56 protein-coding genes, 2 pseudogenes, 1 CRISPR repeat array and 1 riboswitch (1 of these 60 cut by a window edge) are annotated in these 54,505 nt (G+C 58.4%); of the genes and pseudogenes, 27 read left to right on the top strand and 31 right to left on the bottom strand.

The features are described 5' to 3' along the window. The 5 genes and pseudogenes from rbfA to ACVWZG_RS00270 all read left to right on the top strand — a co-directional run. On the top strand, positions 1–289 hold the 3' portion of the coding sequence (gene rbfA / locus ACVWZG_RS00290; protein ID WP_414382476.1) for a 30S ribosome-binding factor RbfA. 146 nt of this gene lie to the left of the window's left edge; only the last 289 of its 435 coding nucleotides appear in the window; its start codon lies beyond the left edge, outside the window; the stop codon is at positions 287–289. A 295-nt stretch (positions 290–584) separates the two neighbouring features. After that, complete coding sequence (locus tag ACVWZG_RS00285) at positions 585–1,118, top strand: hypothetical protein (protein WP_457404785.1); 534 nt, start codon at positions 585–587, stop codon at positions 1,116–1,118. A gap of 41 nt (positions 1,119–1,159) precedes the next feature. Beyond that, positions 1,160–2,008, top strand: a complete 849-nt coding sequence (locus tag ACVWZG_RS00280; protein WP_414399675.1) for a pseudouridine synthase — start codon at positions 1,160–1,162, stop codon at positions 2,006–2,008. A 65-nt stretch (positions 2,009–2,073) separates the two neighbouring features. Further along, positions 2,074–2,286, top strand: a pseudogene (locus ACVWZG_RS00275) (helix-turn-helix domain-containing protein); the annotation flags it as partial. A 132-nt stretch (positions 2,287–2,418) separates the two neighbouring features. After that, positions 2,419–2,946, top strand: coding sequence for a DUF4115 domain-containing protein (locus tag ACVWZG_RS00270; protein WP_414406348.1), 528 nt, complete (start codon positions 2,419–2,421; stop codon positions 2,944–2,946). Positions 2,947–2,962: 16 nt separating this feature from the next. On the opposite strand, the gene ACVWZG_RS00265 is transcribed toward ACVWZG_RS00270, so the two are convergent. From ACVWZG_RS00265 to ACVWZG_RS00245, 5 genes are all read right to left on the bottom strand, one after another. Continuing rightward, the gene (locus ACVWZG_RS00265) at positions 2,963–3,652 is read right to left on the bottom strand and encodes a phosphoribosylanthranilate isomerase (protein ID WP_414422358.1); all 690 of its coding nucleotides are present in this window, start codon (positions 3,650–3,652) and stop codon (positions 2,963–2,965) included. Positions 3,653–3,714: 62 nt separating this feature from the next. Further along, entirely contained in the window at positions 3,715–4,785 is a 1,071-nt protein-coding gene (locus ACVWZG_RS00260; RefSeq protein WP_457404783.1) for an LOG family protein, read from the bottom strand. Between the two features lie 114 nt (positions 4,786–4,899). Beyond that, entirely contained in the window at positions 4,900–5,241 is a 342-nt protein-coding gene (trxA, locus tag ACVWZG_RS00255) for a thioredoxin (RefSeq protein ID WP_011431863.1), read from the bottom strand. A gap of 671 nt (positions 5,242–5,912) precedes the next feature. After that, on the bottom strand, positions 5,913–6,656 hold the full coding sequence (locus ACVWZG_RS00250; RefSeq protein ID WP_457393248.1) for an NUDIX hydrolase: 744 nt from the start codon (positions 6,654–6,656) through the stop codon (positions 5,913–5,915). Between the two features lie 161 nt (positions 6,657–6,817). Then, positions 6,818–8,041 (bottom strand): ABC transporter ATP-binding protein, encoded by a 1,224-nt coding sequence (locus ACVWZG_RS00245; protein WP_457393250.1) that lies wholly within the window; start codon positions 8,039–8,041, stop codon positions 6,818–6,820. A 241-nt stretch (positions 8,042–8,282) separates the two neighbouring features. On the opposite strand from ACVWZG_RS00245, the gene ACVWZG_RS00240 reads away from it, so the two are divergent. The 4 genes from ACVWZG_RS00240 (at position 8,283) to apcD (ending at position 12,109) form a co-directional block, all read left to right on the top strand. Continuing rightward, on the top strand, positions 8,283–9,014 hold the full coding sequence (locus tag ACVWZG_RS00240; RefSeq protein ID WP_414341872.1) for an SDR family oxidoreductase: 732 nt from the start codon (positions 8,283–8,285) through the stop codon (positions 9,012–9,014). 131 nt (positions 9,015–9,145) lie between these two features. Then, positions 9,146–9,835, top strand: a complete 690-nt coding sequence (folE, locus tag ACVWZG_RS00235) for a GTP cyclohydrolase I FolE (protein WP_457393252.1) — start codon at positions 9,146–9,148, stop codon at positions 9,833–9,835. A 106-nt stretch (positions 9,836–9,941) separates the two neighbouring features. After that, positions 9,942–11,432, top strand: coding sequence for a type IV pilus twitching motility protein PilT (locus tag ACVWZG_RS00230; RefSeq protein WP_457404782.1), 1,491 nt, complete (start codon positions 9,942–9,944; stop codon positions 11,430–11,432). Positions 11,433–11,623: 191 nt separating this feature from the next. Then, entirely contained in the window at positions 11,624–12,109 is a 486-nt protein-coding gene (gene apcD / locus ACVWZG_RS00225; RefSeq protein WP_011431857.1) for an allophycocyanin subunit alpha-B, read from the top strand. A 4-nt stretch (positions 12,110–12,113) separates the two neighbouring features. Here apcD and ACVWZG_RS00220 read toward each other — a convergent pair whose 3' ends face one another. Continuing rightward, positions 12,114–12,797 carry a HEAT repeat domain-containing protein gene (locus ACVWZG_RS00220; protein ID WP_414329553.1) on the bottom strand — a complete coding sequence of 228 codons (684 nt, stop codon included), beginning with the start codon at positions 12,795–12,797 and terminating at the stop codon, positions 12,114–12,116. A 92-nt stretch (positions 12,798–12,889) separates the two neighbouring features. On the opposite strand from ACVWZG_RS00220, the gene rpsO reads away from it, so the two are divergent. The 5 genes from rpsO (at position 12,890) to ACVWZG_RS00195 (ending at position 18,975) form a co-directional block, all read left to right on the top strand. Then, positions 12,890–13,165, top strand: a complete 276-nt coding sequence (rpsO, locus tag ACVWZG_RS00215) for a 30S ribosomal protein S15 (RefSeq protein WP_011431855.1) — start codon at positions 12,890–12,892, stop codon at positions 13,163–13,165. Between the two features lie 36 nt (positions 13,166–13,201). Beyond that, a complete protein-coding gene (locus ACVWZG_RS00210; protein WP_414408022.1) occupies positions 13,202–13,639 on the top strand; it encodes a photosystem II biosynthesis protein in 438 nt (145 codons plus the stop codon). Positions 13,640–13,735: 96 nt separating this feature from the next. Beyond that, the gene (gene larC, locus ACVWZG_RS00205; protein ID WP_457404780.1) at positions 13,736–14,929 is read left to right on the top strand and encodes a nickel pincer cofactor biosynthesis protein LarC; all 1,194 of its coding nucleotides are present in this window, start codon (positions 13,736–13,738) and stop codon (positions 14,927–14,929) included. Positions 14,930–15,045: 116 nt separating this feature from the next. Continuing rightward, entirely contained in the window at positions 15,046–17,040 is a 1,995-nt protein-coding gene (locus ACVWZG_RS00200) for an ABC transporter ATP-binding protein/permease (RefSeq protein ID WP_457415142.1), read from the top strand. A gap of 153 nt (positions 17,041–17,193) precedes the next feature. Further along, complete coding sequence (locus ACVWZG_RS00195; protein ID WP_457404777.1) at positions 17,194–18,975, top strand: NADPH-dependent assimilatory sulfite reductase hemoprotein subunit; 1,782 nt, start codon at positions 17,194–17,196, stop codon at positions 18,973–18,975. A gap of 9 nt (positions 18,976–18,984) precedes the next feature. On the opposite strand, the gene ACVWZG_RS00190 is transcribed toward ACVWZG_RS00195, so the two are convergent. After that, positions 18,985–20,043, bottom strand: a complete 1,059-nt coding sequence (locus tag ACVWZG_RS00190) for a 2Fe-2S iron-sulfur cluster-binding protein (RefSeq protein ID WP_457415139.1) — start codon at positions 20,041–20,043, stop codon at positions 18,985–18,987. Positions 20,044–20,190: 147 nt separating this feature from the next. Here ACVWZG_RS00190 and ACVWZG_RS00185 point away from each other — a divergent pair, with 147 nt between their 5' ends. Next, entirely contained in the window at positions 20,191–21,015 is an 825-nt protein-coding gene (locus ACVWZG_RS00185) for a tetratricopeptide repeat protein (protein WP_457404773.1), read from the top strand. Positions 21,016–21,094: 79 nt separating this feature from the next. On the opposite strand, the gene ACVWZG_RS00180 is transcribed toward ACVWZG_RS00185, so the two are convergent. Then, positions 21,095–21,442, bottom strand: coding sequence for an STAS domain-containing protein (locus tag ACVWZG_RS00180; RefSeq protein ID WP_457404771.1), 348 nt, complete (start codon positions 21,440–21,442; stop codon positions 21,095–21,097). Between the two features lie 153 nt (positions 21,443–21,595). Here ACVWZG_RS00180 and ACVWZG_RS00175 point away from each other — a divergent pair, with 153 nt between their 5' ends. After that, entirely contained in the window at positions 21,596–22,777 is a 1,182-nt protein-coding gene (locus ACVWZG_RS00175) for a glycosyltransferase (RefSeq protein ID WP_457404768.1), read from the top strand. Positions 22,778–22,785: 8 nt separating this feature from the next. On the opposite strand, the gene ACVWZG_RS00170 is transcribed toward ACVWZG_RS00175, so the two are convergent. Then, entirely contained in the window at positions 22,786–23,559 is a 774-nt protein-coding gene (locus ACVWZG_RS00170; RefSeq protein ID WP_414408014.1) for a Uma2 family endonuclease, read from the bottom strand. Between the two features lie 207 nt (positions 23,560–23,766). Here ACVWZG_RS00170 and ACVWZG_RS00165 point away from each other — a divergent pair, with 207 nt between their 5' ends. Next, entirely contained in the window at positions 23,767–24,459 is a 693-nt protein-coding gene (locus tag ACVWZG_RS00165) for a response regulator transcription factor (RefSeq protein WP_457404767.1), read from the top strand. A 63-nt stretch (positions 24,460–24,522) separates the two neighbouring features. Here ACVWZG_RS00165 and ACVWZG_RS00160 read toward each other — a convergent pair whose 3' ends face one another. Further along, positions 24,523–24,672, bottom strand: a complete 150-nt coding sequence (locus ACVWZG_RS00160) for a hypothetical protein (RefSeq protein ID WP_187147255.1) — start codon at positions 24,670–24,672, stop codon at positions 24,523–24,525. Positions 24,673–25,613: 941 nt separating this feature from the next. On the opposite strand from ACVWZG_RS00160, the gene ACVWZG_RS00155 reads away from it, so the two are divergent. Further along, positions 25,614–26,375, top strand: a complete 762-nt coding sequence (locus tag ACVWZG_RS00155) for an E3 ubiquitin ligase family protein (RefSeq protein WP_414342134.1) — start codon at positions 25,614–25,616, stop codon at positions 26,373–26,375. A 33-nt stretch (positions 26,376–26,408) separates the two neighbouring features. On the opposite strand, the gene ACVWZG_RS00150 is transcribed toward ACVWZG_RS00155, so the two are convergent. Beyond that, positions 26,409–26,963 (bottom strand): DUF4079 domain-containing protein, encoded by a 555-nt coding sequence (locus tag ACVWZG_RS00150; RefSeq protein WP_011431843.1) that lies wholly within the window; start codon positions 26,961–26,963, stop codon positions 26,409–26,411. Positions 26,964–27,202: 239 nt separating this feature from the next. Here ACVWZG_RS00150 and ACVWZG_RS00145 point away from each other — a divergent pair, with 239 nt between their 5' ends. Both ACVWZG_RS00145 and ACVWZG_RS00140 read left to right on the top strand, forming a co-directional pair. Then, positions 27,203–27,694, top strand: a complete 492-nt coding sequence (locus ACVWZG_RS00145) for a phycobilisome linker polypeptide (RefSeq protein ID WP_457404765.1) — start codon at positions 27,203–27,205, stop codon at positions 27,692–27,694. Positions 27,695–27,960: 266 nt separating this feature from the next. Then, entirely contained in the window at positions 27,961–30,315 is a 2,355-nt protein-coding gene (locus ACVWZG_RS00140; RefSeq protein WP_457404762.1) for a polysaccharide deacetylase family protein, read from the top strand. A gap of 40 nt (positions 30,316–30,355) precedes the next feature. Here the strand turns inward: ACVWZG_RS00140 and ACVWZG_RS00135 are convergent, their stop codons facing one another. Genes ACVWZG_RS00135 through ACVWZG_RS00090 form a run of 10 tightly spaced genes read right to left on the bottom strand, consistent with a single transcriptional unit; the run spans position 30,356 to position 38,357 of the window. After that, the gene (locus ACVWZG_RS00135) at positions 30,356–31,495 is read right to left on the bottom strand and encodes an alpha-D-ribose 1-methylphosphonate 5-triphosphate diphosphatase (RefSeq protein WP_457404759.1); all 1,140 of its coding nucleotides are present in this window, start codon (positions 31,493–31,495) and stop codon (positions 30,356–30,358) included. Further along, positions 31,476–32,171, bottom strand: a complete 696-nt coding sequence (locus ACVWZG_RS00130) for an ATP-binding cassette domain-containing protein (RefSeq protein WP_011431839.1) — start codon at positions 32,169–32,171, stop codon at positions 31,476–31,478. Before ACVWZG_RS00130 ends, ACVWZG_RS00135 begins: the two co-directional genes overlap by 20 nt. Before the next feature lie 10 nt (positions 32,172–32,181). Beyond that, a complete protein-coding gene (locus tag ACVWZG_RS00125) occupies positions 32,182–32,949 on the bottom strand; it encodes an ATP-binding cassette domain-containing protein (RefSeq protein WP_457388101.1) in 768 nt (255 codons plus the stop codon). Then, complete coding sequence (locus ACVWZG_RS00120) at positions 32,942–33,808, bottom strand: alpha-D-ribose 1-methylphosphonate 5-phosphate C-P-lyase PhnJ (protein WP_457404756.1); 867 nt, start codon at positions 33,806–33,808, stop codon at positions 32,942–32,944. The genes ACVWZG_RS00125 and ACVWZG_RS00120 overlap by 8 nt, the downstream gene beginning before the upstream one ends. Then, on the bottom strand, positions 33,792–34,844 hold the full coding sequence (locus ACVWZG_RS00115) for a carbon-phosphorus lyase complex subunit PhnI (protein ID WP_011431836.1): 1,053 nt from the start codon (positions 34,842–34,844) through the stop codon (positions 33,792–33,794). Before ACVWZG_RS00115 ends, ACVWZG_RS00120 begins: the two co-directional genes overlap by 17 nt. Next, on the bottom strand, positions 34,829–35,410 hold the full coding sequence (gene phnH, locus ACVWZG_RS00110) for a phosphonate C-P lyase system protein PhnH (protein ID WP_049749546.1): 582 nt from the start codon (positions 35,408–35,410) through the stop codon (positions 34,829–34,831). Before phnH ends, ACVWZG_RS00115 begins: the two co-directional genes overlap by 16 nt. Next, positions 35,407–35,826, bottom strand: coding sequence for a phosphonate C-P lyase system protein PhnG (gene phnG / locus ACVWZG_RS00105; protein ID WP_011431834.1), 420 nt, complete (start codon positions 35,824–35,826; stop codon positions 35,407–35,409). Before phnG ends, phnH begins: the two co-directional genes overlap by 4 nt. Before the next feature lie 9 nt (positions 35,827–35,835). Then, positions 35,836–36,654 (bottom strand): phosphonate ABC transporter, permease protein PhnE, encoded by an 819-nt coding sequence (phnE, locus tag ACVWZG_RS00100; RefSeq protein ID WP_414342146.1) that lies wholly within the window; start codon positions 36,652–36,654, stop codon positions 35,836–35,838. After that, entirely contained in the window at positions 36,623–37,519 is an 897-nt protein-coding gene (gene phnD, locus ACVWZG_RS00095) for a phosphonate ABC transporter substrate-binding protein (protein ID WP_457404753.1), read from the bottom strand. Before phnD ends, phnE begins: the two co-directional genes overlap by 32 nt. A 46-nt stretch (positions 37,520–37,565) precedes the next feature. Then, positions 37,566–38,357: a phosphonate ABC transporter ATP-binding protein gene (locus tag ACVWZG_RS00090; RefSeq protein ID WP_414388969.1), complete on the bottom strand. Its 792-nt coding sequence runs from the start codon at positions 38,355–38,357 to the stop codon at positions 37,566–37,568. Positions 38,358–38,635: 278 nt separating this feature from the next. On the opposite strand from ACVWZG_RS00090, the gene hisIE reads away from it, so the two are divergent. From hisIE to ACVWZG_RS00070, 4 genes are all read left to right on the top strand, one after another. Continuing rightward, on the top strand, positions 38,636–39,259 hold the full coding sequence (gene hisIE, locus ACVWZG_RS00085) for a bifunctional phosphoribosyl-AMP cyclohydrolase/phosphoribosyl-ATP diphosphatase HisIE (protein WP_457404750.1): 624 nt from the start codon (positions 38,636–38,638) through the stop codon (positions 39,257–39,259). A gap of 7 nt (positions 39,260–39,266) precedes the next feature. Continuing rightward, positions 39,267–39,908: a DUF1997 domain-containing protein gene (locus ACVWZG_RS00080; RefSeq protein ID WP_457404747.1), complete on the top strand. Its 642-nt coding sequence runs from the start codon at positions 39,267–39,269 to the stop codon at positions 39,906–39,908. Positions 39,909–39,954: 46 nt separating this feature from the next. Continuing rightward, a riboswitch (Fluoride riboswitch) is annotated at positions 39,955–40,059 on the top strand. A 110-nt stretch (positions 40,060–40,169) separates the two neighbouring features. Then, positions 40,170–41,828 (top strand): cation:proton antiporter, encoded by a 1,659-nt coding sequence (locus ACVWZG_RS00075; RefSeq protein ID WP_457404744.1) that lies wholly within the window; start codon positions 40,170–40,172, stop codon positions 41,826–41,828. Positions 41,829–42,735: 907 nt separating this feature from the next. Continuing rightward, positions 42,736–43,920 carry an MFS transporter gene (locus ACVWZG_RS00070; RefSeq protein ID WP_457404742.1) on the top strand — a complete coding sequence of 395 codons (1,185 nt, stop codon included), beginning with the start codon at positions 42,736–42,738 and terminating at the stop codon, positions 43,918–43,920. Here the strand turns inward: ACVWZG_RS00070 and ACVWZG_RS00065 are convergent. From ACVWZG_RS00065 to ACVWZG_RS00045, 5 genes are all read right to left on the bottom strand, one after another. After that, positions 43,877–44,953, bottom strand: coding sequence for an EAL domain-containing protein (locus tag ACVWZG_RS00065; RefSeq protein ID WP_457404741.1), 1,077 nt, complete (start codon positions 44,951–44,953; stop codon positions 43,877–43,879). The genes ACVWZG_RS00070 and ACVWZG_RS00065 overlap by 44 nt on opposite strands. Before the next feature lie 81 nt (positions 44,954–45,034). After that, positions 45,035–45,793, bottom strand: a complete 759-nt coding sequence (gene gloB, locus ACVWZG_RS00060; RefSeq protein WP_457404738.1) for a hydroxyacylglutathione hydrolase — start codon at positions 45,791–45,793, stop codon at positions 45,035–45,037. A 7-nt stretch (positions 45,794–45,800) separates the two neighbouring features. After that, a complete protein-coding gene (locus tag ACVWZG_RS00055; RefSeq protein ID WP_011431822.1) occupies positions 45,801–46,064 on the bottom strand; it encodes a DUF3143 domain-containing protein in 264 nt (87 codons plus the stop codon). Between the two features lie 127 nt (positions 46,065–46,191). Then, positions 46,192–46,608 carry a J domain-containing protein gene (locus tag ACVWZG_RS00050; protein WP_414342162.1) on the bottom strand — a complete coding sequence of 139 codons (417 nt, stop codon included), beginning with the start codon at positions 46,606–46,608 and terminating at the stop codon, positions 46,192–46,194. Positions 46,609–46,719: 111 nt separating this feature from the next. Continuing rightward, positions 46,720–46,899: a 50S ribosomal protein L32 gene (locus ACVWZG_RS00045; RefSeq protein WP_011431820.1), complete on the bottom strand. Its 180-nt coding sequence runs from the start codon at positions 46,897–46,899 to the stop codon at positions 46,720–46,722. Positions 46,900–47,072: 173 nt separating this feature from the next. On the opposite strand from ACVWZG_RS00045, the pseudogene ACVWZG_RS00040 reads away from it, so the two are divergent. Together ACVWZG_RS00040 and ACVWZG_RS00035 are read left to right on the top strand one after the other, a co-directional pair. After that, positions 47,073–47,333 (top strand): annotated as a pseudogene (locus ACVWZG_RS00040) (RNA-guided endonuclease InsQ/TnpB family protein); the annotation flags it as partial. Positions 47,334–47,443: 110 nt separating this feature from the next. After that, a complete protein-coding gene (locus tag ACVWZG_RS00035) occupies positions 47,444–48,295 on the top strand; it encodes a hypothetical protein (RefSeq protein ID WP_457404736.1) in 852 nt (283 codons plus the stop codon). Here ACVWZG_RS00035 and ACVWZG_RS00030 read toward each other — a convergent pair. Continuing rightward, positions 48,264–49,100: a metal ABC transporter permease gene (locus ACVWZG_RS00030; RefSeq protein ID WP_414343173.1), complete on the bottom strand. Its 837-nt coding sequence runs from the start codon at positions 49,098–49,100 to the stop codon at positions 48,264–48,266. The two genes, ACVWZG_RS00035 and ACVWZG_RS00030, sit on opposite strands and share 32 nt — an antisense overlap. Positions 49,101–49,194: 94 nt before the next feature. Between ACVWZG_RS00030 and ACVWZG_RS00025 the strand changes: the two genes are divergently transcribed. After that, the gene (locus tag ACVWZG_RS00025) at positions 49,195–50,412 is read left to right on the top strand and encodes an RNA-guided endonuclease InsQ/TnpB family protein (RefSeq protein WP_457404734.1); all 1,218 of its coding nucleotides are present in this window, start codon (positions 49,195–49,197) and stop codon (positions 50,410–50,412) included. Position 50,413: 1 nt separating this feature from the next. On the opposite strand, the gene ACVWZG_RS00020 is transcribed toward ACVWZG_RS00025, so the two are convergent. The 4 genes from ACVWZG_RS00020 to cfa all read right to left on the bottom strand — a co-directional run bounded on the left by ACVWZG_RS00020 (position 50,414) and on the right by cfa (position 54,026). Further along, positions 50,414–51,214: a metal ABC transporter ATP-binding protein gene (locus ACVWZG_RS00020; protein WP_457404732.1), complete on the bottom strand. Its 801-nt coding sequence runs from the start codon at positions 51,212–51,214 to the stop codon at positions 50,414–50,416. After that, entirely contained in the window at positions 51,211–52,332 is a 1,122-nt protein-coding gene (locus ACVWZG_RS00015) for a metal ABC transporter solute-binding protein, Zn/Mn family (RefSeq protein ID WP_457404730.1), read from the bottom strand. Before ACVWZG_RS00015 ends, ACVWZG_RS00020 begins: the two co-directional genes overlap by 4 nt. Positions 52,333–52,345: 13 nt before the next feature. Continuing rightward, entirely contained in the window at positions 52,346–52,789 is a 444-nt protein-coding gene (locus tag ACVWZG_RS00010; protein ID WP_011431815.1) for a SufE family protein, read from the bottom strand. Positions 52,790–52,886: 97 nt separating this feature from the next. Continuing rightward, entirely contained in the window at positions 52,887–54,026 is a 1,140-nt protein-coding gene (cfa, locus tag ACVWZG_RS00005) for a cyclopropane fatty acyl phospholipid synthase (protein WP_457415136.1), read from the bottom strand. 70 nt (positions 54,027–54,096) lie between these two features. Then, positions 54,097–54,446: a CRISPR direct-repeat array (repeat unit 36 nt; unit sequence GTTTCCAATTTCTAGGGATCCCCCCGAAGGGGGAAC). Positions 54,447–54,505 lie beyond the last annotated feature (59 nt).

The raw sequence follows: 54,505 nt of genomic DNA, 5'->3' as shown, positions 1-54,505 counted from the left end.
CGCCCGCATCTTCGTCAGCATTTATGGGGATGAGACAGCTCAACACCGAGCTATGGAAGGGCTAGCAGCGGCCACACCCTTTGTGCGGCGGGAAATCGGCCAGCGCCTCAGCCTGCGACGGGTGCCAACGGTGGTGTTTTTGCAGGATCGCTCTTTGGAGCGGGGATCCCGCGTTTTGGCCCTGCTCAACCAACTGAGACCGACCTTTGAGGCCAAGGCCCAGACTGGGGTTGAGGAACCGCTAGAGAACACCGCCGAGGGCGAAGAAAACCCATCGGGCGGTGAATAATTGCACCGATGGCTGAGCAGACCAGATAGAGAGGCCTTTGCTTTGCAGCAATGCGGACAACATGAAAGAAAGATTTTTTACCGTTCGTGTCGCGTAAGCGGGCCCTGAAGTTTTTGGATTTGTTAGGCTTAAGGGAGCTATACAGCCCTTCCCCCGATCGTCTATCCGTACAGGACTCCATGTCTGCGGCACACTTGCGCAAACCAGAGCGCTCTGCTCCAAAGGGCAGCGGCGTTGTTGTGGTCAACCTGCGAAAGGGCTGTAAGGTTGCTGTCCATGCCTTTCCTGCCTTTTCATGGATGTTCAAAGCCCACTGCAACCGGATCCCTCTCTAGGGGGTGCTACTCCACTCCAAGCTCTGCAGGCCCTAAACCAGAGTGTTGCCGAAGCTTTGGTTTCCTGCTTGAAAGGGCAACCCCAACAGGCCACTCAGCACCTTTTGCTGGCTCTGCCGCAGCTCATGGCGGCTCTGGGGGCCTTGAGGCAAAAATCTTCCCTTCGCGTGAGCGGGCCGGAGGCCTTGGCCGAGCCTGCAGGTTGCCCTTCAGAAGCCAAGCCCAAGCGCATCATGCACATCGAAGGCAATCGCGTGGAAGTGTGGGTGGATAACCAAATTCGCAGCAGTTGGAGCATTTGGTCGGTGGGAGATCTCAAGGAAGTCTGTCGGCTGGCAGAAGAGTTCGACTGTGGCCTCAGCTATTCTCTAGGAGGAAACTCAGAGTCTCAGTCGGAGATGCTGCTGTTGCCCTCCAATTCTGCTGATTTGTCCGACCGGCTCTCCAACCCCGTTCACGTAAGCGGGCCGGAGGCCCCAGGCTCTGCCGCCTAGCACCCCCAGCTTCGGTTGCTGCTTTTGCTGTTCAAATCCCCATGGCAGAACCCCAACGGCTACAGAAGCTCTTGGCTCAGCAGGGATTGGCCTCGCGTCGCCAGGTGGAAGCCTGGATCCTGGCCGGGCGCGTTCGAGTGAACGGGAAGGTGGTCACTGAGCTGGGCTCCAAAGCCGACCCAGAGCGGGATTGCATCGAGGTGAATGGGCAAGTGATCCCTTTGGCCAAGGATCCGGCGCGCTATGTTTTGCTCCTGCACAAGCCAGTGGGGGTTTTGTCAACCTGTGCAGATCCTTGGGGACGCAAGACGGTGCTGGATCTGCTCCCCCCATCTTGGAAACGGCAAACCCGCCTCTACCCGGTGGGCCGGCTGGATGCGGACAGCAGTGGCGCTTTGCTGCTCACCAATGATGGCGACTTGACCTTGAAGCTGACCCATCCGCGCTATCATCTGCCCAAAACCTACCGGGTACAGGTACAAGGGCATCCGAGTCAGGCCACTCTGCAACATTGGCGAGACGGAGTAGACTTAGAGGGGTACACCACTCTGCCGGCGGAGGTGGAGTTTTGTCCTGCCCCGGATTTCCGGCAAAGGGAGCATCCCAATTGCTCCTGGCTGAGGGTGGTGTTGTTTGAGGGACGCAACCGGCAAATTCGGCGGGTGGCGGAGCGTCTTGGGCATCCGGTGCTCAGCTTACATCGGGAAGCCATTGGCCCACTGGGCTTGGGCAACCTGAAAGCAGGCCAGTTCCGCCAGTTGGATCCCCATGAGCTCCAAGCTTTGCTGGCCCCTCTCACCGGGCACAGCAGCTCATCCTCGCAAGGACTCCGTCCCGCTTACGCGATCGGGAAGCGCCCTCTAAGGCCTCCGGCCCGCTCACGCGATTAGCTCGTCAGAGCCTCTAACTGAGTGCAAACTCTCACAGTAGCCTCCTTTCTTCCGCAGGTGGCCAAATGATGCAAGAGCCAGCACACTCTTTAGAAGCCCTGGGATCCCTGTTGCGGCAAACACGGGAGGCACGGGGACTGACGTTGACAGAAGTAGCTAACGATACCTTCATTCGCTGCCAATATCTGCAGGCGCTGGAGGAAGCTGACTTGAGCCGGTTACCGGAGCCGGTGTATGTGCAAGGGTTTCTCAAGCGCTATGCCGACTATTTGGGGTTGGATGGCGAAACCCTCTCTCGGCGTGCCTCTCCGCTTTTATCGGCCAAAACCCCCCGCGCGCCAGCTCCTCTTGCTGTTGTCGGCCAGCAACCTGCCTTTGCCCTGCGCCCTCTCCACCTTTGGGCTGCTTATGTGGTGCTGATTGTGCTGACGGTGGGGGGATTATCAGCTCTTTTGGAGGGCACAGGCAATCCTTTTGGGCGTTGGCTGGTGAGCCTGTCAACGGTCAGTCGGGAGGGATCCGGCCAGCAACCGCCTGCTGCCAACTCCCCGGATCCCACTCTGTCGGCAGCTCAGCCCACGGCCCGCCAACTGTTTCCCACCCTCGACCAATGGACGCGCATTCAGGGCGTCTTCCCCGAGGTCTTGGAAGCTCACTCAGGGGGGGCGGGGCGCAAGCCGGTGCGTCTGGATATTCGCGTTGTGGAGCGCCCTTCCTGGTTGCGGGTCATCGCCGATGGGCAAACGGTTTTTGAGGCCACCTTACAGCCAGGGGCCGAGTTGAATTGGGAAGCGGAGCAGTCAATCGTGTTGCGTACCGGCAATGCGGGCGGTGTGTTGGTGACCTTTAACGACCGGGAGCTTGGAGTGATGGGCCGATTTGGGGAAGTGAAAGAGCTGATGTTCGAGCCGGGGTTGGATATTCAGTCGCTGCAGTAGGAACCCAGCCAAATGATCATCCCGTTGCGCTTGGCGTTATCGGCGGCAGAGTAGGAGCAATCTCCCACCCTTGGGAGCCAAGCTGCTGCAGCAGGTGCCGGACTTTGTCGATGTCTTTATCGCCTGGCCGACGTTCCACACCACTGGAGAGGTCGATGCCGCTTGGCTGCAGGTGGCTGAGCGCCTGCAGAACATTGTCCGGGTTCAGCCCACCAGCCAGCAGCCAAGGCAAGGGCAGGGAGCGGTGGGCAAGTTCTGACCAATTCAGAGTTCGCCCCGTTCCACCCGCCTGTTGGGGGTGATAAGCATCCAAAAGCAGCATCTCCACACAGTCTCGGTAGAGATTGGCCACTTCCAGATCTTGCGGCTGGCGGACGCGCAGGGCCTTGATGCGGCGGATCCCGGGAAGCCATTCCCCCAATTGCTGACAATCTTGCGGGGATTCTTGGCCATGCAACTGGACAGCCGTGAGGCCCACCGTTTCCACCCAGGCGGCGATGGCGCGGGGATCCTGATCCAGGAAGACCCCCACCTTTTCCACAGGGCCGGGCAGGGATCCCACCCAACGAGCCATTTCCGAGAGGGGCAAATAGCGGGGGGTATTAGGCACCGCGATGAACCCAAGGGCACTCACCCCCAGCGCGGCGATGGCCTCCGCCTGATCCTGACGGGTGATGCCGCAGATTTTGACAAACAACCGGCCCATTGGGAGCACCACCAAAACAATTGGCTGCTGGTTCTTGGATGGTTCTGAGAGCGCTGATACATCTACTTTTGTTCAGGGCGCATTTGCAGAGGATCCGGCTGTTCCGGGTGAAGCTTGTTGATCCGGCGCACCATTTGCCATAGCCGTCCAAAGTTGCGCTGGTTGAAGTGCATCACCAGCCGTGGCAGATGGGCAATATCTTCCTCGGCTTCCTCCGGCAAGGCCCCAGTTTGCTCGATCCGGCCCGAATCGAGAATATCGGCAAACTCTTCGTTTAAGATGTCTAGGGCTTCCGGTGAGAGTCTGGTGTTCAAGCGCAAAACCAGGAGCTCCCGCACGTAGCGATTGCTGTGAAAGACGCGATAAAAATCGACAATCTGCTGGCAGGCATCTTCCACGTCGTCGGTTAGGGTGTAGAGGAAGAGATCTTCTGGGCTGATCAAGCCGCGACCAAGCAGGTGCTCCCGCACGTATTCGTCCCATTCTTTCCAGTAGCAGCCACCTATTCTGTCCACCAGCACCAAGGGCATGAGCTTGGTTTTGCCGGTTTGCATCAGGGTTAGGCATTCAAAGGCTTCATCCTGAGTGCCGAAACCGCCGGGAAAAAGCACCAGCGCGTCGGTTTCTTTAACAAAAAAGAGCTTGCGCGAAAAGAAATACTTGAAGTTGATGACCCGATCGCTGGCAGCAATAACGGGATTGGCCATTTGCTCGAAGGGAAGCTGGATATTGAGCCCAAAAGAGTTTTCCAGCCCTGCCCCTCGATTGCCGGCTTCCATGATGCCGCTGCCGCCCCCCGTCATCACCATGAACCCCCGTTGACTGATGCAGTGGGCGAACAACTGGGCCTGGCGATATTCGGGACTTTCTGGCCCTAGCCGTGCCGACCCGAAAACGGTGATCTTGCGTTGATGAGCGTAGTTTTGGAAGGCGGCAAACCCCTGCTCCAGATCCTCAAGAGTGGCCGCCAAGATCTTGGCATCCAAACGGCTCAGCTCTAGGGATCCCATGCGCTGCAGCGACTGCACAATACGCAGCCAGGCTGTCCGGTTGGGGTGATGCTCCAACTGCTTTAGGCGAGTCTCAGCGTTGGAAAAAACCTCTCGCAGAAGGGAAGAAACGGAATCGGTCAAGCTGGGATCCTAAAGTTCTCTGGAATTACTTTAATCAGTTCTCGGCACAAAATGGCAGCTGGGTTCTAATCCAGAACCCAAAAGTTACACTCTGAAACACCCAAGGCATAGCCCTCAGGCTTCGGCAGGTGTGTCGAAGTGCTTTTCCAGGATCGTGGTTAGAGTTGCCTTGGGTACGGCGCCAACCACCACATCCACTTTCTGGCCGCCCTTGAACAACATCAGGGTGGGAATGCTGCGAATGCCGTACTGGCTGGCAGTTTGAGGGTTCTCGTCGGTGTTGATTTTTACAACCTTAACTTTGCCAACATACTGCTCAGCTATCTCCTGAACCACAGGAGCCACCATCCGACAGGGGCCACACCAAGGTGCCCAAAAATCAACCAGAACTGGAATATCGCTGCGCAGCACCTCTGCCTCAAAGGTGGCATCAGCGATATCTATTGCTGCAGACATGCCTGGATAACTCCTGAAACAACACCTGTCACGGTCTCTGATCTTAGCACAGCCCCCAGGCTGCTGGTGACCTCAGCCTGTTCCATTGCTACTACACGGAGCGTTCGCCAAAGGAACTATCCCTTGGGATCCCGGCCTGAGACCTTCGCTCAGCCAACCGCAGCGCTAGGCAGTTTGGGGACGGCACCGAAAGCATCTGAGCCGTGCTGAAGCAGGCTTCTACGGCATCCATCAAAAGATTTGTCTTGGCAAGGTTCCCGGGATAGTTGAGTGCGTCATGACCAGGCTGCTCCTATCCTATATGGTCACTTTGATTCAAACTAGGACACTGCACCCACACCTAAAACCTTGGTCGCGTCAGCGTTGCGGAGCAATAATGCAAAGGGCTAGAAAGCTTTTCTCAGTAGCCTAGGCGTCTCACCCTAACCTGAAACGACTGTAGTCATTTTAACGAGGAATGAAACTGTTCCATTGGAAGAGGGGTTGAGGATAGTTGTGGAAGCGACGCGGAGTAGTTGGGAAGTGTCTCAGCCTAACTTGAAATGACCATGATCAAGGCATAAACCTTTGTCTAGGTGGTCATGTATGGAACTCCCTTTGAATAAAAGCCAATCTATACCAACCGATCCGGCCAGCTTGGCCTTGGCGAGCTGGGATCCCTCAGACGGCCTTCAGACAAACACCATCGGCTTATGACGGATTTTCTCGAAAGCAGCCGCATCAAAACGGTAGAGGGTTGCCGGTCTGCCTGTTCCTTGGGAACTTTTCTGGCCGGTATCTTGCAAGATACCCAGTTTCAGTAGGCGGGCGCGAAAATTGGAGTAGTCGGAGAACCCCTCGCCCAAAACGGTGCCGTAGAGCTGATAGACCTCCCCTAGCGTGAAGGTGGCGGGCAAAATGTCAAAGGCAATCGGGCTGTACTCCAACTTGGCGCAGAGGCGACGGCGGGCATAGCGGCAAATCTCTTCGTGGTCAAAGGCCAAAGGGGGAATCTGGTCGGCGGGATACCAGGCAATGCCCTCCACTCCGTCTGCCAGCAATTCAGCATCCTGGAACCGCACCAGGGCAAAGTAGCTGACCGACAGGTAGCGCACCCCATAGCCATCCTCGGCCTCACGGGGATCCCGTTCCGGCCCCCCAAAGGTGTAGAGCTGCTCCAGATAGAGGTTCCTAACACGAATCTTCTCGGCCAAGATGCGATAAGCCGCTGCTTCCAAGGATTCTGAGCGCCGCACCAGCGTTCCCGGCAGAGCCCAGCAACCGCGGAAGGGATCCTCCCGCCGCCGCACCAGCAGCACCAGGAGGCGATTCTGCTCAGTGTCGATGGAGAAAATGACCGCATCCACGCCCACCCGGAACTCCGCCAAGGCGATCCGGTTCTCCGATGGGCCTGCCACGATGCGGGATCCCTGCATAGCTTGGCACTGAATCCTCCACCAACAGCCTACCCAGTTTGTCCCTCCAGAGGGAGCTACCAGCCTGGACCACCGTCTTGCCAGTCTAAGCCCTATCTGGGGCGAAGGCTTTCGTGTCGCGGGGAAGATGGGTTGCTAAAGGTGTGCAAAAGAACCCCGACTCAGGCAACACTTTTACTTTTTGCGCGATTTGGCTCTTTTTCAGCCACGGAGGACCCCTCAGCGAGGGGGAACAGCCGACCTTGCCCAACAGCAATGTGAACCCGCGCGCCCACAGGCAGGGCTTCCCGGGCTAGGGCGTGCAATTCTTTGCCGGCTGCTGTGATCAGGGAATAGCGGTACTCTCGCCCCAAAAACTGTCGATCCCGAATGACAATGCCTCCCTGAGGATCAGGGTGCAAATGCAACTCCTCCTGGCGAACCATCAACTCTGCGCAGCGCAAGCTGGGGTCGGGCTGATCCCTCAAAGCCTGGAATGGGATGTGCAGCAGCTCTTCAGCCTGCCAACCAAACTCCCGCCGCTCACAGCGCAGAAAGTTGGCCTGGGTAATAAACTCTGCCACGAAGCGAGTAGCCGGCTCCCGGTAAACCTCCTCCGGGGATCCCCATTGCTCAATACGGCCTTCCCGCATCACCGCCACCCAGTCGGAGAGGCAGAGAGCCTCCTCTTGGTCGTGGGTGACAAAAATGGCCGAGGTCTGGGTTTGCTTGAGGATTTTGCGGATTTCTTCCCGCAGGTAGTAGCGCACCTGCACATCCAAATTGCTCAGCGGCTCATCCAACAGGATCAAGCTAGGCCTGGGGGCCAAAGCCCGCGCCAAAGCCACCCGCTGCTGCTGCCCGCCCGAAAGCTCGTGGGGATAACGATGGGTGTAGTCTTCCAGGCCCACCAACCGCAACACCTCGTAAGCGCGTTCCCGCGCCTGTTGGGCAGCGCCTCGCAACTCAGCTCGCAACTCAGTTGAGGAGGAGCGATTGCCACCCCCTGCCGCCGACGCAAACGGGGTAGTGGGTCGGAGGCCAAACATCACATTGGCCAACACGTTCAAGTGGGGAAACAGGGCAAAATCCTGAAACACCAGCCCCACTCCCCGTCGCTCCGGTGGGATCCACTGCCCCTCCCCGGCCACAACCTGCCCCCCCAGCAGGATCCGCCCGCTATCCGGCTGCTCAAATCCGGCAATGGTGCGCAATAAGGTGGTTTTCCCACAACCTGATGGGCCCACAATGCTGAGGATGTCTCCTTGGGGCAGGCGAAACTCGACTTCCCGCAAAACCAACTGCCGCTGGCCGGGAAACCCCTTGCTGATGCCCTCAAGCTGAAGGATGTAGGAGGGATCCTCCCGCGCGGCAGTGGGGCTTGGAGAAAACAAAGACTCAGCCATGACGGTTGTTGTTGCAAAAGATTTTCACCATTCTTACCACACTACCATACTCCCAGACCCCACCTAGCCGGATCGAGGTTCAACAGCCAGCGGACGGATCTTGAGCAAGACAGGCTGAGGTCTCTGCGCCCTACCCTGATTCCAAGGGAAGCGATGGAAAATCAGTGTTACACTTAGTTAAGGAAGTTTCTCAGGTTGGGTGGCGCTTGCTTGTGTGGCGCACGCCAGAGGCTTGTTGTAAATGAGTTTTGAGACAAAGTTTCCCGAACGTGCTCTGATTACAGGGGCCAGTCGAGGGATCGGCAGAGCGGTAGCCCTAGCCCTAGCCCGACAAGGGATAGCGGTGGCTCTGGTGGCCCGCTCCCAACCTGATCTGCTAGCGGTGCAGGCCCAAATCCAAGACCAGGGGGGTAAGGCAGCGGTTTTTCCCATGGACTTGGCCGACTTAGCAGCTCTGCCCCAGCAGTTGCAGGCTCTCCTGGATCGATTTGGCGTCTGCGATGTCTTGGTCAATAATGCGGGCATGGCCCACGTTGGCCCTTTGGCCACCTTACCTTTGTCGGATTGGCAGCGAGTGATCGACTTGAACTTGACGGCAGCTTTTCTGTGTGCCCAAGCCGTACTTCCCGGAATGCGCCGGCAGCGCTGCGGCACGATTGTCAACGTCATCTCGATTGCGGGCAAGCGAGCTTTTCCCAACTGGGGAGCTTACTGTGCCAGCAAGTTCGGCCTAATGGGCTTTTCTCAAGCTTTGGCCGAAGAGGAACGACAGCATGGCATTCGGGTCACCAGCCTGTGCCCTGGTGCCGTGGACACGTCCCTCTGGGATACGGGCACGGTAGGGGTCAACTTCGACCGTTCCAAAATGCTCTCGCCGGAATGGGTAGCCGATTTGATTACCTATATTGTTCGGTTGCCCACAGGTGCGGTGGTGGAAGATCTCACCTTCATGCCTGCGGTGGGAGCCTTTTAGACCTGGCTGGTTTGGGGTTGCCCGTGACTTGGGAGGGTTTTGGCTATCGCAGCCTTTGACTGGATGCCACCTGAGCTGAGTTGCATGCACCGAGTTCTCTTAGCCTTTCGTTAACCAAGGAATATCCTGCTATGACCCTTGCGAAACCCGGATCTGGCTCGCAATCTCGAATGGATGACAAAGCCCATTTCAAGTCTCGGGTGATTCGAGATCGAGCCACTTTTGCGGAAGAAGAATTGGGTAGCTTGGATGTCTCAGATCCGGCTATGGTGGCGGCGGTGGAGACGCTGCTGCGGGGGATCGGGGAGGATCCCCAACGGGAGGGGCTGCGAAAAACCCCGCAACGAGTGGTTGCGGCTTTGAAGTTTTTGACCAGTGGGTATCGGCAGTCTTTGGAGGAGCTACTGAACAGTGCCATCTTTGATGAGGGCCATGACGAGATGGTGCTGTTGCGGGATGTGTCTCTGTTTAGCCTGTGCGAGCACCATCTGCTGCCCTTTATCGGCAAAGCCCATGTGGCCTACATCCCCAAGCAAAAGGTGGTGGGCCTAAGCAAAATTGCCCGTATCGTCGAGATGTACTCCCGCCGCCTGCAGGTTCAGGAACGCCTGACACGGCAAATTGCTGAGGCCTTGATGGAGGTGCTGGATCCCTACGGGGTGGGGGTGGTTATCGAGGCTACCCACATGTGCATGGTGATGCGGGGGGTACAAAAGGCCGGCTCCTGGACGGTCACCAGCTCGATGGTGGGGGTGTTTCAGGAGGATCCCCGTACCCGCGAAGAGTTTCTGAGTCTCATTCGCCATCCGTCCAATTTTTAGGGAGCTTCCCGGAGCTTTGCCGGTGGTTGGGTTGAGTTAACCCTCTGCTCAGGCTGGGAATACTAGCCTAAGATTGACTCAAACCCTGCCAGAAGCGAGGCTTGTCATGAGCGAGGTTAGCCCCGAAAACCAGTTTCCCACCGATTTGGACTCCAATTGGCAGCCCCCGGCTCCGCCGGTCATGCAGCGTCCGTCTCGTCCGGCTGCTCCGGTGCCCCCGGTGGAGCCTCCAACGCAACTGGATCCAGTGCTCGGTTCAGCCTCCCAAGGGACGGGATCCCGGCCTGCCAATGCCAAAAACCCCCCCAACCCCATTCTGGGTCGGCCCCTTCCGCCTGGTGTGGCTGTCGCTCCCCCTCAGGTACCGGTGCCTGTGCCGGGCTCTGCCGCTTCTCCTCAGATGCCCCCGCCCACCCCGGCTGCTGCTCGGCCTCCAGTGCCGCCGCCCAGCCCCAATCCTGCCGCTCCGCCTTTTGCGCCACCAGCTCGCCCAACGGCTGCCGGTCGGATCCCAGTGGCTCCAGCTGCTCCTGCGGGCCTGACCCTGCGCCAACTGGTGCAGGAAGCCTATGACAAAGGCTACTCCGATATTCATTTGGGGGTAGGAGAAGTGCCCCGCTTTCGGGATCGGGGGCAAATGCTTTTGACCAACTACCCGGTCACCACCACTGAGATGTTCTATGGCTGGCTGCGGGAAAGCCTGCCGGAGAGCCAAATTCGCCAGTTTGAGGAATGTTTGGAACTGGATACTGCCATCCAGTACGAGGGTTTGGTGCGGTGTCGGGTCAACTGCTTTGTTTCCCTTCTTGGCCCGGCTATGGTGATGCGTCTGATCCCGTTGAAAATTTTGACGCTGGAGCAGTTGCGGGCGCCGGAAGTCTTGAAGCGCATTGCCGAAGAGCACAAAGGCTTGGTTTTGGTGACCGGCCCCACCGGCTCCGGTAAGTCCACAACCTTGGCAGCGATGGTGGACTACATCAATTCCAACTTTCCCAAACACATCATTTCCATTGAGGATCCCATCGAATTTGTCCACCAGAGCAAGAAATCGATGGTGCGGCAGCGGGAGGTCGGGATCCACACCCTGGAATTTGCCAATGCCCTGAAAGCCTCTCTGCGGGAAGATCCGGACATCATCCTGATTGGGGAGATGCGGGATCGAGAGACAGTGGATATTGCCCTGAAGGCCGGCCAGACGGGCCACTTGGTCTTTGGAACCCTGCACACCAACAGCGCCGTCCGCACCATCGAGCGTCTGCTGGGGATTTACAAGCCGGAAGAACAGGAGCCGATGCGTCTGCAGCTGGCAGAAACCCTGGTGGCGATCATCGCTCAAACCCTGGTGCGCACCACCGATGGCAAGCGAGCTGCGGCCCACGAGATCATGCGCAACACCGATGCCATTCGGGACTACATCAAGCGGGGGGCGGTGGATGAAATTGAGGAGCTGATCGCCGACGGCTCCTATGAGGGCATGTGTACCATGAATCAATCCCTGTTTAGGCTTTACCAAGAGGGGCGGATTACCGAAGAGGTGTGTCTGGAGGCTGCCCCACGCCGCAATGAGATGGCCCAATGGCTGCGAGGCCGGATCTAGGGCCAGTCTCGAGATGGAGTCACGCCAAAGTGCTTGAGGGAAGGTTTGCCCTATCCTAAACTGGGAGCAGCCGGCGGCGCTGGCTTGCCGAGCTACCTGCTCATCTCTTGGGCCGACCTTGGGCTGGGGGGATGGGTTGCGAATTGATGAACCGAATTGAAAGCAAGTTAGAAAACAGGAGAATCCCTACCGTGAGCGTGATCAACCAGATCATCGAGACCGCGGATGACCAGCTGCGTTACCTCTCAGTTAGCGAACTGGAAGCCATCAGGAATTACATGACCACCGGCGAGAGGCGCTTGCAAATCGCTCAGGTGTTAGCAGAAAACAAAAAGCGCATCATTGACCAGGCCCAGAAGCAGCTATTCGCCAAGCGGCCCGAGTACGTGCAACCCGGTGGCAATGCCTACGGTGACAAGCGCTACAACCAATGTTTGCGAGATTACGACTGGTATCTGCGTCTGGTGACCTATGGCATTATTGCCGGCAGCAAAGAGCCGATTGAGTCTATCGGCCTGATAGGGGTGCGGGAAATGTACAATGCCCTCAACGTACCCATCGCCGGCATGATCGATGCGATTGTCTTTTTGAAGGAAGCTGCCCTCAGCTTGTTGGAGCCGGCGGCAGCCGCTGAAGCCGCCCCTTACTTTGACTACATCATCAATGCCATGAGCTAGGGATCTACAGGGATCCCAAGGCAGCCCGGGCATGTACGGCCACCTGTTCTTGGGAATCCTGGGCCAGCCGGGTCAGTCCGGCGCGAGCGGCTTCTGTTCCCAACTTGGCCAGGGCAATGCAGACGCGGTAGCGCAGTTGCCAGTCGTCGGAATCAATGAGGGGATCCAGGTAGGGGATGGCCCGCGGATCCCCCAGATCGCCCAAGGCAGCGGCAGCGGCTGTGGTGATCAGCTCGCTCTTGTCCTGCAAAGCTTCCACCAGAGTGTCGAAGGCGGCAGGGTTCCCCAGCTCTCCCAGGGCAGCGATGATGCTAAACCGTACCAGCCACTCCGTTTCTCGCCGATAAGCTTCCAGGAGATCGGCCAGGGCCTGTGGCTGCTTGAGATCCCCCAGGGCAGCGGCGGCAGCAGCCCGCACATCGAACTCCGGATCCTCTCGCAAAGAGCGCTGCAAAATGGGCAACAGTAGGTTCGGATCGACGCCAGACAGGGTGCCCATCTGGCTGATGGCAGCATAACGGACGCGGGCATTCTCGTCGTGAATCGCTCGCTGCAGCAATGTCAGGGCTTCTGGCCCAGGCAGTTCTCTGGCTTTGTTAACAGCGCGCAGCCGATTTCCCAAGTCTTGTGAGTTCAACAGCTCCAGCAAAGCGGGCAGTGCCGGAGGATCCCCAGAGGTTGTTGTCATATCCCATTCTCTCCATAACCCTCCTCGGCCATAGCGAGGGAGGAAAAGCCGATGTTATTATCTTGAAGCAGTGCATCCAGTCCCTTGATCTTATGGCCTTATTGCAACAAGAGAAGCAGCAGATCATTGAGAGCTATCGACTGCACGACACCGACACCGGTTCTGCCGAGGTTCAGGTGGCTCTGCTCACCAGTCGCATCAACCAGCTCTCTCAGCACCTTCAGAGAAACCCGAAGGATTTCAACTCCCGCCGCGGCCTGCTGATGATGATCGGTCGTCGCAAGCGTTTGCTCAACTACATCGCCAAGCATTCTCCTGACCGCTTCCGGGAGCTGGCCGAACGGCTGAACATCCGGGTGAAAAAGTAGGCAGCCCATCCAAAACGCTATCGGAGATCTGTCTTCGTGGGCAAATCCAGCCGCCAGTCCAAAACCTTTCGCCGTCGCTCCCCCTCCGCCTCTGTTGAGGTGGAGAAGAAGCCGGCCAAGAAGGAGCCTGTTGCCGTGATTCCCCCTGAGGTCAGCCGGCGGATGGTGCGGCGGATTCTGGTGTTTTCTGGGATCCCTTCGGGGCTAGGTCTGAGCAGCTTTTTTGTGAATTACTATCTCTTGACCAACCACGTGGTTCCTCTGCCCCCTTACTTCACCTTGGCGGAGTCGCTAACTTTGTTTGGCCTTGGTTTTTTGGGCATCAGCTACGGTGTGTTCTCAGCTTCCTGGGATCCCGAGCCGGGATCCCTGCTGGGAATTGGAGAATTCCGGCGCAACTTGGGCAACATCATCCAACAGTGGCGGGAATCTGCTGCCCGATCTTCTGAATCTTCTGACTCTAGGGAAGCCTAACTGCTCTCCCGTCGCCTTTTCCAGGCCGGTTGCTGCCTACAATCAAGAGGGATCCAAGTCCATTCTGGCGGCAGCGGCTACCCCCAGTTCTCCAGCATGAAAATAGCCTACTTCGACTGTGCGGCGGGCATTGCCGGCGATATGTGTCTAGGAGCCCTGCTGGATTGCGGGGTGCCTTTGGAGTACCTCAACCGTCAGCTCCAGGCGTTGGGCATCGAGGGGGAATATAGCCTGCAGGTGAGCCGGGTGCAGCGGTGTGGGCAGCCTGCTCTGCAAGCTGTGGTGGAGGTACTGGGATCCCAGAGTGGGGGATCCCTTGCTCGGCATTGGGCAGAGATTCAGGCTTTGATCGCGGGATCCCAGCTTTCCCCAGCCATTAAGGCCCGCAGCTTGGCGGTGTTTGAAAAGTTGGCGCAGGCGGAAGCAAAAGTCCATCAGATGCCTGTGGAAAAAGTGCACTTTCACGAAGTGGGGGCAGTGGATGCTTTGGTGGATATTGTCGGCACTTGCATTGGCCTGGATTGGCTGCAGGTGGAGCGGGTGTTGTCATCCCCCCATCCTGTTGGGGGCGGCTGGGTGAGCACAGAGCATGGCAAATTGGCCGTGCCGGTGCCGGCGGTGATCGAGCTGTGGGAAATGGGCCGCGTGCCGGTGTTCAGCAACGGGGTGGAAGCGGAGCTGGTAACCCCCACAGGAGCAGCCTTGGCCGTGGCGTTGGCGGAAGAGTTTGGCCCCTGTCCGCCGATGCGGGTGGAAAAAGTGGGGCGTGGGGCCGGTGCCCAAGAGCTGCCCATTCCCAACGTGTTTCGTCTCTGGATTGGGGAAGTCGATGGGGGAGAGCTAACGGAAACGGTATCGGTGTTGCAGACCCAAATTGACGATCTCAACCCCCAAGTGATTGCCTACACCTGCGAGCAGTTGTTGGCCCTGGGGGCCTGGGACGTGTTTACCCAGCCGATCACCATGAAACAGGGGCGGCCGGGGATCCTGCTTACCGTCATCTGTCCGCCGGATCGGGTGCCGGAGTGTCAAGATCTCATCTTCCGGGAGACCACCACCCTGGGCATTCGCCACTTCCAACAGCAGCGCACCCTACTGGAGCGGGTCATTGAGCGGGTGGAAACCCCTTACGGCCTGGTAGACATCAAGGTAGCCCGCCACCATGGCCGCATCGTCAACGCTCAGCCGGAGTTTCGCGACTGTGTGGCCCGCGCCCAGGAGTTTCACGTGCCGGTTCAGACGGTGTGGCTGGCGGCCCAATCGGCTTGGCAAAACCGGTTGCAAGGTTGAAGAGACACCGAACCTGTTCCACCCCCAATGGAATTTGCTCCTATTGAACACAGATTGGCAGCCGTGGCCTGCTAGCCTGAGAGATGTCGATCTTGCTCTCTGCGCCGACCGCAAAAATGGAATCCCAAGCCTCTCAATTTAACTTCGACCGCAAACTGTGGGATCGGTTTATCACCGTGGCCCAGCCCTACTTTTACCCCAGAGTGCGCTATGGGGGCTGGATCTTTTTGGGCTTGCTGGCAGCGGCCATGGTGTTTGTGGTTGCCCTGATGTTCTTTGTGGAGATTGGGGTGACTTTGGTCGGTCAGGCCCTGTTCCCAGAGTTTTTCACCAATGTGGCAGCCGGATTGGTGGCCCAAACGAAGAGAAACTTGTCCTCGCCGGTGCTGTGGGTAGCCGCGATCAGCTTTGCTTTGAGCAGCCTTTGTTTTGGGGCAGTGTGGCGGCAGCTTCGCCAGCGCTGGTTGCAGTGGGCGCTGCTCACCTTTTTGCTGTTTCTGTCGCTGACGGTAAACCGGCTGAACGTGATGATCAGCTTTATCTTTCGGTTTATCGACACAGCTCTGCAGCAAAAAGAAGAGCCCACTTTCTGGCAATTTTTGATTATTTATGGAGTGCTGATTATCTCAGCTATTCCCATTTTGGTGATCTACCGCTACACTCGCCTCAAGCTAGGGCTGTTTTGGCGAGAATGGCTGACCGATCATTTTCTGGATCGCTACTTCGATCAGCGGGCTTACTACGAGCTGGATTCCAACGCCGCCAACACCGAAATCGACAACCCCGACCAGCGTATATCAGAGGATGTCCGCTCCTTTACCGGCACCACCCTTTCCTTCCTGTTGGACATCCTTGACTCGATTCTCACCCTCTACGCCTTCACCGGCATCCTCTACGGCATTTCTCGTCCGTTGGCGTTGGGTCTGGTGGTCTATGCCACCATTGGTACCGCCATTGCCATTTTGGCTGGTCGCAAGCTGATCAAAATTAACTTCGATCAACTGCGCTATGAAGCCGATTTCCGCTACAGCTTGGTGCACGTGCGGGATAATGCCGAGTCCATTGCCTTCTACCAGGGAGAGGATCAAGAACTCAGGCAAATTTTGCATCGCTTTGGTGCGGCCTTGCGCAATTTTAATTTGCTGATCATCTGGCAGGCCATCATCGATATTTTCCAATACGCCTACAACTATTTCACCCGCATTGTGCCCTATGTCATCGTCGCCCCCCTTTACTTCAGCGGCGTGCGAGATTTCGGCACCATTACCCAAGCCACCATTGCCTTCAGCCAGGTCTTGAGCGCCCTCTCCATTGTGGCCAACCAGATTCAAAGCATTTCCAGTTTTGCCGCTGGGATCAACCGCTTAGGCTCCTTTCACGAGTCTCTGGAAGATCCGGCGCTGCGCCACACCGGCGCTCGGGAAAGCAACATTCAAACTCGCATTGCCCAGCAATTGGCGCTAAACCATGTCACTTTGCTCACCCCCAATTCAGAACGAACCCTGGTGCGGGATCTCTCCTTCGCCTTGGAAGCCGGCCAGCGGCTTTTGATTGTCGGTGTTAGCGGCAGCGGCAAAAGTTCCCTGTTGCGGGCCATTGCCGGCCTATGGACCAACGGCCAGGGATCCATCGCCCGCCCAGATACTCAGGAGATGCTCTTTTTGCCCCAGAAACCCTATATGCTGCTGGGATCCCTGCGGGATCAACTGCTCTATCCCAAACGCCGCCGAGACCTCACCGATGAAGATCTCATCCGAGTCTTGGCCCAGGTGAACCTGGGAGACTTGCCGGAGCGGGTGGGCGGCTTTGATGTGGAGAAAGACTGGGCCAGCACCCTCTCCCTAGGGGAACAGCAGCGTCTTGCCTTCGCCCGCATTTTGATCACCCAGCCCCGCTACGCCATCTTGGACGAGGCCACCAGCGCCCTGGATGTGGCCAACGAAAAACTGCTCTACCTGCAACTGCAACACCTGAACACCACCTACATCAGCGTTGGGCATCGCCCCACCCTCCTGGCCTACCACGACTTGATCTTGGAGCTGCAGGGGAATTGTGCCTGGCAACTGTGGTCGGTGCAGGAGTACAGTGCCCGCCTAGCCCTGGCCAGCTAGCAGCGCCGACATCTCCAGCTGACTCAAATGACAAGCTTTGCGGGTTTGGAACAAAACCCGGATAAGAGGCTGACTTTTCCAACTGGACGCTCTTCAAAGGAGGTGATAGCCTGTTATTCACAAGTATTCCGACCGGTTTACTGGAGATTATCAATGCCCCCCATGATCCCATCCGAGGCCAAGCGTTCCAAGGTGGAGCAGATCAAGGCAGACAGCCACTTTCTACGGGATCCCCTTCAGCAGGAGCTGGCCCAAGACACCACCCACTTCAGCGAAGCAGCGGTGCAGGTGCTGAAGTTTCACGGGGCTTACCAGCAGGACGACCGGGATCGGCGGCAGCAGCGAAAGCAGGAGGGGCTGGAGCGGGCCTATTCGATGATGTTGCGCACCCGCATCCCAGGGGGACACGTGCCCCCCCAGCTTTACTTGACCCTGGATCGGCTGGCCGATGAGTACGGCAATGGCACCCTGCGAGCCACAACGCGGCAGACGTTTCAGCTACACGGGATCCTCAAGAAAAACCTCAAGGCCACCATAGCCAGCATTCTCAAGCAGATGGGATCCACCCTGGCCGCCTGCGGCGATGTCAACCGCAACGTGATGGCACCGGTTGCCCCCTACAAAAATCGCCCTGCCTATCGCTATGCCCAAGAGTATGCCCGCAAGCTGGCGGATCTGTTGGCTCCGAAGACCTCTGCCTACTACGAGATCTGGGTGGATGGCGAGCCCATTCCCATCCCGCCGGTGGATGAGGAAGTGCGGGAAGCAGAGCAGTTTGTGGGCAACGGGGTGCGCCTGGAGGGGCCAGAACCTCTGTATGGCCCCGTCTATTTGCCCCGCAAGTTCAAGACAGCCATCACCGTAGCCGGGGAAAACACGGTAGATGTGTACTCCCAGGACCTGGGCTTGATTGTGCTCACCGACCGCAAGGGCAACCTCAAGGGCTTCAACATCGTGGTAGGTGGCGGGATGGGACGCACTCACGGCAAGGAAGAAACCCAGCCCTTGCTGGCCCAGAAGCTCTGCTTTGCCCCTCCGGAGGCGGTGTATCGGGTTTGCCAGGCGGTTTTGGCCGTGCAGCGAGACTACGGCAACCGCTACGACCGCAAGCAGGCGCGGTTGAAATACTTGGTGAGAGACTGGGGGATCCGCAAGTTTCGCCGTGTGGTCGAGCAGTACCTGGGGGAGAAGTTGTTGCCCTTCCGGCGCATGCCCAAGTTTGTCCCCAACAGCGACGACTACCTAGGCTGGCACGAGCAGGGGGATGGCCGTTGGTTTTTGGGCATTTCCATCGAAAATGGCCGCATCCAGGACACCCCAGAGCGACAGCTCAAGACGGCACTGCGCCGGATTGTGGAAGCCTTTTCTCTGCACGTGCGGCTGACCCCCACTCAGGATTTACTTTTCATCGACATTGCGGAGCAGCAGCGGGATGCCATCAACCAGATCCTCAAATCCCACGGGGTGCTCTCCAAAGAAGAGATCCCCCAACTGGTGCGGCTGTCGATGGCCTGCCCTGCCCTGCCCACCTGTGGGTTGGCGATTACCGAGTCGGAGCGGGCTTTGCCGGGGCTGGTTCGCCAGTTGGATCGGCTGTTGCAGGAGCTGGATCTGCAGGATTCGCCCTTTTTGGTGCGCATGACCGGCTGCCCCAACGGCTGTGCCCGACCCTACCTGGCCGAGCTGGGATTGGTGGGATCCGCCCCCGATGGCTACTACCAGATTTGGCTGGGAGCCAGCCCGCAGGGGGAGCGCCTGGCGCAAGTGTTTCAGGATCGGGTACACATCAGCCAGATCGTGCCGCTCATGAGAGTTCTCCTGCAGGTCTACAAGCAGGAGCGCCGTCCTGGCGAGAGCTTCGGCGACTACTGCCACCGGATGGGGATCCCCTATTTGCAGGCCCAAGTTCAGCAAAGGGATGGCGTTTTTGCCTGAAGGGATCCCTCAAAAACGAGACCAAGCCTGTAGCCATTCCCGGAGCGCTTCCAGCCATCCAATCGGTTCGGGCTTGGCTGCTTCTGGAGCTTCCTCCTCGCCAGCCGGCAAGCTAACTTGGTCAGGGTGCACCCTGTAAACTCGGATGGGTTTGGCGTTGGGAACGGGTTTCACCGAAAGAGGCTCCACCTGCAGGAGTTGCCCTTCCACGGCTCGATACACAGCTGCCGAGATGAGCAACCGGGAGCTCTGTTCCTCAGACTGTTCCCCCCCTTGCGAAACATCCTCAACCGACTCCAGCCAGGTGGCAAACTGAACCGACTTCCCGAAGGCGGACAACCGCTGCGGATCTTGGGGATCGAGGGGCAGCAAAAGGACTGGGCCGTAGTGGATCCCGAGGGTGAGCTTAACCTGGGGGTAGGAGAGTTGCCGCAGAGACCTATTCAACTCCGCCACCGACTGTCCAAGCGCCAATCCCGCCTGCAGCGCCTGCTGTATGGCCAGCTCGGGTTGTTTGAGACCAAACAAAGCCAGACTTCTCAGCCCACTCTGGTTGGCCAGTACTCCCCCATGTTGCTGCACCAAGGCCCCCATTTGGGCGAAGTAGCGACCCAAGGTGTAGACAACATCGTAGGGAAAGTTCTCCTCGTCGAAGTTGGCCGTCCCCCGCAGGGAAGCGCTGAGAATGGCGGCGGTGACTTGGCTGCCGACCGAATGGGCCTGCAATTGATGTTGGGCCACTTCCACATCTGCTTTATCGATCACCAGCCGTTGCAGGGTGACATCTCCAGTGATGCGGGTTTGACAGGCCAGACGAATATGCACGGGAAGATCCAGCCGTTGGGCCAACCTCTTCTCGGCAGGAGTCATGCTGCGGCAGTTTTGGCTGCCTTCCAAAATCAGGATGCGACAGGTGGAGCAGGCGGCATTGCCCCCACAGGCATGGACATGGCGCACCCCCGCCTTGAGCAGATTTTCCAGAACCGTGAGCAGGGGATTGGCTTCAAAGGTGAGGTTATCCGGCTGACAGGTGATCTGCATGGTTAAAAGGGGAGTGAGGGGTGGCAAAAAGATTCAGCACTACCTAAATTCAGTACGGCATTGCCCTCCCCTTGGATGCTGTTTTCAAAAGTTTTGGGTATTGGGTAACCTCACCCCGCAGCCTGCCCCGGCGCCGATGATAGAGTACAGAGGAGTCTTCTGCGCGAGCCCTTTATGCCTCAGTCCAAACCCCAAGAATCCCCAGCCCGCAAGCTCCTCAACATTTTGCTGCTGGTGGTGGGCACGGTAACTTTCTTGGGCTTCTCCTTTGGCCCGCTATTCCAGGCCCTCGGGCCTTCCGAATCTCCAGAGGCCAGCCTGGTAACCGAGCAACTGCGGGCCCAGGCAGACGGCTATCGCGTCGTGCTGGAGCGGGAGCCGGATAACCCCATTGCCCTGCGGGGGTTGATCGACACCCAACTGCAATTGAACGAGCCGCAAGGGGCAATCGAGCCGCTGAAGAAGCTGGTGGAACTGGAGCCCGAAAATCGGCAACTGCGAGCTTTTTTGGCCCAAATCCAACAGGATACGGGGGATTTTGAAGGGGCGTTAGAACAGCTCCAGCTCCTTCACGACAGGGATCCCAAAGATGGCCAGGTGCTGCAGCAGTTGGTGGATGTGCAGCTAACCCTGGGCCGCACCTCTGAGGCCATTGCCCTACTGGAGAAGCATCTTGAAGAAGTGCCGGAAGATAATGATGTGCGTTTGCGCTTGGCTTTTGTCTACGCCCGCAACAACCAGACTGAGAAAGCTGTAGTCCTCTACGACAAGTTGATTGCGGCGGATCCCAGTGATTTCACTCCCGTGCTCGGCAAAGCCATAGCCCTCAGCTCCGCCACCGATGAAAACCTACGGGCAAAAGCGCCTGAGCTGTTTGAGCAAGCGGCCCGGCTGGCCCCGCCCCAAGTTCGGGAGCAAATCCAGCAGCAAGCAGAGATTTATGCTCAGGTGAACCGGCCCCAGACGGTCGAGAACCAAAACAGCAACCCCTCCCCCTGAGCAGGTTTTCAACCGTTAGGCTAATCCAGGTGTTGAGAAGCTGATCCCTGACGGTTCTCAGTTGACCCGATAGGGAGAGCTACGGAAAAGACTCAAGTGCCTTTTCTACAGAGGGGTAGATCTCGTAAATGGCATCCAAGCCGGTGATGGAGAAGAGCAGCTTGACCTGCTCCTGCAGGCCGCAGAACTTGAGTTGATAGCCTAAAGTGCGGCAATGGCGATGCGCTCCGACCAAAACAGACAGCCCTACGCTGTCGATCAGACTCACTTGACTGAGATCCAACAAGAAATGCCCCGGTTTCTCGGTGAGAATTTGGCTTAGCTCTTTCCGTACCTCGCGGGCAATGGCGGCGTTGAGCCTTTCACTGTGCAATTTCACAACCGTAACAAGGGATCCCTTGTGGCTGAGCTGGATGAAGACATCCATGAAAAGCCCGTCAGGTTTGAGGGGGAATGGGCACAGGCACGATGCAACCAGACTGATTTTGAATTGCTAAATCACCATGAGTATGAGTTTGTCCTCACTGGGCTTCTCTTGCAAGCATTCTTGGACACTTCTCTCTTGCAGGTTAGAACTGGCATGAACGGGATCCCTGCCTGGGCTGGAGATGCTGCCGCCCTGAGCCTACTGGTCATGCAAGTGCCGATGCTGGCGGTGCTGCTGGCGCGGCTGCTGCCCTCTTTGCGGCGCCCTTCCCCCCTGCCTCCCGGTCAGCCGGGGATCCCTTTGCAGCCGGGCTTGGTCAGCGTGTTGTTGCCCACCCTCAACGAAGCCGAGCGCATCGATCCCTGCCTAGAAGGATTACACCAACAGGGATCCGTCCTGCGAGAGGTGCTGGTGGTGGACAGCCGCTCCCAAGATGACACCCCCGAAAAAGTGCTGCAGATGGCCAAGCGGGATCCCCGCTTTCGCCTGCTGACCGACGATCCCCTCCCCGGCGGATGGGTGGGCCGCCCCTGGGCCTTGCACTATGGGTTTCTCCAGTCGGATCCGGCCTCTGAGTGGATCCTGGGCATTGATGCCGATACCCGTCCCCAGCCAGGCTTGGTGGAGCGCCTGCTGGAAACCGCCCAGGCCCAAAGGCTCGACCTGATCACCCTGGCACCGCAGTTTATCCTGCAGCACTGGGGGGAAGGCTGGCTGCAGCCGGCTCTTTTGGTGACCCTGATCTACCGCTACGGGGCCGCCGGAGACACCGCCACCCTGCCGGAACGGACGATGGCCAATGGGCAATGTATGCTAGTGCGCCGGTCGGTGCTGGAAGCCATGAACGGCTACACGCTGGCGCGGGCCTCCTTCTGTGACGATGTCACCTTGGTGCGGCAGATTGCGGCAGCCGGCTTTAAAGTAGCTTTTTACGACGGTCGGCACCTGCTCAAGGTGCGCATGTACACTTCTTTTGGCGAAACTTGGCGAGAGTGGGGCCGATCCCTCGATTTGAAAGATGCCACCCCTGTGGCCCAGTTGTGGGGGGATATAGCTCTCCTCGTCCTCACCCAAGGGATCCCTGGGCCGGTGGTTGTAGGGCTGTTGGGCAAAGCCGGGATGGGGTTTCCCTTTTCCCTGACGGAGCAGGTGCTGCTGGGGCTTAACCTAGGCTTACTGATTCTGCGCTTAGGTGTACTGCTGGGCATTCGCGGCTCCTATCAGGATCCCCCTTGGACGTTCTGGATGTCGCCTCTGGCGGATCCCTTGGCCGTTCTGCGGATAATCCTATCTGCCCTCAGCCGACCCCGGTCTTGGCGAGGGCGCACCTACTAGGAGAGCCCTCAATCGGCTATTGCCTCGGGATCCACGCCCAACTCCCGCAATTTCGCGGCTAGGCGCTGCTGTTCCAGACGGGCCTGTTCGAGGGCTGCTTCTGCCGCTTCGGCCCGCTGCCGCTCCTGCTCTACCTGTTCGATTCCCCATAGGAGCAAATTCCCATCGGCAGTCCACCACCGCAACCAGTTGGCTTTGGTCTCGGCTTTTTGTCCCCGCCACACCCCCAAAAACAAGCCAATCTCCGGGATCCAGTAGCGACGGTTTTCATCCGCCGATACAGGGGTATAGCGGCCATTCTCCAGGCGGTAGACATCCAGCTCACCGGTTTTGGGATGAAAGATTACATAGACAGGCACCTGCAAAATGCGCTCGTAGAAATACCATTTTCCATAGGGATAGTGGGGATTGATGGAGTACTCGCCGCCCTCGGTTTCGGAGATGAATTCCATCACAATCGCCGGGGGATTCCCTTCTAAGTGTGGGGTATAGCTGCGGCGGATCTCTCCTTCGGGAATCGGCTGTACTGCGGGCACATAAACCCAGTCGGGGGCTTTCACCACCACCTTGTCCCCGACAGTGCTGCAAAGGCCAAAGTTGGAGGCGATCAAAGCCTGGGCAGGGATCATCTGAGCGAGTTCCAATGCCTCACGCAGAGCAGCAGCCAAAAGGGGCTGTAAGGTGCTTTCCACAGGCTCATCCGGCAAGGGAAAGTCTTCCGGCAGTTTTTCCCATCGAATGGGAGGTAGGGGCGGGGTGAGCCGAACAGGAGAGAGGGTCATGGCTGAGGATACCCATGGTGATAAGGTACATGAATGCCTTTTGAATAACTCAAAGCACTTGCTGATATCAACCCCAGGCAATTCCACAAGGCTGTTGCAGGCTAGGACGGATTCAGTCATCTCGACTGCCAATCCATACGGTTGAGATATGCTTGGGGGCAATGAGCAAGTTTTTCGGCGTCTTCCTTGGATTCAGCAAGAGAGCGTATGCCAGAGCCTGAACCCTCTTCTGCCCACATTCTGGTGATCGAAGATGAAGCTAAGCTGGCTCGTTTTGTGGAAACGGAGCTGACCTGTGAGGGATATCGAGTCAGCGTAGCCAGCGATGGCATGGCCGGGTTGAGGGCAGCCTGCGACCAAAACCCCGACTTGGTGCTGTTGGACTGGATGTTGCCCGGCATCTCAGGTTTGGAAATTTGTCGGCGACTGCGCTCAACGGGCAACCGCGTGCCCGTGGTGCTGATGACCGCCAGAGATGAGGTGGCGGATCGGGCAGCAAGCTTGGACGCTGGGGCGGATGACTACGTGGTCAAGCCTTTCAGCATTCAGGAGCTGCTGTCTCGGATACGGATCTATTTGCGGCAGCCAAGGCGATCCCGCGACGGCCAGTTGGTGTTCATGGATCTGACCCTGGATCCCGTAACGCGGGAGGTAACCCGGGGAGAGCGACAGGTGGAGCTGACGGCCAAAGAATACGACCTGTTGCGCTACTTGATGGAACACCCCCGTCAGGTGCTCACCCGCCAACAGATCTTAGAGCATGTGTGGGGCTGCGACTTCACGGGCGACTCCAATATCATCGAGGTCTATATTCGCTACTTGCGCCTCAAGATCGAAGGCCCAGGGGAGAAGCGCCTTATCCAGACGGTGCGCGGGGTAGGCTACGTGTTGCGCGATTGACATGCCCCCCGCCCCAAAGAGCAAGGATTCTGGTTCCTGGTTCTGCGACAGCACTTAGCTGTATCAGGTTTCCCCTCCACGACGGCGGTGCCTATCTCCCCAGTCGTTCCCCCAAGCGCTCCGCGCCGCTAGCGTGAAAGACTTGGCCAAGTGGTGATTTCTCACCAAGTTCTGCACCTGCAAGTCCTCATAAACCACAATGTCGTGAGACATTCCCACACACTGGGCTAGCTCAATAACCCGGTCTCTACGCTGGCGCCAGACTTTGATTTGGTTGAAGTGTACCTCGCCAAGCCGCTTCCTCTACTTGTGGTAGTTGCTGTATTGAGGTTTTACCCCCTTCCTATTCACGCCAGCGGGCCGTGGGCCTAACTTTCTGCTCAGTCTTCTTTGCTGTTGCTTCAATCTCCTTTCGGCACGACGCAAAAACTGGAGACACGGCACAGCTTGCCCACTGCTGTCGCCCACATCCAGCCCCACCACCTGGCCGGTGTACTCTGTCATCCAAGGCTTGGTACTGCGCTGGAGTGGCGTTGAGGAGTTTGGCTTCTCTGACCAGCGTGGGTGTATCTTATCGCAGGTCTAACAGGGCAAAAGCCGTCCTGGAAGGGCGGGGCTTCAGGCCTAGCTTCTTGGTAAAGTTTGGAACTGCCCGCATTCGGGATTGCCTTAAACTTCTCTTAAATCCTGTTTCACAGGTAACTGCTAGCATGAGGCCAACTTCACTCCCACCCCCGGAAAGGAAGGCCTTTATGAACTGGCTGATGCTGCTTGGTCTGCTTTGTCTTCCTGCCTCTCTGTTTTCGTTTGTTGAGTATTTGCGCTCCCAAAGGTTGGTTCAACAGCTCTCTGCAACTCGGTTGCTCAAGATAGCCGAGCTTCGCCATCTCGGTCAGACCAACCCCCAGGCAAAAGGAGCAAACTTGGCTCAAGTTTACGGCAGGGTTGTGTGCGATCGGCCTTTGGTATCGGAACTTTCGCGACAGCCTTGCGTCTACTACAAGTCTGAGATCTCTTGGGAGTATGACGAGATCGAATGCTATCGAAGGTATTTGAATAGCCGAGGCGATGTAGCGTATAGCGAACGGATCAGCGAAGGCGAATATCAGAACGCTCTACGCTTGGGATCCCGAGCAAAATCCTATCCGGGGGAGATGGTCGGGAAAAAGCCCGGCTTGGGCTACTCTGACTCCGGTTCTTTTCAGAAAAGGGTTGATCCCGACTACTCTAATTCTTTTCCACAAAAGCCCAACCCTGGCTACCCCGGTTCCGGTTCTTTCCAGAAAAAGCCTGGTTACCCCGACTACCCCCAGCAGCTTGGCTCTCCAGGCTATCCTCAAAAATCGCCGTTTTCCGAAGTAAGCTCTCCCCAAAAACACTACGCCAACGTGTATTACGATCCGAGCACAGGTCGGGAATATCTCCTTGAAAGAGAGACGAGAACGAGAGACGAAACCCTTCACTCGGTGGTTCGCCAGATCCCTTTTTTCATCGAAGACGAAACTGGAAGGGTGAGGGTGGATCCCACAGGTGCGGAGATAGAGGCTATGTCGGTTGTGGATGAGCATATTTTTCCAGGAAAAGGGCCCAGCCGGTTCAACTTCAATCTCAAGCGCTACCTTTCCGGAGTGAGAACAGAAAATCGCTCCACCCGAGCTTTTATCTATAAGGAATGGGTGATTCCGGTGGATGCGATGGCGTTTACCATGGGGCAGGTGCGTTTTGAGGCAGGGGATCCCGTGATCCGAAAACCCCTTTCTGGGGAAAGGTTTATGATTGCCCCCAAATCCCCTGAAGCCCTCTTGGAAGAGCAGCGCTCCAATGCCAGCAGCTACCTGGTGGGATCCGTCGTCCTGCTGGGTATCGGCATTTTCACCGTGCTCCACCTGCTGCAATCCCTGCAGCCTTATCGCTAGTTCCTGCCCAGGCAGAGGGAAGCCTACTGCCACTCACAACGACAAACCCAGCTTGAGCCCAAGCAGGGCATGGGCAAACAGTACACATAGAATGAGGCTGCCCACATAGGCATGGGTGGTGCGCAAAGCAGCGCGGTTGCCCCCAAAGCCGCTGAGGGACAAAGCTCCATTCACCGCCAACAACAGCAACACCAGGGATCCCGTCCAAAAATGGGGGCTGCTCAACAGGGGCTTCCCTTGCATCACCAGAGAAAGAAGGCCGCCAGTGTAGCCCAAGGCAATGAAGGTGGCCATCCAGGGGGCCAATTTGCGGTGGTCAAGCAGAGGCTTCTGGGCCGCTTCCGGCAGGGATCCCTCTGGCGCTGTGGAGGCGGCTGCCAGACGCAAGGCCCGTCCTCGCCACCCAGTCAGGCCGACAAAGCTGCCCATCACCACCACCACGATCCCCATCATCAAGGGGTGACCCCATTGCACAATGGGTTGGGGCAAGTTAAGGCCGGCAAAAAACTGGGCTACGGGCTGCAAGGTGGCGGCTAACCCATCCGAAGCTGCCGACAGATCCGGCAAGGCCAAGCTCAACAGGTTCATGGCGCTCCCTCTACCTCCGCAATAAATCTACAGCTGCTTAACAAATCTACAACACCCCAATTCTAGAATGGGAGGACATCAGTGATCTCCCTCAATTCGTTGAAGGGAGGACGTCAGCTGACCCATGCCAGCGGGAAGCTTCTGGTGGGCACCTGGCAGCGGTAGAATGTCTGACGGTAAAGCTGTGGCTGTGAGCGGCTCTCTCGCCACTGAGTGCTGAGCAAAACGGAGTTGTTGAGATGGCCAAGTTGTTGTTGGGGGATCAAGCCTTTGAGGTCGAGCTGCTGACGGATGTGCCCACCAATTGGCCGGGAATTAAAGTCATGTCTAAGGGGGCCAAGCTGGACATTCCAGCGGGAACTGTGGTGAAGGTGGAGGCCGAGGATGACCACATAGCCGGCTCCTATAAGGTGGTCTATCGTTTGGCGCCTGCCTATCCCCGCAGCTGGCGGCTACTCCTGGAGCGGGAGAGCGTCACCACGGCGCCTCAGGTGGCATCGGCTCCAGAACCAGAGGTTGCTCAGGCCAGCAGCTCAGAAGGAGGGCTGCCCAATAGCGATAAAATCTTCGCCATCAAGGTATCCGGCCTCGTGGGAGGAGGTGTGCGCAGAAGTGTTGTCGAGTACAAAGTGCCCTTCAGCCGCCTTTCCCAAGAAGTGAAACGGATCACCCAAATGGGAGGCAAGATCGTCAGCATTGCCGAGTCCAATCTGCTAAGCACCCTTGAGTAGCGGGCGGCTTCCTGGGAGGTTCTGGGTTCTTTCAGGCCACCCGTCCAGGCCATTCTGGTTCAAACAATTTCAACGAGGGATTCCTGTAGAAAGCATGCGGCGATTTCTCCCCTATCCCCAACCTGAGGATGGGGTGGTAGGCTGGCGTTGGTTTTGCCGTTGCCTGGAAGGCTGCCTTTTCCTGCTGTCCTGGGGGTGGGCTTTGGGTAGGAAAAGGCGTTCCGGCGAGGGCTGAGCTTTTGCAATTGGGAGTGGGGAGTGAGGCCATGACATCTCGACGACAGCCGACGCGCTTGGGAGGGTCGATGCCCCAAGGCCATGCAGGCTTTGGGTCAGCAAGGGGATCCCAGCCGTACCCCTCGCCCACTCCACGACAGAGCTTTTCCTCTTCCTCTCGACGTCCGCTGGCCAAGTCTCGACCGAGGTTACTCCCCTTCTTAAGCTTGCTGGTGATCCTGCTGGGATTTGGGGCTGGGGCCCTGGTGGCCTGGGCAACTGCTCATCCCGACTGGGTCAGCCGCCTGCCGGGGCTCTCGCCACCTCTAGCGGAGATCCCTGCCCCCCGCGCCCACGCTAAAGCGGCTCAACAGCGCTTGCCCATCTCCTTAGAGACCCAACTGGAGCGGGATCCCTTTGCTTTGGATCCCTTGGCCAGCCTTTCTTATGTGCCCGCCATCATGTATCACGATGTGGTGGCTGGCCGCAAGCAGGTCTGGTTCGACACTACGGCGGCGGAGCTGCGGCAACACTTTGAGGCCATTAAGCAGGCGGGGTTGACCCCCATCCACATCGACCAACTGTACAAACACCTGCGGGACGGAGATCCCTTGCCCGAAAAAGCCATTTTGCTCACTTTTGACGACGCCTACCTGGGCCTGTACGAGAACGCCTACCCCCTTTTGAAGGAGTACAACTACCCCGCCACCTACTTTGTGCAAACCGGCTTTGTCGGCGTGCCCACCAGCAAGGATCACTTCACCTGGGATCAGATGCGGGAGATGGATGCCAGCGGGCTGATCGACTTTGCCGCCCATACCGTCAACCATCCTCCTGATCTGCGGGTGCTAGACGATGCCCGCCTACGGCGAGAGGTGTTTGACTGCAAGGCCAAGTTGGAGCAGGAGCTGGGCCACCCCATCCACTACTTCGCCTATCCCGAAGGCAACCGGGACGAGCGGGTGAAGCAATACCTGGCCGATGCCGGTTACCGGATGTCTTTTACGATGGATCCCGGTTTTACAGGACAATCGCCCAACTTGCTGGAGGTGCGGCGCTTTAACCAGTTTCGCCTCACCGAGGCCATTCTTGGCGCCCGCACCTTTAGCCTCAGCCGCAGCCTCGACTACTGGCTGGATGTGACGCAGCCTCTGGCTCTGACCGACGAGATCATTGACGGGGTGCGGGTGCTCACCATCCGCGGCGGACGGGCAGCCACAGTGCACGCAGAACGGCGCTACGAAGTCAGGACGTTGGTCCAGCGCTACCAGGCCGATGCTGGCATTAACGGCAGCTTCTTCTCCATCCCCTGGATCAACTCCGCCAGCAACGTCATGGTGGGGCCGGCGATGGCTGCCAACCACAAGACCTTCATCCCCGGTCGTCCCGAAGATGACCAGGCAATCCGCGGCCGGCCGCTGGTGCTGCTGGGCAGGGATCGCCTCCGCTTTGTGCCCTTTGATCCCGACACCATGACCCACTTGGAGAACATCCGCCAGTTGATGCCGGATGTCACGGATCTGTTTGTGGCCGGTCTATGGCTGGTTAAGGATGGCCATGCCCTCTCTCCGGCGGAGATCAACTCGTTCCGCCTTGCCAGCGCTGCTGAGTTTCGCCCCAGAGCTTTCTTTGGGGTAGATGACCAGGAGCGGGTGGTGATCGGAGTTACCAAAACCCACGTCAACGCCGCCATCCTGGCCAGTCTGCTGCCCAAAACCGGGATCCGGGAAGCCGTGCTGCTGGACTCTGGCTTTAGCACCTCCCTGGTCTACCAAGGGGAGATCCTCGCCACCGGCCATGCCGGTCCCAACCAGCCCAGCCGTCCTGTGCCCCATGCCATCTTGCTCTACGACATGAACCGCCTCTGGGCCAGGGATCCCCTTCCCGAGGCCAAGGCTGGCTCTGAGGGAGATCGGCTGGAGGGGCTGGTGCAACTTTTGCCCGGCAGCGAGCAAGAGGCGGCCAAAGCCCAACTCAAGAGCATTCTGGCCGGCCAACGCACGTTGAGGCGGGGGGATCGGGGGGCAGCGGTGGTAGCTGTGCAACTGGGGTTGAGCCGTTTGGCCGCTCAGCAGGGACGGCTGGATCTGCTCCCCTCTGGCCCCGATGGGGTGTATGGTCAAGAGGTGGCCCAGGCAATGGCGGAATTGGTGCTGGCTGCACCTGAGCGCACTGAGATGGGATCCCCCCTTCCAGCCACCCCTACCCCCCTGGTGGCCGGAACGGCGACAGCCCGCCAAGGGGTGGACATCATCGATGCTCAACTGCTGCGGCGTCTGCTGGAGCGCGTTAACTTGGCCTCTCCCTCGGTACTGGTGGATACGCGCTTAGAACGGCCTGCCCTGTCCCTGGAGTGCAAGCCAACCCGGAAACTGCTGCCCAGGGTTGCCTTCGGGCAGGACTAAGTTTTGTCTTCGCCTTCCAACCTAGGCCTTGGCGGGAAGCCTAGAAGACCCCCCTCCAACAGAGGCTATCTCTGAGAAAGACGGGCCTGCTGGCAACGAATACACCCATAACCTGGAAGGGTTTCTCCCGCAGCACCACTAGATCGGCTCTTAGGCCTGGGCGAAGGGCTCCCCGATCCTGCAGACCAACCGCCTGGGCAGGGTTGTGAGTGACCAAAGCTATGGCTTGGGGCAGATCCAGCAGCTGCTTCTCCGCCAAGGCAAAGGCAGCCCTCAAGGCTGAAGCGGGGGAGTAGTCAGTGGCCAAGGCGCCTAGGGCTCCTACTTGTAGAGCCTCCGAAGCGGAGAGATTGCCGACATGGGAGGAGCCCCTCAGGGCATTGGGAGCCCCCATGACCACCAGCAGGCCCAGTTTCCGCGCTTCCAAAGCTGCTGCTAGGGTAACCGGAAACTCGCTAATTTTCAGGCCCATCTTGGCCATTAACTGAACCTTGGCGGGGCAGTCGTCGTCGTGGGAAGCCAAAGGTACCCCCAAAGCTTGCGCTTGCTGAGCCAATTGGGCAAAGCTCTGCAAGGTCTCCTCCCCCGCCTTGGCCGCCAAACTAGCGGCAACCTCCTCGGAAGGCCGGGCCAGCTGGCGAGCCATGTAGTGGATGTAGTCCTCCGGCGTCCGGAATTGGCCTTGGCCGGGGGTGTGGTCCATGAAGGAAAGGAGATCCACCCAGCCTTGGCTGAGAGCTTGGCGAACAGCTGCTGCTCCCAAGGGGCGCGAGAGTTCATAGCGAGCGTGGATCCTCAAGTCCAGAGCCAGCTGGGAACGCAGCGCCACCAACTGCTCTGCCATAGCCAAGGCCGTTTCTGGGCTGCGCCAGCCAGGCAGGCCTTCCCAAAAGGACAGAGTTACAAAGGCAGTGGTAATCCCCGCCGCCAAAGCTCGGTTTTCCCAAATCCCCAAGGCCATGTCCACCGCCAGCTGTACCCCTGGGCGTGGCTCCAGCTCGGGCTCCAGGCTATCGGTATGGAGGTCGACTACGCCGGGCACCAGGGTAAGTCCTCGCAAAGGGATCCCTTCCCCCACTTGCCCCTGCCGAATCTCGGCAATCCGCTCCCCCTCCAGCCGCAGGGATCCCACCGGGAGGACACCATCGGGGAGAACTAGCTTAGGCCCTGCTAGCCACATTTGCCCTCACCTCCAGGGAATAGGTTTTGTCAACCAAACCCGACACATCGTCTAAGGAGTGAAAAACGCCAATGATAGCTGTTCCCTGCTGCTTCAAGGCTCGTAGGCGTTCTCGCAAGGCCAACTTGGCTGCAGTATCCAAGCTGGCGGTGGGCTCGTCCAGAAGCAGCAGCGGATAGGGGTGGATGAGAGAGCGAGCCAAGTTGACTTTCTGTTTCTCGCCCCCCGAGAAGCTGGTTGGAAAAGTCTCCAGCAACTCTGGCTTCAGACCCAGCTCCAGGAGCAGCTCTGCTGCTCGATGTCGCGCTTGGTTTTCCGCTACTCCCTGCCACAGCAAGGGCTCCGCAACCAGCTCCAAGGCCGTGGTGCGGGGCCTGGGATCCAGAAACTGGCTGACGTAGCCGATGCGCTCGCGGCGGATTGCTAACACCTCGCGATCCCCTAAGCGGGCCAGATCCACCGTTCCCAGAGGGGTCTGCAGGAGGGCTTGTCCTGCCGTAGGCCAATAGCTGCGGTAGAGGGTTCGCAGTAGAGAAGACTTGCCAGAGCCGTTGGGGCCCTCCAGCAGCAAAAACTCTCCGGCTTGCAGGGAAAAGCTCACCTGCTGGAAGGCCAGAACCTCTCGCCCCAGTCGGTGAAGAAAGAACCGTTTTTCTAAGTTAACGACCTGCAACACCTTGCCCTTCCTAAAGTCTTGCGGCAACCAGATCCTGGGTAAAGGGGTGGCGAGGATCCTCCAGCACTTGGTCGGCCAATCCCTCCTCCACTACCTCCCCCTGGTACAACACCACAATTCGATCCGCCACAGCCCTCACGACCGAGAGATCGTGGCTTACTAGGATGAGGCTCATCCCCAACTGCCGCTTGAGGCGGCGCAGAGTATCCAGAAAGGTGGCCTGCACCAGCAAATCCAAACCGGTGGTGGGCTCGTCCAAAAGAACAGCCAGAGGCTTTTGGACTAAAGCTTTGGCAATCTGTACCCGCTGGCGCTCTCCTCCCGAAAGAGAAGCTGGGGGATCCCCGGCTCGCTCTAAAGGAAAATCGGCTCGCTCCAAAGCCTCCTGCGCCTCCGCTGCCAGCACTCCAAACCGCCGTTCTTCTCTAAGGACAAGGGGCTCCGCAACATTAGTCAGGGCCGCAAAGCCCATGCGCAGGGCCTGGGCGGCATCCTGATAGACCATGGCCAGGTAGTGCCGCGCCGCAGGCTGCTCGTAGCGAGAGAGCAACAGCAGGTTACGTCCCTCCCAACCCGGCACGTTTAGCCGATACTCCCCCTGGGCTGTCTCCTGAAGGTAAAGGATCTTCAGAAGAGTAGTCTTGCCACTGCCGGAAGCTCCCACCACCCCCAGCACCTCTTGGGGATAGAGCTTGAGGCTGACGTTCTTAAGCGCCCAGCGATCCCCGTAGGCTTTGCAAACCTTGACCAGCTCCAGAAGGGGGGTCTCCTCAGCCATGCTCTTTCTCCACAAATAGAGGACCGCTCGTTTTCCCGGCCAGCAGCTTTTCCATATAGCCCTGGTCGGAGATTTCATAGGCCAAGCTGCCATCTTCTTGGGGAATGGCGTTGAGGAAGACGTGGCGGCAACCGCTGCGACGGCAGGATCCCAAAATGGGCTCCGGCTGGAAGGGCCGATCCACAAAGGCCAAGGGCTCCACCCGGGTGTAGGGAGGGACGGCATAGAGCCGCTTCTCCCGCCCGGCCCCAAAGAGGGTGATATGGGCTGCCAGATGCAGCTTGGGCAGATCCCAGCGGGGCAGAGGGCTGGGATCCATCCCATAGCGCCTATGGACCAGAACTGGGTAGGCCGCTCCCTTGCGGCTCTGGCCGTGGCGTAGGTGCTCCTCAAAAAGATCCACCCACAGCAGGCTATAGTCGCCCAGGGCATGTAGCTCCCGCGCCCTGGCGTCAGAGGGCTCCACATAGCGCAGAGGCTCAGGGATGGGAACTTGCAGGATTAGGATTTGACCTTCTTGGAGCCGCTCCTCGGGGATGCGGTGGCGGCTTTGGATGAGGGTGGCCTCCAGCGTGTCGGTGGTTGTTCGAGCGCCGCTGACCTGGGCAATGAAGCGGCGCAAGTTGGCGGCATTGACAGAGTCATCGGCCCCCTGGTCAATGACCTTCACCACGTCCTGCGGCCCCACCAGGCTGAGCGTAAGCTGCAATCCCCCTGTGCCCCAGCCGCGAGCCAGCGGCATTTCCCGGCTAGCAAAGGGAACTTGATGGCCCGGTATGGCCAGGGCCTTGAGAACCTTGCGCCGAATTTCTCGCTTGGCCTCCGGATCCAGGTAGGCATAGCTATGCTTGGGTTTCAAGGGAGGCCTCCTTTTGGAAGTGGCTCATCCAGTTGCTGAGAAAGGTTACGTAGTGGGGTAGCTTGTAGTGGAGGGCAAAGCCGGAGGCCTCCACGGGATCCGTATGCACCAGGACAAACTCCTCGCTGCGAGCCGGATGGCTGGGGCGATCCATTTCCAAATCCAGCATGGCGCCAGCGATGGCCCGCCCCTCGTTCCAACCCAGGCTAGCGGCAAAGCCCAAGCGGTATCCTTTTTCTCCGTGTCCCACCACCTCAGTAAAGACCAGGCGGATCCGCCCCAGGCGAAAGCTTCCCCCCCGCACAGGATGAAAGGCGCGTACCTCGAGATAGCCCACGCCCAACTCGGCAACCGTTGGGTGGGTGTGGACGTTGTAGGCGCGCATGGCGCTGTAGGCCAGAGCCAGAAGTCCCCCCGTATCTCCCCTGGCCAAAGCTTGCAGGCGGTGGGCCCGCGGCGCTGGAAACAGCAGTGGCTGCCGCGTCAAGTCGGGAATCTCTTCCCCTGGAGCAGGGCTACTGGCTTGCTGCTCTGCCGTGGGATCTTCTTCCAGCAGACCTTGCTCCCTCAGCCAGCTGCGCACAGAAGGATAGTGCTGGGCAGCAGCCACGGCCGCCGGCTCTAGCGGGGGGCTTTCAGAAAAGCCCAAAAGACGCAGGCTGTAGTCTAGGGTGGGCCCCAAGACCTGGCCGCCGGGAATGCTCTTGAAAGCCGAGGAAAGCCGACGCACCAGCAGGAGATCTTCCTTTTTCTGCAGCTGGGCTTTCCCTAGGCGGGGGAGAGTAGTCCGGTGTGCTCTCAGAAGCAGCAGGGCCTCGTAGAGGTCCCCCCCTGTCTGCACAAGGGCAGTGGCCGCCAGCTCCGGAGCCCACAGCCCCGCCTCTGCCATCACATGATCCAGGAGATAGGGCAGCCCAGCCAGCTGCTTTGTCCGGCCTCGCCTGCTTTTGGCTTCTGCCGCTGACAACAGCTCGCGAAAAAGGGCCTCGGCATTGAGAATGGCCTCTTGGCTGCCCCGCGCTACGACATAGCCCATCCACCCACCTCCACGCTTCGGGGTAAGCCTACCACTTGGGGGCCGTCAGTTAACAGGATGTCCACTCCCAGCGGGTAGGCCAGGATCTGGGAGCGCAGCTGCCAAAACAGAGAGGGCAAGCCTACAGCCAACTGGATCTCCCCAGCTATGCCGGGCCCTCTGAGCAACACAGGGGATCCCCGGCCCAAGGGGGCCCCCAGGATAAGGGTCGCTCCCGCTTCAGGCTCAAGGTGGGTGCCTCTTTTGAGAGCCAAAAGGCTGTCTGGGCCAGCGGGCAAACTCTCCAGCTGCTCGGCAAAGACAAAGTCAGCAGCCTCCAAAGCCACAGGCCGGGGATCCTGCCCACGCAAATCCGACAGCAGCCAGCTTGGCGCCCAAACCCCTACATTGCCATCCACCAGCGTCAGCCCAATGAGGCGAAAGGCTTGGCGAAGGGAGCGAGCGGGAAAGCTCTCCAGACGGCCAGGGTAGCTCAACGCCCTAACCAACGCCCGGAAGACCTGCTGGCTTTGCTTTTCTGCCAGTCCCGGTGTGGGGCCGTAGGCTTTGGACATCCCCAGGCTCACAGAGTCTCCACCTCCAGGCGAGTTGCAGCTACCTTGCGCCAGAGGCGCTCGTCTTCTTCTTGAAGATCCTTCTGAGCCGCTAGCGCCAAAGCCTGGATCTTCTCCACAGCAATTCCCGCCTGCAGAGCGGCGTCTAGGTAGGCCAGGGCGCGCGCCAGACGCGGCTTTTCCCCCAGCACCATCCCGTATCCTTCTACTCCCTTTTTTGGAAAGCGCAGCCAGACCTCGTAGACCAGCACTTCTCCCACGTAGAAGGGCGTCCCCGTGCGGGAGTCCTCAAAGGGGAGCGCCAGCAGCCCTGCCCCTTCCCTGAGCTTTTGGCTGGATCCCAGAGCAGGCCTGACCTCCCGCGCCAAAGCCAGCACCTCCTTCTCGGGGGCCTCCTGCAACAGCTCTAGCATCTCTAGGGGCTGCATCCCAGCCTCCTAAATCAGGGTCTGGCGGATCCGCGCCGAAACTTTGTCAATTGTAAATACAGCCAGCAGAATCAGCAGAACAACCGTGGCCGCATCTTGAAAGCGAAAGGCTCGTATGGTCTGCATCAAATCAAACCCAATGCCCCCTGCCCCCACCAAGCCCAAGACCGTTGCCGAGCGCACGTTAACCTCAAAAAGGTAGAGAGTGCTGGAGTAAAAGGCAGGAGCCACTTGTGGCCAGAAGCCATAGGCAATAACCAGGAGAGGGTGGGAACCTGTAGCCTCTACCGCCTCCACCTGCTTCATATCTACTGTCTCGATGGCCTCTGAGAGGAGCTTGCCTGCCACACCCGCCGTGTGCAGGGTCAAAGCTAGGATCCCTGGCAAGGGTCCTAGGCCAATTGCGGCCACAAAAACCAATGCCAAGACCAGTTCATTGAGCCCCCTGAGGACATCCATGAGCCCGCGCACAAGCAGGTAAACCGCAGGGGAACGCATGACATTTCTGGATCCCAGGAAGGCCAAGGGAACCGTGAGAAAAGTGGCCAGGAAGGTGCCCCAGAGGGCCATCATCAGGGTTTGCAACAGGGAGTAAAGGAAGTTGGGCAAGAAGTAAAAGCTGGGAGGAAAGAAGCGAGCCAAGAAGGCCGCACTCCTCCCCAAGCCAGCTAACAACTTTCCTGGCGAGATCCCGGCAGGCTCCGCCGTCAGCAAGAGAGCGAGAAAAACCCCCCCATACAGCACAACCGTGCTCAGCTCCCTGCGCTTAAGCTCTGCTGGCAGGGGGGGAAGTCTCCTAGAGTTGGCACTCAGGTTTCTTAAGAGCATCGTTGACCTTGCGGAAGGGATCGTAATCTGCGTCGCTAGCCGGCTCAAAGCCCTTCAGCCCACGAGCCTCCAGCCATTTCTGACCCTCCGGCGTGTTTTCGTACTCCAGATAGACCGTGCGCAAGGCCTCCTTGAGATCCTCTGGCAGATCTTTACGGTAGGCCCAGGGAGAGGAAGGAATGGGATCCGATCTCCAGATGACCTCAAAGTCCTCTATGCCTTTGATCTGCCCCTTGTTGGTGGCAAGGCTGATCCCGGTATCCCAGGTTACACCAACGGGAATGGTTCCCTGAGCTATCCCCAAGATGACCGACTCGTGGTTGCCAGCAAAAACTACCCGCTTGAAATACTCCTTGGGTTTGATTTTGGCCTCAAGACAGAAGTGGGCCATGGGCACCTTGAAGCCAGAGGTGCTCTCTGGGTCGACGAAAGCAAAATCTTTGCCCTTGGCGTCTTCTAGAGTTTTGATGCCACTGCCTTTCTTGGAAAGTATCAAGGAGTGATAAACGGTACCCGAGCGCAGCGAGTCCTCTTTCACGAACGCTTCAATGGGAGCGTTGGCCTTTTCAATGGCATCTATGTAGGAGCCAGGGCCGTAGAAAGCTACGTGAGTTTGGCCTTGTGCCTGGGAGACCATCACCGCCGTGTAGTCACCGGCCACAAACAGGCGGACGGGGATCCCCAGTTTTTGTTTGAGATAATCCAAAAAGGGAGCATAGCGAGCTTCGTAATCGGCAGCACTCTCCACCGGTACTTCAGCAATCACCAGCTCCTTGGGCCAGTTTTGCTTCTGAGCCAGCCCTGGAACCCAGCTGGAAATTCCCATGAGGAAGGCAGCAAGGAACAGAATTTTTCTTCTCCGCATAAGGTTTTCTCCTTTGCAGTTAACTTGCGGTTGAAGGTGGATCTTGTTAGACCATCAAGGTTGAGGAAAACCATTCGCTTGCCTCGTGGGTTTCCTTCTCCCCAAAGTAGAGCTCCTTTTCCTTTTCAGAGGTAAAATCGGAAAGCGGCCCATTGAAGAAAACCTGGCCCTCCTTGAAAGCAACGACTCGATCGGCGTAATGGCGCACCATTTCTAGGTGGTGCAGGGTAACCAGCAACGGAATCCCCTGGCGGCGCACCGCTCCCAGCAGCAGCTCCATAATTACCTTTGCATTTTTAGGATCCAAAGCCGAAATGGGCTCGTCGGCCAGAATCAGGGCTGGCTCCTGGATCAAGGCGCGAGCAATACCCACTCGCTGCTGCTGCCCCCCTGAGAGAGCGTCGGCCCTTTGCCAGGCATGCTCTAGCAACCCTACCTCTTCCAGCAGCTTTTCCGCCTTGGCCAAATCCTGAACAGAAAAGTGCTTGAAAAGACCCCGAATGGGACTCAGGTGAGGCAGACGCCCAACAAGAACGTTTTCCAGAACCGTCAGGCGCCCGATGAGTTGAAAGGTCTGGTAGACCATGGCCGTGCGCCTGCGCAGCTGTTGCAGGGCATCCCTTTGGCCTTCATGGAGAGGAAGAGAATCAACCCAAACTTTTCCGCCGCTGAGCTTGACCATCCCTTTCAAAAGCCTAAGAAAGGTCGACTTTCCTGCTCCCGAAGGTCCGATCAAGGCCACAACCTGCGCTCCATCGCCAAATAGGTCAAGGTAAACCTCCCTTAGGGCAACCTTGTTTTTGAAGGCAACCCAAAGGTTCTCGACTTGGATGCGCATAAGCTACCTCACGGCGGGAAAACCGGTAACAAACTTAGCAGATTGGCCTGATACTGAAGTTAAAACCAAGTTAAGCTTTGCTGGCCTGGGCAGCAGGACTTCTCAATGGCTTCTCGAAACTGGCTTTGGCCTGGAGGGCGCTCTTGGAGGTACCCCTGGGAGAGCTTGCTCTGCTATCCTGCTAATAATCTCGATTGGTTTTCTGCCAAACCCTTATGGCTGCTGCTGTGATCTCGGGCCTCTCTTGGCAGTCCCCCAGAGCCCTTTCACCGGAGGAGATGGCTTGGTTAGGCAGCCTCAGCTACAACGAACAGGGCCTGATCCCGGCCATTGTGCAGGACTACCTGGATGGGACGGTGCTGATGGTGGCCTGGATGAACCGGGAGTCGCTGCAAAAAACCCTGGAAACAGGCCGCACCTGGTTTTGGAGCCGCTCGCGGCAGGCGTTGTGGCCCAAGGGGGAAACTTCTGGCCATGTGCAGTGGGTCAAACAAATCCGCTACGACTGCGACGGCGACGCCCTGGTTATCCTGGTGGAGCAGGTGGGGGATGCAGCGTGCCACACAGGAGCGCGGAGCTGTTTCTTTCGCCCTTTGCAAGGGGATCCCCTTCCAGCAGCCGATACCCTGTCGCAGGTGTTTGCCGTGGTCAAGGCCCGCCAGGCGGATCCCTGTCCCGATTCCTACACCAGCAGCTTGCTAGCCAAGGGGGAAAATGCCATTTTGAAGAAACTTGGCGAGGAGACGGCTGAGGTGGTGATGGCGGCTAAGGATCAAGACCGCGTGGCTTTGGCCCGTGAGATGGCCGATCTCTGGTACCACTGCCTCGTGGCCCTTGCTCACTATCAGGTAGATGTTAGGGATGTCTATCGCCAGCTCCAAGCCCGCCGTTCCGCCAAGTGAAAGGGCCATGTCCCCCGAAGGCGGTGCTCCCGCAGATCCCTCTCCGTCCTCTTGGGATCCCTCCCTGGACAAAGCCCACCTGGATTTGCGAGCCACGCGGTGTGGACAAGTGGATCTGGAGACGGATCGGGAGACCTTGGCCCGTTACCTAAGAGGCCACGCCCAGTGGATCCAGCGGTGCTTTAGGCCGTTGCAGGTGGAAGCTTTGTCCGCCGAGACCTACCGGCTGCAGTTTTTTCGCATGGGCGGCCTTGGGTTTGAGCTGGAGCCCAGTTTTGGGGTGAGGATCTGGCCGGATAAAGATTACCGGTTTTGTCTGACCTCGATTGAGTTGCCCGGCGATGAAGGAATGCCTTACCGGGTCAGCTGCCAAGCCGATTTCCAGCTGGAGGAGCTGCAGGGATCCCTGAAAGACCTGCCCACCACCCGTGTTCACTGGGCTCTTCATCTGGAGATCTGGCTGGCTTTGCCCAGGTTTTTGCAGGTTCTGCCCCGCAAGTTGGTTTGTCGAGTGGCCCATCAAGTGGTGCAGCAGGTAACCCGCGGCCTCAGCGATCGCTTTACCGACAATGTCTGCCGGGATTTCTACCGCTCCATTGGCCGTACAGATTGCCCCTATCGCCTAGTTGTTGTGGAAGAGAAAGCATGATACCCTGCAAGCGGGATCAGTTGCCGGTCGGCTTTTGAGCCTTGCTCTGGCAACCGGTGATGGAGTTCACCGCAACCGCCTCGCACCGATTCAGAATTCTTCTGGGATTGTTCTGACATCCAAGGCTGAGGCTGATGACTCCTACACTTCTGGGGGTATCCAGGGGGTAGGAGTTTTTGGCTTTGCGTCCGCACTCCCCAGAGGCTCTCCCCCCTGGGCTGCCCTTCAACACCCTGACGACAAGGAGATGAGGATCTGGTGATGCTGGGCAGTTGGCTGTGGATCTTGGTGATGGGCTTTTTTGTCGGCCAAATCGTGGGTCGGCTGGGGATGCCCCCCCTGCTGGGGATGATCCTCGTGGGGATCTTGCTGGGAGATGTCCTATCCCCGGAGGTGCTGGCAGCGGCGGGGGATCTGCGGGTGGTGGCGGTGATGATCATTTTGATGAAGGCGGGCCTGGGGCTGGATCGGGAGAAGCTGGCCCAGCAGGGATCCGTGGCGTTGCGGCTGGGGTTTTTGCCGGCAGCCTGCGAGGCGGTGGCGGTGGCCCTGTTGAGCACCTGGATCCTGGGGTTGGACTGGCCTACCGGTTTGCTGTTGGGCTGCGTGATTGGGGCGGAGTCGCCAGCCGTGATCGTGCCGGGGATGTTGCGCCTCAAGAGTTTGGGCTGGGGAGTAACCAAAGGGATCCCGGATGCTATTTTGACCGGCAGCGCCCTTTCCGATGTGCTGCTGCTCTTAGGGTTTAGCCTGCTGCTCAGCTTTTTGGGCCAAGGATCCGCCGCGAGCGTTCGCTTGGGAAGCCTGGAGCTGTCGCCGCTGCAGTGGCTGCCGTTCCAGGTGGTGATGGAGATCCTGCTGGGCGTGGCTGTAGGCTACCTGGGGGCGCGGGTTCTGGTGTCGCTGCTAACCCAACAAAACTGGACCCGCAACAGCGTCCAGGAAGCGCTGCTGGCTGCCTGTATGGCCCTGGGGCTGGTGCTGGCACCGCAGGTGTGGCCCTATTTTTCCGGCTATTTGGCGGTGATGGCCATGGGGTTTTTTCTGATTGAGCTGGATGCCCCCTTGGCGCGGCGGCTGCGGGGTGGGTTCGATGCCCTCTGGACGGTGGCGGAGATCGTGTTGTTTGTGCTGTTGGGAGCGTCGCTGGATCTGGGGGTGCTGGGATCCGTGTTTTGGCCGGGCTTGCTGCTCTTAACCCTGAGCCTGCTGCTGGGGCGGGGCTTAGGTTGGTGGCTTTCCACCCTGGGGAGCAACTGGACCTGGCGGGAGCGGCTGTTTTTGCTGCCGGGCAACATGGCTAAGGCGACGGTACAGGCGGCCATTGGTGGGATCCCCTTGGCCCAAGGGATCCCCGGTGGGGAGATCATTTTGGCCTTGGCGGCTTTGTCAATTCTGGTTACCGCTCCCCTGGGTGCTTGGCTGACCCAGGTGTGTGCTCCCCGGCTTTTGGAAAAAGGAGAGGTGGATCCCACCAAAGTGGGCAGCCAAGGCAAGGTGAGCTTTTTGGCAGCCGTGGATACCTCTCCTCTAGCCGAGGTGGTGTTGCGCAAGGCAGCCGATTTGGCGCGGCGGGTGGATGGGGAAGTGATTGTGCTGCATGTTACCGATGAGCTGCAGGGGAAAGGGGTGGAACAGTTGCGCCAGCTTGCCCAGCGCCTTTTGGCGGATATTCGCCACCAGTTCTGCCTGGCTTCCGGGCCCTTGGCGGAGACCATCGTAACCCTAGCTCAGGAGCGGCAGGTAACCGACATCGTCATGGGCAAGCGGGGCCACCGCGGCTGGGAGCAGGTTTTGGTGGGATCTACCTCCCAGGCGGTGTTGGAAACCAGCTCCATCCCTGTCATTTTGGTGGAGCTTCCTCGGGATGAGCAGCAGACTAGCCTCTCTAGCTTGTCAAGAGGGGAGGACTCAAAGTAGGGATTACCCCAGGACCAACTTTGGATCCCGGGCGAGACCCTAATCAAGGGAACACTAAACTACGCTGGGCATGAATACGTTTGACTTACGTTGAAAACTCTAGCTCGCTGGGAGTTGCGAGGAAGTCAGTAGCTTCTTTACTTACGAGGTATCCATCTCCTCTCAGAAAGCACGAAACATCTTCTCTCTTTCTTGGTAGGGCAACACATGCCATCGTTAGGCCCGTGAACCAGCATATCCAGGCAAACCTGAGCACTCCCTCGAGAGCCTTTCTCAATTGAAATGTTACTAACTACAACTCTGTCTCCTAGAAATACAGGCTCCAAGGGCACAAGTTTTTGGCCACCTAGTAGTCCTGACAAGCTAATCCAACTAGCGGATCCTCCTGTATTGCTTGCTGCAATGGCAACAACATCCTGAAACCCGTCGTTATTGAGGTCGCTAAATTTTAGGTCTTGGAGCTTTGCCACTAGGAACCCTTCCTGAAAGACACTAGAACCTCGTTGATACTCTCCGTTCTGAAAACGAATCCGCTCTACTCCATCCAGAGTGGCTATGAGATATTCGGCATTTAAGATTGCCCGTTTATCTATTGTCGTACTTGCCCCTGCAACGGCCATTGAGATTAGGCAGCTACCCAAAAGGTTGAAAATTAACTTCAAAGCCATCCTTTTGTTGGCCATTTCTTGGCTCCTTCGGGCAGGAGTTCTTGGAGGAAAACATCACCCGCTCCTATTAAACCTAGACAGGGCAAGGAGTGCAAGACCTTGATGGACTTGCAAGATTTGAGGACCTCCCTCGGCTACTCTGTAGCTAGAGCTGCTAGATAGGGAGCCCTCTTGGGAGCGAGCAGCTCCTGTCCCTTTCTCCAGCTATTTGGCCAGCCTCGACCAAGCGGTTGCTGACTATGTCTCCCTCTGCCTGGCGCTTTATTCTCCTCCTCGGCATTGTGAGCTTGTGCGCTGACGCCACCTATGAAGGGGCACGCAGCATTTCTGGGGCTTTTTTGGGATCCCTAGGAGCCAGCGGCACGGTGGTGGGCCTGGTGGCCGGCGGGGGGGAGCTATTGGCCTATGGCTTGCGGTTGGGGGTGGGCTATTGGAGCGACCAGCTGGGCAGGGATCCCTTGCACCGCAGTCGGGGGCACTGGCAGCTCACCACCTTGGGCTATGTCATCAACACGGCGGTGATCCCGGCTTTGGCCTGGGTGGGCAGTTGGCCTTGGGCCGCCGTGCTGCTCTTGGCCGAGCGGACCGGCAAAGGGATCCGCACCCCGCCGCGGGACGTGTTGCTTTCTCATGCAGCCCTGCAGGTGGGACGGGGCTTGGGGTTTGGCCTGCACGAGACCCTAGATCAGATTGGGGCGGTGGGGGGGCCGCTGTTGGTGGCGGCAGTTCTGAAAGTCGGCTATGGCTTCCGGGGTGGGTTTTTGGCCTTGGGGATCCCGGCAGCGGTGGGGCTGGCGGCTTTGGGGCTAGCGCAATGGCTGTATCCCAGTCCGCGCGACTTTGAGCCGGAGCCGGAGATGACTCCAGCAAAAGGCTTGCCCAAAGTTTTCTGGCTGTATCTTTTGGCAGCAGCCTGTGTGGCTATGGGGTTTGCGGATTTTCCCCTCATTGCCCTGCATCTGCAACAACAGTCAGGGAGCGATGGGGCAGGGATCCCTTTGCTGTATGCCCTGGCTATGGGGGTGGATGCCCTGGCCGCCCTGGGATGTGGCTGGCTGTTCGACCGCGTGGGGCTGTGGAGCTTGCTGGGAGCGGTGGCGGTATCGGCTGGATTTGCGCCGCTGGCCTTTTCCGGTACCTATGCTCTGACGGTGCTGGGCATGGTGCTCTGGGGCATTGGCTTGGGCGCTCAGGAATCGGTCATGAAGGCGGCAGTAGCCAGCATGGTGACCCCCCAGACGAGGGGCTTTGCCTTCGGCCTGTTTACCAGCGTCTACGGCCTGGCCTGGTTTTTGGGCAGCGCCCTGATGGGGGTGCTTTATGATTTCTCCCTTCCAGGTCTGGTAGCCTTCTCAGTGGCTGCTCAAGCTGTGGGAGCGGCTATCCTGCTGGCTGTAGCGGGACAGGCTGGGGCTGGGCAATGAAAAAGCCCTGCACCAGATCCACGCCGTGTTCGCAAACCCACTGTAGCTCCCCCGCAGTCTCGATCCCTTCCGCTAGCGTGGTGATCCCCAGGTCTTGGGCCAGCTCCAGCAGCTTTTGGGCAATCACCGCCTTGTAGGGATCCCGGTCCACCCCGCGAATGAGCTCTCCATCCAACTTGATCATGTCTGGCCGCAGCTGGTGCAGCAGGTTCAGGGATCCATAGCCAGCCCCCAAATCATCCAAAGCCACCCGAAAGCCTGCCTGCTGATAGAAGTGCAAAATCCGCTGCAAATGGTTCAAATCGGGGCTGCGGTCAGACTCATTGACCTCAAACACCACCTGCTGGGGCGGGATCCCGGCGCGGCTAATAGCCCAGACAGTATGGCGCAGGCAAAAAGCCGGGTCGTAGATGGCAGTGGGGCTGAAGTTGATAAAGAGATCCCCCTGCAAGTGGTGCTGCATGGCCGCGGCAATGGCCGTGCGGCGGGCGGCCAAGTCCAGCTGGTAGAGCAAATGGGCTTCCCGAGCCATAGCAAAGAGCAAACCCGCGTTGATCAACCGCCCTTCCTTGTCCAGTCCTCGCACCAGCGCCTCATGGCCCACCACAAAAGCGGGATCCCGCGCCTGGACAATGGGCTGAAAGTAGGTGGTGAGCCGGCTTTCTGCCAACACTTCCAGCAACAGCTCGGCCTGAGTGCGGTGGAACAACTCCTGCAACAACTCCACCCGGGCGCAATCCTGCCAACAGGGATCCCTATCTCCGGCCAAAAACAGAGCGCGGCTGGCCCGCATCTCCTGCTGCGAAAGAACCTCGGCCATTCCTTCTAGGGTTTTCTTGAGGGCCCCCTGGGCAATGGAAACCGCCAGGCCAAGGTTTTCCAAAAGTTGAACCGAAAGGGGGGCTGGGATCCCCTCCTTAGCCTCCAGAAGCCGCACCACCTTGCGCTGGGTGTGAGGGGTGGGCAGCCAGAGAAACAGACGCCCTGCCTCCTGCCAAAAGGTAGGCAGAGCCGGACACTCAGGACAAGACATAGGATTTTGGGGAATAGCTAGGCAGTCCCACCGACAGTATGCCCTCGCTCTCCCAGGAGAAAGCAAACTTTACAAACAGCGCTAGAACTGATCCTTCATACCGCGCAGGCGAGCGAAGACCCGCACCGGATCCTGGAGCCCGGTGGCAGCTTGCAGAGCCGGCTGATCCCAACGCAAGAAGGGATTGGTGCGTCGCTCCTCGCCCATAGTGCTGGGGACAGTCGGGGATCCCGTCTGGCGCAGGGCAGCCACCTGCTGATAACGCGCCTGCAGGTCGGGGTTGTCTCCATCCACTGTCAGGGCAAACCTGAGATTGTTCAAGGTGTATTCGTGGGCACACCACACCCGTGTGGCTTCCGGCAACTGCCGCAGTCGATCCAGGGATCCCACCATCTGCTCCGGCGTGCCTTCAAACAGCCGCCCGCATCCCCCGGCAAACAGGGTATCGCCACAGAAGAGATCCCCACTCCCGGAAAAGTAGTAGGCAATATGGCCGCGGGTATGGCCGGGCACAAACAGCACCTTTGCTAGCCGACCCGCAAACTCCACTGTTTCCCCTGCCTTGAGCTCCACCGTCTGGCCAGGGATCCGCCCCCGATCCACCTGGCTGCCATAGACTCTGGCACGGGGATAGCGCTCCAAAAGCTGTCGGTTGCCCCCCACGTGGTCGTGGTGGTGGTGGGTGTTGAAAATGGCCACCAACTCCGCCCCCAGCTCGGCCAGCTTTTCCAACACGGGCTCAGCCACTGCCGGATCCACCACGGCTGCTGTTGCAGTGTCGGGATTGTGGAGCAGGTAGATGTAGTTATCGCGCAGGGCAGGCAACTGGAGAACGCGCATGGCTCGGCTAACTCTCAAAAATGGCCTGTTCTACGTCTTGCCGGCTGAGGGAATAGGGAAAAGATAAAGTTTTCGTGTTGCCGTCTGGGTAGGTGTATCGCACCCAAATGCTGGTTTCTTCCAGGCGCAAAATGGCTTTCCAGCCAGGCCGTTCGCAAAACCACTGCTCCACATCCTGTGGATCGCGGGTGCAGCCCTGATCCTCCAGCCAGCGTTCGATGGTGTGGAGCGGGTGATTGTACAGGGGCGTGGTTGCAGGAGGCAAAGGCATGGCGAGATTCAAGAAAAGCAATCAAACCCTAGAGTCAACGGGCTATGTTCATTCAAGCACTCCTGATCCAGAATCCGAAAACTCGATCCCAATGTCCTACCGAAGAGGGCAGGAAATGCTCGCAGAATCAGCTTGCCCCACTCTCTCGCAGCCAAGCGAGGACACCTGCCAACACCAAACACACAACCAGGGTGGATCCCATCAGCAGCAGGGCACACAGCTCGCCAGCCGAAAGTGGGCGGGTTTCCATACGCAGCTCTAGAGAATCGGCACCAAGGGATCCCGGCATGCCCAGAGATCCCGTGTTGGCGGTCACCGCCCGTAAGCTGGCATCGTAGATGGCCCGTTTCGCCGGGTTGCTAAGGACAAGGTAGGCCTCCTGCAACTCTTGGAAGCAGCGAATGGCCACTTCCGGAGCCAGGGGAGAAGTATCGGGATGGTAGCGCTTGCTCAATTGCCGGTAGGCCCGCCGGATGGCCTCAGGAGATGCCCCTGGAGACAGACCCAGCCGTTGGTAGTAGGTGAGGGAAGTCAAGGAGCGCATGCAACCTATGGAGGAGCAAGACTACAGGGGCAGCAAAACCGCTTTCAGGGGAGCACAGCTCTAGTCCAGTGTAATCACTCGCGCAGACACCGGGATCCCTGCAGCAAGCCTCTATTCTTCCTCATCCTCTTCAGACTTAGCTTTGGGATAGTAGAAACCGGTGTTGCGACCGCTGAGAATGGCGCGCCCAATGGTCATGGCTCGCTGGGCCTGGAGCTTAGCTTTGCCCAGCCAGACGGCGTAGCGCCTGCGACTGCGGGCTTTAGAAGTTTTCTTCTTAGGAACAGGCATGGCTTCGCACAAAAACACAGCCTTACTAGGCTAGCATTGAGGCTGCGCTGCCGATCCCAGCTTTATTCAGGCAAGTAGCCTATCAGTGGTTGACCAAAAGGCGCGGCAAGCCCCGTCCTTCAGGGCGGGGAAGGATAGCGCCGACCGTAGCCGACGCCCTTTAAAAACGCAGTTATGAGAATAACGCCGATCGCGGCAGCGGGCCGGAGGCCTTTCGCGGCAGCGGGCCGGAGGCCTTTCTGGTCGGTGCCATCAACATCCTTGCTCGCGGGATACAGCTGTTGCGAGACGAAGGGCAGGACACGGCCGACGCTGCGGTCGGGATGCGGGTGGGTGAACCACCCGTGTCAGCCCGGATGGCCTGTGGATCGAACTGCACGGGCGGTCGGAAGCAGGAACCCGCCGAGACGACTGCGCAAGGAGCCATCCATGCGCAGCGTGGTAGGAATCTCCGGCCTTCAGGCCGGGGAGGATGTCAAACGAACGACACTTGCTTTCTGAGCCACTAACCTTGTAGAAAGACAAGGGCGAAAGGGCGGCTTTGATGCGGCGGCGCATTCTACAGCTTTGCATCCTCGGCTGGACGATGCTCCTCGTCCTGGCAGTGGGGGGCAGGGGATCCCTGCTGGTTCCCCACTTTTTTGGCATTGAAGCCCTGCAAGCCCAGGCTCAAACTCAAGCCGGAGAACTGCCGCAGCCGATGCGGCTCAAACTCCCCCCCGGCCTGGATCGCTACGCCTACGACAAGGCGGTGGGAGACTACTTTGAGGAAATCGAGCCGCTTTTGCCAGGTGGAGCCTATGCCCAGTGGGCCTTCTATCCCGTCCCTATCTACATCCAGGGGGATCACGCCCAATGGAAAACCTTTGTGGAGCAGGCGGTCAAGGATTGGTCTGCCTACATCCCGATGCGGGTGGTGGCCAAAGAGGAAGAAGCCCTGTACGGGATGAGCATTTACCGCGTTCCCCCCATCGGCGGCGGGGTGGCAGGGGCGGCCCGGCCTGAGTTTTTCTTCGCCTCCGATGGCTCTTTGCAGCAGCGGGTGCGCATCGTCATTGCAGAAGGACAGGGGTTGGCCGAGGTGACGGCGGTGGCCCGGCACGAGATCGGGCATGGGCTGGGGCTGTGGGGCCATAGCCCGAACCTGCGGGATCTGATGTATGGCGGACACCATGCGGCGGCTACCGGCAATCGGCGGGTGTTGCGGGTGCCCAACATTACCAAGCGGGATCTCAACACCCTCAAGCGCGTCTACGAGCAGCCCACCCTCAGCGGGCAGGTCTTTCCAGAGAGCTATCGCCGCCTGTTTGGCCAGCTTCTGCAGGAAAAGCCGCTGCCCGAGAGAGCTCTTGGATTGCCGCTAGCTAGAGCTGCAGGAGTTGCGACACCCCCTTGAGCGCCATAGCTAGGAGAAAAAAGAGCAACTGGGTGGCAACAATGCTGGGGCCGGAGGGCAGGTTGAAGGTTGCCGAGGCGATCATCCCCAGCACCGCGCTCAGTCCCCCAATACCTATGGCCAGCAGCACATAGGTTGTAAAGCGGGATCCCAAAAGCCTTGCCGTCGAGGCTGGGATGACCACAAAAGCGCTCACCAGCAACACCCCCACAGAGCGAATTGAGAGCGCTACCACCACAGCCAGCAACACCACAAAAGCCAGCTTCTGCCAGCCCACCTGAACCCCCCGCGCCCGCGCCAGCGGCTCATCCAGGGTCAGCAACATTTGGGAGGGCAAAGTCAATCCCACATAGGCCGAGCTGATCAGCAAGAGGATCCCGCTCGTCCACAGGGCTGCCGGGCTGATCCCCAAAATCTCCCCAAACAACAACTGGTTGAGGTTGCCCCGATAGCCGGGCAGCAAGCTGAGGGCGATAACGGCCAGCGCCAAAGAGGAAGAGTAGATGATGTTCAGCACCGCATCCGCCGACAGTTGAGTGCGCTCCAAGACAAAGGTGACGCCCAAAGCAAATCCCACCCCAAACACCATCAACACCACGGTGGGATTCAGCCCCAGCAGCACTCCCAAAACAATCCCCAGCAGAGCCGAATGCCCCAGGGCATCGCTAAAAAACGACAGTTGCCGCAGAATAACAAAACTGCCCAGCAGCCCACCTGTCATGCCGGTGAGGATCCCACCCAGCATGGCCCGCTGCATAAAGGGCAACTGCAACAGCTCCACTACCCGCACCCAGCCCTCCAACATCGCCTTCCCCTCAGCTAGAAATCGCAGGAGCCCCGCACTGTACCCGTAGGGTCAGTGCCGGGAGGAATGCGCTTTGATGAAGTACAATGAACTTATGAGCCAAGTCCTGACCATATCCTGCAAGCTCAAGGTGTCCCCGTCGCAAGCCGCCAAATTGGACGCGACGATGGATGCCTTTGTACAGGCATTGAACTGGGTCAACCAAAACACACCAGAAAAAGTAGTCAACGCAGTCAAACTCCAATCCCTTTGCTACTACGAGATTCGAGCCCGGTTTGGCTTGTCCAGTAACTTGGCTCAACAGGTGTGCAGACGGGTAGCGGGTTCCCGCAAAGTGGCTAAGCAGAAAAAGCGTCCCGTCAAGGAGTTTAAGAGCGGCTTTGTTACCTACGACGCTCGCATCTTTTCGTTCCGTCAAAAAGACTGGACGGTGTCGCTGACCACGGTGGAAGGGAGAGAACGCTTTGAACTGGTCATTGGCAACTACCAGCGTGGGATGCTGGCTGGTTCCAACCCAAAAGCTGCCACCCTGGTCAAGCGCAAAGATGGCTCCTACTACATCCAGATTTGCGTAGAGAAAAAACCACCCAAGCAACAAGATACCGACAAGGTGATCGGGGTGGATTTGGGGAGGACGGATATTGCCCATACATCGGAAGGAGATAACTGGAATGGACAGCAGTTGAACCGAATCCGAGACCACTACTCCAAGCTGAGGGCGGCACTCCAACGCAAAGCCAGTAAGGGCACACGCAGTTCGCGGCGCAGATGCCGTCAACTGTTGCAACGGCTGTCTGGCAAGGAGAGGCGCTTTCAGGCGTGGGTCAATCATCGCATCTCCAAAGCTATTGTCTCTAGGGCAAAGGCGACAAACAGCGCTCTTGCTCTGGAAGACTTGACAGGGATCCGGGAAAGGGTCAATCAACAGCCACGCAGCAAAGCTGAACGGCGCAGGGCCAACAGTTGGGCGTTCTACCAGCTGAGGCAGTTTCTGGAATACAAGGCTCTGCGTGCAGGGGTTACCTTGATTCTGGTGCCGCCTGCCTACACGTCGCAGACCTGCCACCGGTGTTTGCACATCCATCCCGACCCTGCGCAATCCTATCGCAGTGGGAAGCAGTTCAAGTGTGGGCACTGTGGATGGGAAGGGGATGCGGACTGGAATGGGGCCAACATGATTGCCAAACTTGGGGCTGTCGTAAACCAGCCTAGAGGTCCGTGGTTGGCTTGCCAACTGCAGGGCTACCGTTCGCGCCAGCGGGCCGGAGGCCTTAAGCCCGCCCCGTACTGCGAAGCAGTCAGGGTCGGGTAGTTTACTGACGGTGGATGTAGCGGACAAAATGGTGCTCCGCACCGCTGTCGCGAACAGGCCCATAAACCCGGCTCAGCACTTCTGGTGCCAAAGCCACCTGGGGGGATCCCTGGCAGATGAGGGATTGGTTGAGGCACAGCACGCGGTCGCAATAGCAAGACACCATTTCCAGATCATGGGAGATCTGCAAAATGGCCCAGCCCAGAGATTGGCGCAGCTCTTCCAGGAGCCGGTAAAACTCCCCCTCGCTGAGCGTATCTAAGCCTGCCGGTGCCTCGTCGAGGATAAGCAGCCGCCGCGGCCAAGCCAAGCAATAGGCCAACAGCACCCGTTTCAGCTCCCCGCCGCTGAGCTGGCCCAAAGCCTTAGAGGACAGGTGGGATGCGCCGGCTCGTTCCAGCGCCTCTTGCACCGCCTGCTGCCGAGCAGAGCGCTGCTGCCAGGGCCAGCGGGGTTGCAACGCCCCCCAACCCAAAGCCACAAACTCCTCCACCACCATGGGGATCCCAGGATTGAACTGAAAACGTTGGGGCACGTAAGCCACCTGCTGCCGCACTGACGGGGGCAAATAGCCGGACAGGCGCACCGGCTCTCCCAGAATCCAAACCGAGCCGCACTGCCGCGGCAGGATCCCCAAGATGGCCTGCACCAAGGTACTTTTGCCGGCTCCATTGGGGCCAACAACCGCCGTATGGGATCCCGCCCTCAGCTCAAACGACACATTTTGCACCGCCAACTGGGATCCCCGATAGACCGTCAGCCCCTCGACGCGCAGGACAACCTCGCCGGAGCAGGAGATCACCGCCCCCTCGCCAGCAGGTGTTCGAGAGCAGCTTGGCCCAGCAGCGGCAATTGCAGGGGCAGGAAGGCCGTCTCCTTCTCAAAGGCGGAGACCAGGTTCTCCACGTTTTGCCGCATGATGGTCAGGTAATATTCCGGCTCGATCCCCTCAGGGCCAGCGGTTTCGATGGGATCGAAAACGCGAACTTGGATCCCTAGGTCTCTGGCCAAAACCTCAAAGGGGTTGTTACTCCCCAGCTGCGGTTCCACCAGGATCGTCTTCAGGTCGGATGCCCGCACCGTCTCCATCACCCGTCGCACATCTTCTGGAGAAGGATTGGCCTCTGGGATCTCCACCAAAAACTCAGCCTTGAGGTTGTAGCGCTCGGCAAAGTAGGGGGCAAAGTTGTGGAAAACTACAAACTTTCTGCCGGCAAAGGGAGCCAAGCGCTGCTCGATCTCCTCATCCAAAGCCTTGAGCTTCTCGATAAAAGCAGCCGCATTGGCCTGGTAGATCTCTGCCCCCGCCGGATCTACAGAGATGAGGCCATCACGAATATTTTCCACCTGCTGAATGGCCCGCCTGGGATCCAGCCAAATGTGGGGGTTAAACTCGCCGTGGCTGTGCCCATGAGAGTGGCCATGGCCATGCCCGTGAGAATGGCCGTGACTGTATCCATGAGAGTGTCCATGGCCGTGACCGTGGGAGTGCCCATGCTCTGGCTCCTCAGCCCGCAAAGTTGGGATCCCTTCGCTGCTGTCAACGATTTGCAATTGGGGGTTCCCAGCGCTGGCGATCAACCCTTCCAAAAACGTTTCCATACCCAACCCGTTGATCACCAGCACATCCGCCTGAGCCAGCAAACGAACCTCCTCAGGTCGAGCCTGAAAGTCGTGGGGCCCCATCTGAGGGGGAAGGAGTGGCGTGACTTCTGCCCGATCCCCGGCCACAGCACGGGTAAATTGCGTTATCGGCAAAATCGTGGTCACCACCTTTGGGGGGCTGGATCCCTGCTGGGCCCGGGACTCTTCTTGGCGCATCTGCAGGCTTCCCAGGATCCCGACCGAAAGAGCGGCCACCAGAGATACCAGCAATCGCATGGATCGAACAGAGCGAAGAGAGTTAAGCCTATCGGTCATGTGCAGAAATACCTCACAAAACAACAGAGACAGCAGAACTTGCAGAACCCGACCTTCGAAAAGCCAAAGCCCTCTGCTGGAGCAAAGAAAACATGCTCACCAGACCGTTGCTCCTGGAAGGGCTAAGGCTGAAATTGAGGCCCATCTCCCGCACAAACTCTGGGGAAACCCCCAAAATCTCTTCCGGCGCTAGGCCACTTAGCCCCTCCACCACAATGGCCACCAAACCCTTGACCAACTGAGCATCGGCATCCCCTTGGATGTAGACCTTGCCCTCCCTAAACTCGGTGGCCAGCCACACCCGCGAAGCGCAACCTCTGACTAGGTTCTCCTCCTTCCTCTCCGCTTCGGGAAAGGGTGGCAGGCGCTTGGCATAGGCTAGGAGAAGCTCATACTTCTGCCGCGAGGTCTTGGCCTTCTGGAAGCGATTGACAATTTGCTGCAGAGCTGCGGGCATCCCTCAGCTTGTCTAGAGTGAGAATGATAATCAAACTCATCATAACACCCCCACTCAGCGAGGGCGCAGGGGCACCTGCAAACTTTTGGGACTGTCGTTACCGAAGCGAGCGATAGCCGCCACTTACTCCCCGTGGTGAGAGGACCAGTTGCCAAAGTTGGCTGGCCCGGGCCTTGAAGCTACCGGCACTCATCAGGAGATAGAGCCGCCACATGCGGCGAAAGCGCTCATCGTAGCGGTCGGCTAATTTTGGCCATGCCTGCTCGAAATTGGCGTGCCAGGCTTTTAAGGTGGCCACGTAATTGATCCCAAAATTGTGCCAGTCTTCCAGCACAAATAAGCCCTCAAAGGCTGCAGTAATCAGATGAGGCGAGGGCAGCATCGAGTTGGGGAAAATGTAGCGCTCAATCCAGGGATCCCGCCCCTGGTAGGCCACGTTGCTGCCGATGGTGTGCAGAAGAAACAAGCCATTGTCGTTCAACAAGCGGCGGGCTACCTGCATAAACGTTCGGTAGTTTCGGTAGCCAACATGTTCAAACATGCCGACAGAAAGGATGCGATCAAACTTTCCCTGGGTCTGGCGATAGTCTTCTAACCGAATCTCGACCGGCAGGCCGCGGCAGCGTTCGCTGGCCAGTTTGGCTTGCTCTTTGGAAACAGTAATCCCCACAACCTGCACCCCGTAGCGTTCGGCCAGGTACTGGGCTGTGCCGCCCCAGCCACAGCCGATGTCGAGCACCCGCATGCCGGGTTGGAGTTCCAGCTTGCGGGCAATGAGGTCAAGCTTAGCTTCTTGGGCTTCATCCAGAGTTTGCACGCCCCCATCCCAATAGGCACAGCTGTAGATCATGCGGCGATCCAGCATGGCCTCATAGAGATCGTTGCCAATGTCGTAGTGGCGCTGGCCAATGACGAATGCCCCCTTGCCCCGCTGGCGGTTGATAAGGCAACTGTCCAACCCAAGCAAGGGCTGAGTTAGCCAACCCACCTGCTGCGGTGCCTGGGTGGTCAGGAGACGACAAATCAACTCATCAATGGCGGCACAATCCCACCAGCCCTCCATGTAGGCCTCGCCAAAGCCCAGGGATCCATAGAGCAGGCAGCGCAGGTAGAGCCGCTCGTCGTGAACTTGAATATCCCAGGGCTGTGAGCCATTGAGGGTTATACCGGCAGCATCCAGAACTCGAAGCGCATACTGACGCGCCAGCCAGCGCAAGCTGTTGAGTCCTTTCCCCATCCCTAGGGAGCCCTCACTGCAGGGAAACTGACTCAACAAATACACCCCAAGGTGGCAAGGGATCCAACAAGTTTCCAATTTCTAGGGATCCCCCCGAAGGGGGAACGCTCAGAGAGATTAAGGGAGTTTGGCTGATAAACCTCACTGTTTCCAATTTCTAGGGATCCCCCCGAAGGGGGAACTGCTGGATTTGATTTACCTGTTCAGATTATTCTTAAAAAGCCTACAGTTTCCAATTTCTAGGGATCCCCCCGAAGGGGGAACATTCAACTGCCACCCGTATGCCTATGACGGCAAAAGAGTGTGGTTTCCAATTTCTAGGGATCCCCCCGAAGGGGGAACTACCATAGAAAATCCAGCAATACTAATTAACAAATCCGGATCGTTTCCAATTTCTAGGGATCCCCCCGAAGGGGGAACTACCATAGAAAATCCAGCAATACTAATTAACAAATCCGGATCGTTTCCAATTTCTAGGG

The organism is Thermostichus sp. OS-CIW-33 (assembly GCF_054059615.1).
This window is presented reverse-complemented; position numbering and strand designations above follow the sequence as displayed.

What these genes read in the sequence shown, in the direction of transcription:
- ACVWZG_RS00170 (WP_414408014.1), bottom strand. Translation starts at nt 23,559, where the DNA reads ATGACCCTCTCTCCTGTTCGGCTCACCCCGCCCCTACCTCCCATTCGA.
- phnD (WP_457404753.1), bottom strand. Translation starts at nt 37,519, where the DNA reads ATGCGGAGAAGAAAAATTCTGTTCCTTGCTGCCTTCCTCATGGGAATT.
- ACVWZG_RS00075 (WP_457404744.1), top strand. Translation starts at nt 40,170, where the DNA reads ATGCTGGGCAGTTGGCTGTGGATCTTGGTGATGGGCTTTTTTGTCGGC.
- ACVWZG_RS00160 (WP_187147255.1), bottom strand. Translation starts at nt 24,672, where the DNA reads ATGTCTCACGACATTGTGGTTTATGAGGACTTGCAGGTGCAGAACTTG.
- trxA (WP_011431863.1), bottom strand. Translation starts at nt 5,241, where the DNA reads ATGTCTGCAGCAATAGATATCGCTGATGCCACCTTTGAGGCAGAGGTG.
- ACVWZG_RS00115 (WP_011431836.1), bottom strand. Translation starts at nt 34,844, where the DNA reads ATGGGCTATGTCGTAGCGCGGGGCAGCCAAGAGGCCATTCTCAATGCC.
- gloB (WP_457404738.1), bottom strand. Translation starts at nt 45,793, where the DNA reads ATGCGCGTTCTCCAGTTGCCTGCCCTGCGCGATAACTACATCTACCTG.
- ACVWZG_RS00185 (WP_457404773.1), top strand. Translation starts at nt 20,191, where the DNA reads ATGCCTCAGTCCAAACCCCAAGAATCCCCAGCCCGCAAGCTCCTCAAC.
- ACVWZG_RS00200 (WP_457415142.1), top strand. Translation starts at nt 15,046, where the DNA reads ATGGAATCCCAAGCCTCTCAATTTAACTTCGACCGCAAACTGTGGGAT.
- ACVWZG_RS00195 (WP_457404777.1), top strand. Translation starts at nt 17,194, where the DNA reads ATGCCCCCCATGATCCCATCCGAGGCCAAGCGTTCCAAGGTGGAGCAG.
- ACVWZG_RS00015 (WP_457404730.1), bottom strand. Translation starts at nt 52,332, where the DNA reads ATGACCGATAGGCTTAACTCTCTTCGCTCTGTTCGATCCATGCGATTG.
- ACVWZG_RS00035 (WP_457404736.1), top strand. Translation starts at nt 47,444, where the DNA reads ATGCGGCGGCGCATTCTACAGCTTTGCATCCTCGGCTGGACGATGCTC.
- ACVWZG_RS00090 (WP_414388969.1), bottom strand. Translation starts at nt 38,357, where the DNA reads ATGCGCATCCAAGTCGAGAACCTTTGGGTTGCCTTCAAAAACAAGGTT.
- ACVWZG_RS00250 (WP_457393248.1), bottom strand. Translation starts at nt 6,656, where the DNA reads ATGCAGGGATCCCGCATCGTGGCAGGCCCATCGGAGAACCGGATCGCC.
- ACVWZG_RS00240 (WP_414341872.1), top strand. Translation starts at nt 8,283, where the DNA reads ATGAGTTTTGAGACAAAGTTTCCCGAACGTGCTCTGATTACAGGGGCC.
- ACVWZG_RS00265 (WP_414422358.1), bottom strand. Translation starts at nt 3,652, where the DNA reads ATGGGCCGGTTGTTTGTCAAAATCTGCGGCATCACCCGTCAGGATCAG.
- ACVWZG_RS00145 (WP_457404765.1), top strand. Translation starts at nt 27,203, where the DNA reads ATGGCCAAGTTGTTGTTGGGGGATCAAGCCTTTGAGGTCGAGCTGCTG.
- ACVWZG_RS00150 (WP_011431843.1), bottom strand. Translation starts at nt 26,963, where the DNA reads ATGAACCTGTTGAGCTTGGCCTTGCCGGATCTGTCGGCAGCTTCGGAT.
- ACVWZG_RS00030 (WP_414343173.1), bottom strand. Translation starts at nt 49,100, where the DNA reads ATGTTGGAGGGCTGGGTGCGGGTAGTGGAGCTGTTGCAGTTGCCCTTT.
- ACVWZG_RS00220 (WP_414329553.1), bottom strand. Translation starts at nt 12,797, where the DNA reads ATGACAACAACCTCTGGGGATCCTCCGGCACTGCCCGCTTTGCTGGAG.
- ACVWZG_RS00165 (WP_457404767.1), top strand. Translation starts at nt 23,767, where the DNA reads ATGCCAGAGCCTGAACCCTCTTCTGCCCACATTCTGGTGATCGAAGAT.
- phnG (WP_011431834.1), bottom strand. Translation starts at nt 35,826, where the DNA reads ATGCAGCCCCTAGAGATGCTAGAGCTGTTGCAGGAGGCCCCCGAGAAG.
- ACVWZG_RS00080 (WP_457404747.1), top strand. Translation starts at nt 39,267, where the DNA reads ATGTCCCCCGAAGGCGGTGCTCCCGCAGATCCCTCTCCGTCCTCTTGG.
- ACVWZG_RS00280 (WP_414399675.1), top strand. Translation starts at nt 1,160, where the DNA reads ATGGCAGAACCCCAACGGCTACAGAAGCTCTTGGCTCAGCAGGGATTG.
- ACVWZG_RS00245 (WP_457393250.1), bottom strand. Translation starts at nt 8,041, where the DNA reads ATGGCTGAGTCTTTGTTTTCTCCAAGCCCCACTGCCGCGCGGGAGGAT.
- ACVWZG_RS00125 (WP_457388101.1), bottom strand. Translation starts at nt 32,949, where the DNA reads ATGGCTGAGGAGACCCCCCTTCTGGAGCTGGTCAAGGTTTGCAAAGCC.
- ACVWZG_RS00135 (WP_457404759.1), bottom strand. Translation starts at nt 31,495, where the DNA reads ATGTGGCTAGCAGGGCCTAAGCTAGTTCTCCCCGATGGTGTCCTCCCG.
- ACVWZG_RS00070 (WP_457404742.1), top strand. Translation starts at nt 42,736, where the DNA reads ATGTCTCCCTCTGCCTGGCGCTTTATTCTCCTCCTCGGCATTGTGAGC.
- ACVWZG_RS00155 (WP_414342134.1), top strand. Translation starts at nt 25,614, where the DNA reads ATGGTCGGGAAAAAGCCCGGCTTGGGCTACTCTGACTCCGGTTCTTTT.
- ACVWZG_RS00055 (WP_011431822.1), bottom strand. Translation starts at nt 46,064, where the DNA reads ATGCCTTTGCCTCCTGCAACCACGCCCCTGTACAATCACCCGCTCCAC.
- ACVWZG_RS00230 (WP_457404782.1), top strand. Translation starts at nt 9,942, where the DNA reads ATGAGCGAGGTTAGCCCCGAAAACCAGTTTCCCACCGATTTGGACTCC.
- ACVWZG_RS00065 (WP_457404741.1), bottom strand. Translation starts at nt 44,953, where the DNA reads ATGTCTTGTCCTGAGTGTCCGGCTCTGCCTACCTTTTGGCAGGAGGCA.
- folE (WP_457393252.1), top strand. Translation starts at nt 9,146, where the DNA reads ATGACCCTTGCGAAACCCGGATCTGGCTCGCAATCTCGAATGGATGAC.
- ACVWZG_RS00050 (WP_414342162.1), bottom strand. Translation starts at nt 46,608, where the DNA reads ATGCGCTCCTTGACTTCCCTCACCTACTACCAACGGCTGGGTCTGTCT.
- ACVWZG_RS00180 (WP_457404771.1), bottom strand. Translation starts at nt 21,442, where the DNA reads ATGGATGTCTTCATCCAGCTCAGCCACAAGGGATCCCTTGTTACGGTT.
- rpsO (WP_011431855.1), top strand. Translation starts at nt 12,890, where the DNA reads ATGGCCTTATTGCAACAAGAGAAGCAGCAGATCATTGAGAGCTATCGA.
- cfa (WP_457415136.1), bottom strand. Translation starts at nt 54,026, where the DNA reads ATGGGGAAAGGACTCAACAGCTTGCGCTGGCTGGCGCGTCAGTATGCG.
- hisIE (WP_457404750.1), top strand. Translation starts at nt 38,636, where the DNA reads ATGGCTTGGTTAGGCAGCCTCAGCTACAACGAACAGGGCCTGATCCCG.
- ACVWZG_RS00010 (WP_011431815.1), bottom strand. Translation starts at nt 52,789, where the DNA reads ATGCCCGCAGCTCTGCAGCAAATTGTCAATCGCTTCCAGAAGGCCAAG.
- ACVWZG_RS00285 (WP_457404785.1), top strand. Translation starts at nt 585, where the DNA reads ATGGATGTTCAAAGCCCACTGCAACCGGATCCCTCTCTAGGGGGTGCT.
- ACVWZG_RS00045 (WP_011431820.1), bottom strand. Translation starts at nt 46,899, where the DNA reads ATGCCTGTTCCTAAGAAGAAAACTTCTAAAGCCCGCAGTCGCAGGCGC.
- ACVWZG_RS00140 (WP_457404762.1), top strand. Translation starts at nt 27,961, where the DNA reads ATGACATCTCGACGACAGCCGACGCGCTTGGGAGGGTCGATGCCCCAA.
- larC (WP_457404780.1), top strand. Translation starts at nt 13,736, where the DNA reads ATGAAAATAGCCTACTTCGACTGTGCGGCGGGCATTGCCGGCGATATG.
- phnE (WP_414342146.1), bottom strand. Translation starts at nt 36,654, where the DNA reads ATGCTCTTAAGAAACCTGAGTGCCAACTCTAGGAGACTTCCCCCCCTG.
- ACVWZG_RS00025 (WP_457404734.1), top strand. Translation starts at nt 49,195, where the DNA reads ATGAGCCAAGTCCTGACCATATCCTGCAAGCTCAAGGTGTCCCCGTCG.
- ACVWZG_RS00175 (WP_457404768.1), top strand. Translation starts at nt 21,596, where the DNA reads ATGAACGGGATCCCTGCCTGGGCTGGAGATGCTGCCGCCCTGAGCCTA.